At 72.5% G+C, this 56,510-nt stretch carries 54 protein-coding genes (2 of these 54 running past the window's edge); 33 read left to right on the top strand and 21 right to left on the bottom strand.

Translation table 11 applies throughout. The features are described 5' to 3' along the window. The 4 genes from ACZ434_RS18255 to ACZ434_RS18240 form a co-directional block, all read left to right on the top strand. A protein-coding gene (locus tag ACZ434_RS18255; RefSeq protein ID WP_468456902.1) for an RluA family pseudouridine synthase crosses the window boundary here: on the top strand, positions 1–296 show its final stretch. The gene continues 649 nt to the left of window position 1, outside the view; 296 of the gene's 945 nt are visible here — the last part of the coding sequence; its start codon lies beyond the left edge, outside the window; the stop codon is at positions 294–296. Then, positions 293–760, top strand: coding sequence for a GNAT family N-acetyltransferase (locus ACZ434_RS18250; RefSeq protein ID WP_468456900.1), 468 nt, complete (start codon positions 293–295; stop codon positions 758–760). The genes ACZ434_RS18255 and ACZ434_RS18250 overlap by 4 nt, the downstream gene beginning before the upstream one ends. A gap of 82 nt (positions 761–842) precedes the next feature. Beyond that, complete coding sequence (locus ACZ434_RS18245; RefSeq protein WP_468456929.1) at positions 843–2,435, top strand: Na+/H+ antiporter; 1,593 nt, start codon at positions 843–845, stop codon at positions 2,433–2,435. Between the two features lie 50 nt (positions 2,436–2,485). After that, positions 2,486–3,226 (top strand): SDR family NAD(P)-dependent oxidoreductase, encoded by a 741-nt coding sequence (locus ACZ434_RS18240; RefSeq protein WP_468456898.1) that lies wholly within the window; start codon positions 2,486–2,488, stop codon positions 3,224–3,226. A gap of 7 nt (positions 3,227–3,233) precedes the next feature. Here ACZ434_RS18240 and ACZ434_RS18235 read toward each other — a convergent pair whose 3' ends face one another. Further along, entirely contained in the window at positions 3,234–4,349 is a 1,116-nt protein-coding gene (locus ACZ434_RS18235; RefSeq protein ID WP_468456896.1) for a mechanosensitive ion channel family protein, read from the bottom strand. Positions 4,350–4,457: 108 nt separating this feature from the next. On the opposite strand from ACZ434_RS18235, the gene ACZ434_RS18230 reads away from it, so the two are divergent. Next, positions 4,458–5,033 carry a dienelactone hydrolase family protein gene (locus ACZ434_RS18230; protein ID WP_468456894.1) on the top strand — a complete coding sequence of 192 codons (576 nt, stop codon included), beginning with the start codon at positions 4,458–4,460 and terminating at the stop codon, positions 5,031–5,033. Between the two features lie 10 nt (positions 5,034–5,043). Here ACZ434_RS18230 and ACZ434_RS18225 read toward each other — a convergent pair whose 3' ends face one another. The 4 genes from ACZ434_RS18225 to ACZ434_RS18210 all read right to left on the bottom strand — a co-directional run bounded on the left by ACZ434_RS18225 (position 5,044) and on the right by ACZ434_RS18210 (position 9,860). After that, a complete protein-coding gene (locus tag ACZ434_RS18225) occupies positions 5,044–6,729 on the bottom strand; it encodes an alkaline phosphatase D family protein (protein WP_468456892.1) in 1,686 nt (561 codons plus the stop codon). 99 nt (positions 6,730–6,828) lie between these two features. Beyond that, positions 6,829–7,644, bottom strand: coding sequence for a DsbA family protein (locus ACZ434_RS18220; protein WP_468456890.1), 816 nt, complete (start codon positions 7,642–7,644; stop codon positions 6,829–6,831). Positions 7,645–7,728: 84 nt separating this feature from the next. Next, positions 7,729–8,442, bottom strand: a complete 714-nt coding sequence (locus tag ACZ434_RS18215) for a hypothetical protein (protein WP_468456888.1) — start codon at positions 8,440–8,442, stop codon at positions 7,729–7,731. Between the two features lie 68 nt (positions 8,443–8,510). Beyond that, the gene (locus ACZ434_RS18210) at positions 8,511–9,860 is read right to left on the bottom strand and encodes a DUF2252 domain-containing protein (protein WP_468456886.1); all 1,350 of its coding nucleotides are present in this window, start codon (positions 9,858–9,860) and stop codon (positions 8,511–8,513) included. 205 nt (positions 9,861–10,065) lie between these two features. Here ACZ434_RS18210 and dnaE point away from each other — a divergent pair, with 205 nt between their 5' ends. Then, entirely contained in the window at positions 10,066–13,605 is a 3,540-nt protein-coding gene (gene dnaE, locus ACZ434_RS18205; RefSeq protein ID WP_468456885.1) for a DNA polymerase III subunit alpha, read from the top strand. A gap of 95 nt (positions 13,606–13,700) precedes the next feature. Here dnaE and ACZ434_RS18200 read toward each other — a convergent pair whose 3' ends face one another. Beyond that, on the bottom strand, positions 13,701–13,868 hold the full coding sequence (locus ACZ434_RS18200) for a hypothetical protein (protein ID WP_468456884.1): 168 nt from the start codon (positions 13,866–13,868) through the stop codon (positions 13,701–13,703). Between the two features lie 220 nt (positions 13,869–14,088). On the opposite strand from ACZ434_RS18200, the gene ACZ434_RS18195 reads away from it, so the two are divergent. The 4 genes from ACZ434_RS18195 (at position 14,089) to ACZ434_RS18180 (ending at position 18,248) form a co-directional block, all read left to right on the top strand. Beyond that, positions 14,089–15,297 carry an NYN domain-containing protein gene (locus ACZ434_RS18195; protein WP_468456882.1) on the top strand — a complete coding sequence of 403 codons (1,209 nt, stop codon included), beginning with the start codon at positions 14,089–14,091 and terminating at the stop codon, positions 15,295–15,297. Positions 15,298–15,650: 353 nt separating this feature from the next. Continuing rightward, positions 15,651–16,625 (top strand): ABC transporter ATP-binding protein, encoded by a 975-nt coding sequence (locus ACZ434_RS18190; protein WP_468456927.1) that lies wholly within the window; start codon positions 15,651–15,653, stop codon positions 16,623–16,625. Positions 16,626–16,711: 86 nt separating this feature from the next. Next, positions 16,712–17,533 carry an ABC transporter permease gene (locus ACZ434_RS18185; RefSeq protein ID WP_468456880.1) on the top strand — a complete coding sequence of 274 codons (822 nt, stop codon included), beginning with the start codon at positions 16,712–16,714 and terminating at the stop codon, positions 17,531–17,533. Between the two features lie 34 nt (positions 17,534–17,567). Then, complete coding sequence (locus ACZ434_RS18180; protein ID WP_468456878.1) at positions 17,568–18,248, top strand: AAA family ATPase; 681 nt, start codon at positions 17,568–17,570, stop codon at positions 18,246–18,248. A gap of 292 nt (positions 18,249–18,540) precedes the next feature. Here the strand turns inward: ACZ434_RS18180 and ybaK are convergent, their stop codons facing one another. The 4 genes from ybaK to ACZ434_RS18160 form a co-directional block, all read right to left on the bottom strand. Next, complete coding sequence (gene ybaK, locus ACZ434_RS18175; protein ID WP_468456876.1) at positions 18,541–19,041, bottom strand: Cys-tRNA(Pro) deacylase; 501 nt, start codon at positions 19,039–19,041, stop codon at positions 18,541–18,543. A 28-nt stretch (positions 19,042–19,069) separates the two neighbouring features. Then, positions 19,070–19,810, bottom strand: coding sequence for an LON peptidase substrate-binding domain-containing protein (locus ACZ434_RS18170; RefSeq protein WP_468456874.1), 741 nt, complete (start codon positions 19,808–19,810; stop codon positions 19,070–19,072). An 11-nt stretch (positions 19,811–19,821) separates the two neighbouring features. Beyond that, on the bottom strand, positions 19,822–20,898 hold the full coding sequence (locus tag ACZ434_RS18165; protein WP_468456871.1) for a hypothetical protein: 1,077 nt from the start codon (positions 20,896–20,898) through the stop codon (positions 19,822–19,824). A gap of 89 nt (positions 20,899–20,987) precedes the next feature. Then, positions 20,988–22,565, bottom strand: coding sequence for an oxidoreductase (locus ACZ434_RS18160; RefSeq protein ID WP_468456869.1), 1,578 nt, complete (start codon positions 22,563–22,565; stop codon positions 20,988–20,990). 194 nt (positions 22,566–22,759) lie between these two features. Here ACZ434_RS18160 and hisD point away from each other — a divergent pair, with 194 nt between their 5' ends. Genes hisD through hisF form a run of 8 tightly spaced genes read left to right on the top strand, consistent with a single transcriptional unit; the run spans position 22,760 to position 28,516 of the window. Continuing rightward, complete coding sequence (gene hisD, locus ACZ434_RS18155; RefSeq protein WP_468456867.1) at positions 22,760–24,085, top strand: histidinol dehydrogenase; 1,326 nt, start codon at positions 22,760–22,762, stop codon at positions 24,083–24,085. Further along, a complete protein-coding gene (locus tag ACZ434_RS18150; RefSeq protein WP_468456865.1) occupies positions 24,082–25,218 on the top strand; it encodes a histidinol-phosphate transaminase in 1,137 nt (378 codons plus the stop codon). The genes hisD and ACZ434_RS18150 overlap by 4 nt, the downstream gene beginning before the upstream one ends. Next, on the top strand, positions 25,215–25,808 hold the full coding sequence (gene hisB, locus ACZ434_RS18145; RefSeq protein WP_468456863.1) for an imidazoleglycerol-phosphate dehydratase HisB: 594 nt from the start codon (positions 25,215–25,217) through the stop codon (positions 25,806–25,808). The genes ACZ434_RS18150 and hisB overlap by 4 nt, the downstream gene beginning before the upstream one ends. Before the next feature lie 3 nt (positions 25,809–25,811). Beyond that, positions 25,812–25,970: a hypothetical protein gene (locus ACZ434_RS18140; protein WP_468456861.1), complete on the top strand. Its 159-nt coding sequence runs from the start codon at positions 25,812–25,814 to the stop codon at positions 25,968–25,970. Between the two features lie 4 nt (positions 25,971–25,974). Continuing rightward, the gene (gene hisH, locus ACZ434_RS18135) at positions 25,975–26,616 is read left to right on the top strand and encodes an imidazole glycerol phosphate synthase subunit HisH (protein ID WP_468456859.1); all 642 of its coding nucleotides are present in this window, start codon (positions 25,975–25,977) and stop codon (positions 26,614–26,616) included. 4 nt (positions 26,617–26,620) lie between these two features. Continuing rightward, positions 26,621–27,343: a bifunctional 1-(5-phosphoribosyl)-5-((5-phosphoribosylamino)methylideneamino)imidazole-4-carboxamide isomerase/phosphoribosylanthranilate isomerase PriA gene (gene priA, locus ACZ434_RS18130; protein WP_468456857.1), complete on the top strand. Its 723-nt coding sequence runs from the start codon at positions 26,621–26,623 to the stop codon at positions 27,341–27,343. A 16-nt stretch (positions 27,344–27,359) separates the two neighbouring features. Next, positions 27,360–27,764 carry a Rid family hydrolase gene (locus ACZ434_RS18125; protein WP_468456855.1) on the top strand — a complete coding sequence of 135 codons (405 nt, stop codon included), beginning with the start codon at positions 27,360–27,362 and terminating at the stop codon, positions 27,762–27,764. After that, on the top strand, positions 27,761–28,516 hold the full coding sequence (gene hisF / locus ACZ434_RS18120; protein ID WP_468456852.1) for an imidazole glycerol phosphate synthase subunit HisF: 756 nt from the start codon (positions 27,761–27,763) through the stop codon (positions 28,514–28,516). The genes ACZ434_RS18125 and hisF overlap by 4 nt, the downstream gene beginning before the upstream one ends. Positions 28,517–28,518: 2 nt before the next feature. Here the strand turns inward: hisF and ACZ434_RS18115 are convergent, their stop codons facing one another. Then, the gene (locus ACZ434_RS18115; protein WP_468456850.1) at positions 28,519–28,917 is read right to left on the bottom strand and encodes a VOC family protein; all 399 of its coding nucleotides are present in this window, start codon (positions 28,915–28,917) and stop codon (positions 28,519–28,521) included. A 23-nt stretch (positions 28,918–28,940) separates the two neighbouring features. Continuing rightward, on the bottom strand, positions 28,941–29,576 hold the full coding sequence (locus ACZ434_RS18110; protein ID WP_468456848.1) for a TIGR03085 family metal-binding protein: 636 nt from the start codon (positions 29,574–29,576) through the stop codon (positions 28,941–28,943). Positions 29,577–29,650: 74 nt separating this feature from the next. Here ACZ434_RS18110 and hisI point away from each other — a divergent pair, with 74 nt between their 5' ends. The 11 genes from hisI (at position 29,651) to lgt (ending at position 38,466) form a co-directional block, all read left to right on the top strand. Continuing rightward, positions 29,651–30,040 (top strand): phosphoribosyl-AMP cyclohydrolase, encoded by a 390-nt coding sequence (hisI, locus tag ACZ434_RS18105; protein ID WP_468456925.1) that lies wholly within the window; start codon positions 29,651–29,653, stop codon positions 30,038–30,040. An 11-nt stretch (positions 30,041–30,051) separates the two neighbouring features. Next, a complete protein-coding gene (locus ACZ434_RS18100; protein WP_468456846.1) occupies positions 30,052–31,545 on the top strand; it encodes an anthranilate synthase component I in 1,494 nt (497 codons plus the stop codon). Between the two features lie 51 nt (positions 31,546–31,596). Continuing rightward, positions 31,597–32,244 (top strand): TIGR02234 family membrane protein, encoded by a 648-nt coding sequence (locus ACZ434_RS18095; protein ID WP_468456844.1) that lies wholly within the window; start codon positions 31,597–31,599, stop codon positions 32,242–32,244. A gap of 126 nt (positions 32,245–32,370) precedes the next feature. Then, positions 32,371–32,622 carry an HGxxPAAW family protein gene (locus ACZ434_RS18090; protein ID WP_468456842.1) on the top strand — a complete coding sequence of 84 codons (252 nt, stop codon included), beginning with the start codon at positions 32,371–32,373 and terminating at the stop codon, positions 32,620–32,622. A gap of 79 nt (positions 32,623–32,701) precedes the next feature. Then, on the top strand, positions 32,702–33,142 hold the full coding sequence (locus tag ACZ434_RS18085; protein WP_468456840.1) for a DUF2752 domain-containing protein: 441 nt from the start codon (positions 32,702–32,704) through the stop codon (positions 33,140–33,142). Positions 33,143–33,307: 165 nt separating this feature from the next. Continuing rightward, on the top strand, positions 33,308–34,117 hold the full coding sequence (gene trpC / locus ACZ434_RS18080; protein ID WP_468456838.1) for an indole-3-glycerol phosphate synthase TrpC: 810 nt from the start codon (positions 33,308–33,310) through the stop codon (positions 34,115–34,117). A 24-nt stretch (positions 34,118–34,141) separates the two neighbouring features. Beyond that, positions 34,142–34,354: a tryptophan biosynthesis modulator TrpM gene (gene trpM / locus ACZ434_RS18075; protein ID WP_468456836.1), complete on the top strand. Its 213-nt coding sequence runs from the start codon at positions 34,142–34,144 to the stop codon at positions 34,352–34,354. A gap of 64 nt (positions 34,355–34,418) precedes the next feature. Next, entirely contained in the window at positions 34,419–35,702 is a 1,284-nt protein-coding gene (trpB, locus tag ACZ434_RS18070; protein WP_468456834.1) for a tryptophan synthase subunit beta, read from the top strand. After that, positions 35,699–36,514 carry a tryptophan synthase subunit alpha gene (gene trpA, locus ACZ434_RS18065; RefSeq protein WP_468456832.1) on the top strand — a complete coding sequence of 272 codons (816 nt, stop codon included), beginning with the start codon at positions 35,699–35,701 and terminating at the stop codon, positions 36,512–36,514. The genes trpB and trpA overlap by 4 nt, the downstream gene beginning before the upstream one ends. Positions 36,515–36,612: 98 nt before the next feature. Continuing rightward, the gene (locus ACZ434_RS18060; protein ID WP_468456830.1) at positions 36,613–37,392 is read left to right on the top strand and encodes a thioredoxin domain-containing protein; all 780 of its coding nucleotides are present in this window, start codon (positions 36,613–36,615) and stop codon (positions 37,390–37,392) included. Between the two features lie 96 nt (positions 37,393–37,488). Next, entirely contained in the window at positions 37,489–38,466 is a 978-nt protein-coding gene (lgt, locus tag ACZ434_RS18055) for a prolipoprotein diacylglyceryl transferase (protein WP_468456828.1), read from the top strand. Positions 38,467–38,576: 110 nt separating this feature from the next. On the opposite strand, the gene ACZ434_RS18050 is transcribed toward lgt, so the two are convergent. From ACZ434_RS18050 to ACZ434_RS18025, 6 genes are read right to left on the bottom strand one after another with little or no spacing between them, the layout of a single operon-like run. After that, positions 38,577–39,407: an HpcH/HpaI aldolase/citrate lyase family protein gene (locus tag ACZ434_RS18050; protein WP_468456826.1), complete on the bottom strand. Its 831-nt coding sequence runs from the start codon at positions 39,405–39,407 to the stop codon at positions 38,577–38,579. After that, complete coding sequence (locus ACZ434_RS18045; RefSeq protein WP_468456824.1) at positions 39,404–40,600, bottom strand: CaiB/BaiF CoA transferase family protein; 1,197 nt, start codon at positions 40,598–40,600, stop codon at positions 39,404–39,406. Before ACZ434_RS18045 ends, ACZ434_RS18050 begins: the two co-directional genes overlap by 4 nt. Continuing rightward, positions 40,597–41,964, bottom strand: coding sequence for an ADP-ribosylglycohydrolase family protein (locus tag ACZ434_RS18040; protein WP_468456822.1), 1,368 nt, complete (start codon positions 41,962–41,964; stop codon positions 40,597–40,599). The genes ACZ434_RS18045 and ACZ434_RS18040 overlap by 4 nt, the downstream gene beginning before the upstream one ends. Then, positions 41,952–43,136, bottom strand: coding sequence for an ADP-ribosylglycohydrolase family protein (locus ACZ434_RS18035; protein ID WP_468456820.1), 1,185 nt, complete (start codon positions 43,134–43,136; stop codon positions 41,952–41,954). The genes ACZ434_RS18040 and ACZ434_RS18035 overlap by 13 nt, the downstream gene beginning before the upstream one ends. 7 nt (positions 43,137–43,143) lie before the next feature. Then, a complete protein-coding gene (locus ACZ434_RS18030; RefSeq protein WP_468456818.1) occupies positions 43,144–44,424 on the bottom strand; it encodes an ADP-ribosylglycohydrolase family protein in 1,281 nt (426 codons plus the stop codon). Next, the gene (locus tag ACZ434_RS18025; RefSeq protein ID WP_468456816.1) at positions 44,421–45,425 is read right to left on the bottom strand and encodes an ADP-ribosylglycohydrolase family protein; all 1,005 of its coding nucleotides are present in this window, start codon (positions 45,423–45,425) and stop codon (positions 44,421–44,423) included. The genes ACZ434_RS18030 and ACZ434_RS18025 overlap by 4 nt, the downstream gene beginning before the upstream one ends. Positions 45,426–45,688: 263 nt before the next feature. Here ACZ434_RS18025 and ACZ434_RS18020 point away from each other — a divergent pair, with 263 nt between their 5' ends. From ACZ434_RS18020 to ACZ434_RS18010, 3 genes are all read left to right on the top strand, one after another. Continuing rightward, positions 45,689–46,420, top strand: a complete 732-nt coding sequence (locus ACZ434_RS18020; protein ID WP_468456814.1) for a VIT1/CCC1 transporter family protein — start codon at positions 45,689–45,691, stop codon at positions 46,418–46,420. 428 nt (positions 46,421–46,848) lie between these two features. Continuing rightward, positions 46,849–51,387 carry a glutamate synthase large subunit gene (gene gltB, locus ACZ434_RS18015; protein WP_468456921.1) on the top strand — a complete coding sequence of 1,513 codons (4,539 nt, stop codon included), beginning with the start codon at positions 46,849–46,851 and terminating at the stop codon, positions 51,385–51,387. After that, entirely contained in the window at positions 51,380–52,843 is a 1,464-nt protein-coding gene (locus ACZ434_RS18010) for a glutamate synthase subunit beta (protein WP_468456812.1), read from the top strand. The genes gltB and ACZ434_RS18010 overlap by 8 nt, the downstream gene beginning before the upstream one ends. A gap of 127 nt (positions 52,844–52,970) precedes the next feature. Here the strand turns inward: ACZ434_RS18010 and ACZ434_RS18005 are convergent, their stop codons facing one another. Then, a complete protein-coding gene (locus ACZ434_RS18005; protein ID WP_468456810.1) occupies positions 52,971–53,771 on the bottom strand; it encodes a chitosanase in 801 nt (266 codons plus the stop codon). A gap of 25 nt (positions 53,772–53,796) precedes the next feature. Beyond that, positions 53,797–54,717 (bottom strand): rhomboid family intramembrane serine protease, encoded by a 921-nt coding sequence (locus tag ACZ434_RS18000; RefSeq protein WP_468456808.1) that lies wholly within the window; start codon positions 54,715–54,717, stop codon positions 53,797–53,799. A 145-nt stretch (positions 54,718–54,862) separates the two neighbouring features. Here ACZ434_RS18000 and ACZ434_RS17995 point away from each other — a divergent pair, with 145 nt between their 5' ends. After that, positions 54,863–55,582: a vWA domain-containing protein gene (locus tag ACZ434_RS17995; RefSeq protein ID WP_468456806.1), complete on the top strand. Its 720-nt coding sequence runs from the start codon at positions 54,863–54,865 to the stop codon at positions 55,580–55,582. 105 nt (positions 55,583–55,687) lie between these two features. Here ACZ434_RS17995 and ACZ434_RS17990 read toward each other — a convergent pair whose 3' ends face one another. Then, on the bottom strand, positions 55,688–56,510 hold the 3' portion of the coding sequence (locus ACZ434_RS17990) for a hypothetical protein (protein ID WP_468456804.1). Its footprint extends 68 nt past the window's final position; the window shows 823 of its 891 coding nt (coding positions 69–891); its start codon lies off the right edge, out of view — the gene reads right to left on this strand; its stop codon occupies positions 55,688–55,690.

Here is a 56,510-nt window from a genome sequence, read left to right as displayed (position 1 = left end):
ACGACCTCATCGAGGCCTTCCGCGCCGCCTCCCTCCTCGACGTGAAGCTGGAGACCGGCCGCACCCACCAGATCCGCGTCCACATGGCCGCCCACCGCCACCCCTGCGTCGGCGACCTGACCTACGGTGCCGACCCGACGCTCGCCAAGCGGCTCCGCCTGACCCGCCAGTGGCTGCACGCGGTGCGGCTCGGGTTCGAGCACCCCGGCGACGGACAGTGGGCGGAGTTCTCCTGCGACTACCCCGAGGACCTGCGCAAGGCCCTGGACCAGGTCCGCGAGGAGACCTACGCGTGAGCGCCCCGTACGCCGTCCGTGTCGCGGGGGATCCCGCCGACCGTGAGGCGTGCTTCGCGGTCCGCAAGGACGTCTTCGTCACCGAGCAGGGCGTCCCCGAGGACATCGAGTACGACGCCCACGACGCCGGCGCGGTGCACGTGCTGGCGGTCGCGGAGGACGGCACACCGCTCGGCACCGCACGGCTGCTGCACGGCGCGGCCGCCGCGGCGAGGAACGGCGGGGACCCGGCCATCGGATCGCTCGGCCGGCTCGCGGTGACCCGCCGGGCGCGGGGCCTCGGCGTCGGCGCGGCGCTGGTGCGGGCCGTCGAGGAGGCGGCCCGAGAACGGGGGCTCACCGCCGTCGACCTGCACGCGCAGACCCACGCCCTGGGTTTCTACGAGCGGCTGGGGTACGAGGCCTACGGGCCCCGCTTCCCGGACGCGGGTATTCCGCACCGGGCGATGCGGCGCGCGCTGTAGCGCCGGGCGGCGAACGCGCTGGTGGGGGCCGGCGGCGTGGCAGGCTGGAGCCCGCCGGACGATCGTCGACCCCCTGGGAGCGCTGACCGTGGATCAGTTGGCCCTGCTGTTCGTCCTGCTGCTCGGGGCGGTGGTGAGCGTCCCCGTCGGTGAGCGGCTGAGACTGCCGGCACCGGTGCTGATGACGGTCCTCGGCATCGTCCTGGCGCTGCTGGAGTTCGTCCCGAACGTCGACGTCCCGCCGGAACTGATCCTTCCGCTGCTGCTGCCGCCCCTGCTCTACGCCGCCGTGCGCCGTACCTCCTGGCGCCAGTTCGCGGCGAACGTCCGGCCGATCCTGCTGCTGGCCGTGGCGCTGGTCTTCGTCACCACCCTGTGCGTGGCCGTCGTCGCCCACGCGATCGTGCCCGGGCTGCCGCTGGCCGCCGCCGTCGCCCTCGGCGCCCTCGTCGCGCCGCCCGACCCGGTCGCGGCGACCGCCGTCGCGGGGAAGCTGGGGCTGCCCCGCCGGCTGGTGTCGATCCTGGAGGGCGAGGGGCTGTTCAACGACGTGACGGCCATCGTCCTGTACCACGTGGCGATCGCCGCCGCCGTGAGCGGCACCTTCTCGCCCTGGCGGGCCGGTCTCGACCTGGTGCTGTCGGCCGTGGTGGCCGTCGCGGTCGGGCTCGCCCTCGGCTGGGGCACCAACAAGGCGATGAGTCTGCTCGGCGACCCGACCCTCCAGGTCGCCCTGACCCTGCTGGTGCCGTTCGCCTCCTACGTCCTGGCCGAGGAGCTGCACGGCTCGGGTGTCCTCGGGGTGCTCGTCACCGCGCTGTTCCTCGTGGAGTACGCCACCGACGCCGACGACGTCATGGCCCGGCTCGCCGGGCACACCTTCTGGGACATCGTCGACACCCTCGTCACCGGCGTCGCCTTCGGCCTCGTCGGTCTCGAACTGCACAACGCCGTCCACACCGCGGCCGGCCACTGGGGCGAGCTGCTCACCTGGTCGGCGGCGGTCGTCGGCGTGGTCGTCCTCGTCCGGCTGGCGTGGCTGCTGCCGGCGACCTGGCTGACCAAGCGGCTGCACACCGCGCGGGACGTCGGCGAGGAGATCCCGGTGACCTGGCGCGAGACCGTGGTGATGTGGTGGTCGGGGATGCGCGGGGTGGCGTCCGTGGCGCTGGCCCTCGCCATTCCGCTGGAGACCGACGGCGGGGGCGACTTCCCCGCGCGGGGCGAGATCGTCTTCATCGCGTTCGGTGTCGTGCTGACGACGCTGCTGGTGCAGGGGCTGAGCCTGACCTGGCTGGTGAACCGGCTGGGGGTGCGGGGCGACACCGAGCGCGAGAAGGAGTTCGAGCGGCGGCTCGCGCTGCGGGCCGCCAAGGCGGCGAAGCGCAGGCTGCGGGAGATCGAGGAGGTCGAGGAGCTGCCGGAGGAGCTGTCCGAGCAGATGCTGCGCAGGTCCTTCGAGATCGGGGTGCGGATCAGCCCGGACGTGGCGGAGGACGAGCGGCGGGAGGCGCACCGGCAGCGGGCGCTGCGGCTGAAGCGGATGCGGCGGATCGAGGGGGAACTGCTCAGCGCCGCCCGGCACGAGGTGCTGACGGCGCGCAGCGAACCGGGCGCCGACCCCGAGGTGGTGGACCGGGTGCTGCGCCACCTGGACGTGCGCAGTCTGCGCTGAACACCGCAGCGTTGCCGCCGCCGGCGGCCTTCTGTCCGTAGGGTCGGGGCATGACTCGGAACGTTGTGATCAGCGGGGGCGGTACCGGGATCGGGCTGGCCGCCGCGCGGGTGTTCGCCGCCGACGGGGACCAGGTGCTGCTGCTCGGCCGGCGCGGGGACGTGCTGGAGCGCGCGGGCGTACCGGGCGCCCTGACGTACGCCGCCGACCTGGCGGACCCGGAGGCCGTACGGGGCGTCGCCGGCTTCGTGGGCCGGGAGTTCGGCGCCGTGGACGTACTGATCCACTGTGCCGGAGGCAACGGGCTGCTCGAACCCCCGGTCGGCGGCGACGACCCGCTCGACGCCGTCGCCCGCACCTGGACCGTCAACTTCCGGCTCAACGTCCTGACCGCCGTACTCCTCACGGAGGCATTGAGGGACCGGCTCGCCGAGCCGGGCGGGCGGGTGCTGTTCCTCAGCTCCATCGCCGCCTACCGGGGTTCCGGACGGGTGCCGTACGCGGCGGCCAAGGCGTCGCTGCACCCCTACGCCCACGATCTGGCACGGGAGCTGGGCCCGCACGGCATCACCGTGAACGTGGTCGCGCCCGGCTATGTGGAGGACACCGCCTTCTTCGGCGACGGCATGGACGAGGAGCGGCGGGCCGTGCTGATCGCCGAGACGTCGAACAAGCGGGCGGGGACGCCCGGGGACGTCGCGGCGACCCTGCACTGGCTCGCCTCCCCGGGCGCCGGACACGTCACCTCGCAGATCATCCAGGTCAACGGCGGCGCCGAGCGCGGTCACTGAGGACCGCTCAGCGCTCCCTCGGATGCTGGTGCACCCTCCGGGCCGCCGGCACCCCGTCGGCGGGGCGGTGGCCGTTGAACCCGGGCGCCGGCACCGCGTCGGCCGTGTTGACCCGGGGCAGGGCGTAGGGGTGTTCGGCGGCCAGCCAGCGGATCATCTGCTCGCGGACCGTGACCCGTACCGTCCAGATGTCGTCCGCGTCCTTGGCCGTCGCCAGGGCCCGCACCTCCATGGTGGTGGGGGTGCTGTCCGTCACGGTGAGGTTGTAGGCGCGGCCGTCCCAGGCCGGGCACTCGCGCAGGATGTCGCGGAGCCTGTCGCGCATCGCGTCCAGCGGGGCCGAGTGGTCGAGGTGCCACAGGACGACGCCGGTCATCTGCGGTGTGCCGCGCGACCAGTTCTCGAACGGCTTGGACGTGAAGTACGACACCGGCATGGTGATCCGGCGCTCGTCCCAGGTGCGGACGGTCAGGAAGGTCAGCGTGATCTCCTCGACGTTGCCCCACTCGCCGTCCACGATCACCGTGTCGCCGATGCGGACCATGTCGCCGAAGGCGATCTGCAGCCCGGCGAACATGTTGCCCAGCGTGGACTGGGCGGCCACACCGGCGACGATGCCGAGGATCCCCGCCGAGGCCAGCAGCGAGGCCCCGGCCGCGCGCATCGCGGGGAAGGTCAGCAGCATCGCGGCCACCGCCACCACCCCGACGACCGCCGTCACCACCCGCTGGATCAGCGTCACCTGGGTGCGCACCCGGCGGACCCGGGCGGGGTCGCGTTCCCGGTGGGTGCTGGCGTAGCGCGAGTACGAGGTCTCCACGACCGCGAGCGCGATCCGGATCGCCAGCCAGGCGGCCGACCCGATCAGCACCAGCGACAGGACCCTGCCGATGGCGACCTCGTGGTCCGGCAGCAGCCGTGCCTCGTCGTAGGACCCTCTGAGCAGCGCCACACAGAGCACCAGCTGGTACGGGACCCGGGCACGGCGCAGCAGCCCCCACAGCGGGGTCTCGTGGTGGCGTTGGTCGGCCTTGCGCAGCAGCAGGTCGGTGGCCCAGCCGAGCAGCAGGGTGAGCACGACCGAGCCGCCGACCACGATCAATGGGCGGAGCACGTCATCCATGTCCCCGAACCTAACCGGCTCCGCCGGGGCATGAACATGTGACTTGTGCGCGAACACGGGTACTGCCGCGATCTCGGGTTGTCACACCCTGCTGGCACCATGGTCCGCATGAACATCATGCTCTTTCACTCGGCCTACGGACCGAGGCCCGCGGTGGCCGAGGCCGCCGACCGGCTGCGCGCGGCCGGACACGAGGTGTGGACGCCCGACCTGTTCGAGGGCCGTACGTTCGACTCGGTCGAGGAGGGCGTGGCGTACAAGGAGGAGACCGGCAAGGAGGAACTGCTGAAGCGGGCCGTGCTGGCGGCGGCGCCCTACTCGGAGCGCGGACTGGTGTACGCGGGCTTCTCGTTCGGCGCCTCCGTCGCCCAGACGCTGGCCCTCGGCGACGACAAGGCGCGCGGACTGCTGCTCCTGCACGGCACGTCGGACATCGCGGAGAACACCTCGGTGGACGAGCTGCCGGTGCAGCTGCACGTCGCCGAGCCGGACCCGTTCGAGACCGACGACTGGCTCACCGCCTGGTACCTGCGGATGGGCCGGGCCGGCGCCGACGTGGAGGTGTACCGGTACGCGGGCGCGGGACACGTCTACACCGACCCCGGCCTGCCGGACTACGACGAGGAGGCCGCCGAGGCCACCTGGCGGGTGGCGCTCGGCTTCCTCGGCTCGCTGGAGGGCTGAACCGGCCGGATCAGACCGGGTCGTAGGTGCGCTCGGCCTTCTGCGTGCCGCTGCGGGTGCGGTAGGAGCGGGCCCACTTCGACGTGGCGTCCGCCCCCGTGCGGCCGGAGAGCACGTAGTAGTCCATCTGCGCCCGCTCGGCGGTGACATCCAGGACGCCGTAGCCGTGCCGGTCGGTGTCCACCCAGTGGACATGCCGGTTGGCCGCCCGGATCAGCGGGGAGGCGAGCGCGGTGACGGTGCCCTCGGGGACCTTGACGATGTCGTCGAGGTTGTCGGAGGTGACCGAGGTCACGACGAACTCCGTGGCGGCCGAGGCCGACAGCGGATACGTACCGGCGTTCACGGGCACGTCGTTGGCCCAGGCCATGTGGATGTCGCCGGTGAGGAAGACCGTGTTGCGGACGGCGTTCGCCCGCAGATGGGCGAGGAGTTCACGGCGGTCGTCGGTGTAGCCGTCCCACTGGTCGGTGTTGAGGGCGAGCCCCTCCTGCGGCAGCCCCAGCAGTTCGGCGAGCGGCTTCAGCACGTGCGCGGGGAGGGAACCCACCGAGAACGGCGAGATCATCACCGAGGTGCCGACCAGCCGCCAGGTGGTGTCGGAGGCCGTCAGCCCCGCCTTCAGCCAGTCCAGCTGGGCGCGTCCGGTGAGCGTGCGGTCCGGGTCGTCGACGTCGCCGTCCCCGGTGGAGACCTGCTGGGAGCGGAAGGAGCGCAGATCCAGCAGGGACAGGTCGGCGAGCCGGCCGAAGCGCAGCCGGCGGTAGGTGGTGCCGGCCAGGGCGGGACGTACCGGCATCCACTCGAAGTAGGCCTGCTTGGCGGCGGCCTGGCGCGCGGCCCAGGCACCCTCCGCGCCCTCGGTGTGGTTCTCGGCGCCGCCCGACCAGGTGTCGTTGGCGATCTCGTGGTCGTCCCAGATGGCGACGACCGGCGCCGTGGCGTGCAGGGCCTGGAGGTCGGGGTCGGTCTTGTACTGCGCGTGCCGGACGCGGTAGTCGGCGAGGGTGACGATCTCGTGGGCCGGCGCGTGCGCCCGGACGGTCTCGCCGCGGGTGCCGTACTCACCGGTGGCGTACTCGTAGATGTAGTCGCCCAGGTGCAGCCAGGCGTCCAGGTCGCCGCGGGCCGCGAGGTGACGGTACGCCGCGAAGTGCCCGGCCTCCCAGTTGGAGCAGGACACCACACCGAAGCGCAGCCCGGTCACGGCGGCGTCGGCGGCCGGGGCGGTGCGGGTGCGGGCGGCGGGGGAGTCGGCGTTGCCCGCGGAGAAGCGGAACCAGTAGTCGGTGGCCGGCCGCAGGCCGCGGATGTCCGCCTTCACGGTGTGGTCGGAGGCGGCGGTGGCGAGGGTCGAACCCTTCGCGACGACGTCGGTGAACGCCCTGTCCCGGGCCACCGTCCAGCTCACCTCGGTGTCGGGCCCGAGCCCCGAACCGGGTATCGCCTCCGGCACGGGCGTCACCCGGGTCCACAGCAGGACGCCGTCCGGCAGCGGATCGCCGGAGGCGACACCGTGCAGGAAGGCCGGCGCCTGCTGGACCGCCCGGGCGGGCAGCGCCGCGGCCAGCGGTCCGGCCAGCGCCGCGGTGGCGGCGGCTGCCTTGACGACCGTACGGCGGCGGGGGGAAAGGGAGTCGGGGTCCGCGGTCGCGGAGAGGGTGCTCTCGGAAGAAGATCTGTGTCGACTGGTCACAGCCGAACAGGCTACTGACAGGTACACGCGAGAGCGGGCGAACTCACGGAAGTTCGCCCGCTCTTCAGCGTGCCGTCGGCGTTCCGGTGGCCGAGGGGGTCAGCCCTTGAGCGCCTTGTCGACCGCCGTGGTGAACTCGGCCGCCGTCATGGGCGTGTTCTGCCCGTCGGCGCCGGTGACCTTCTTGCCGTCCATCATCAGCGTCGGGGTGCCCTGGACGTCCTCGCTGCTGTCGAACACGTCGGACATCTCCAGCGCCCACTTGTCGTAGGTGCCGTCCTTCACGGCCGACTGGAACTCCTTGTTGCCCTTCAGGGCGTCCACCGAGTTCGCGATCTCGATCAGGTAGGCGTCGTCCTTGAACTTGTCCTCGGACTCCGAGGGGTGGAACTCGGCCGAGTAGAGCGCGCCCTTGTACGCGAGGAACGCCTCCGGGCTGACGTTCAGCGCGGCGCCCATCGCGCTCAGCGCGTTCTTGGAGCCCTCGCCGGTCAGGTTGCGGTCGAGGAACGAGGCACCGATGAAGCGGACCTTGTACTTGCCGGCCTCGATGTCCTTCTCGATGGTCCCGCCGACCGCCTGCTCGAAGGTGGCGCAGACCGGGCAGCGCGGGTCCTCGTACAGCTCCAGGGTCTTCTTCGCCTCGGGCTTGCCGATGACGACCGTCGTGCCGTTCTCGCCGCTGCTGTTGGCCGGCTTGACGAGCTTGTCGTCCTTCGCGGCCTCCCAGTAGTCGGGCTGGTTGGCCTGGACGACCGCGTAACCTATGCCGCCGGCCGCGGCCAGGACGCCCACGACCGACAGGGCGACCACGATCTGCCGCTTGGCCTTCGCCTTCTTCGCCTGGCGCTCGCGCTCCTGGCGCAGGCGCTCACGGGCCGCCGTCTTCGCCGCCTGGCTGTTCCGCTTGCTCATGGTGATGTCTCCACGGGGGACGCACACGGGGGTGTGCGGGATACGTATGGGGGGACTGCTGGTGCTCGGGTCGCGCCGCCGGCCTCAGGCGTGGGCGGCGACGGAGCACGGCGGTCCGCGGCGTCCCAGGGAGTGCGCGAGGAGCAGGGTGCGGGCGACGGTGGTGCGCGGGGCCGGGCGGGCCGGTCGCAGGACCTCCGGGGTCCGGCGCACGCTCACCGCCGCGACCGCCAGCAGCAGCGGGCGGACCGCCGTCGAAGCGGCCGCCGCGACCGCGTTCAGCAGCTGGGCCAGGGCCCGCTCACCGCGGCGCAGCCAGGCGGCGGCGAACAGACCGACGCCGATGTGCGCGCCGAGCAGCATCCAGGCGGTGGCCGGGTCGGCCTCGGCGAGCAGCGCCGCCAGCCGTTCGCGGCCCTCGGCGGCGGGCCCGGTGACCTGGGCGAGCGGTGCGCCCACGCTGGTGCCGTCGCCGCACAGCACGTCGAGGCCGAACGAGCGCAGTGGACCCGCCACGGGGCCGCCCATGCGGCCGTAGCAGACGTGCTGGCCGGTGGTGAAGACCGTGTCGGCGGCCAGTTCCAGCGGGATCAGCAGGGCGGCGATCCGCCCGAAGGAACGCTCCCGCCCCGCCAGGGCGTACGCCAGGAGGAAGACGGCGGCGGCGACCGCGGCCACCGTGTTCAACGGCAGCGGAGCCCCGGACAGCAGCACGTGCGACGCGGTGCTGAGCGTCACGACGACCGTCGTGAACAGCACCGCGCGCACGGCTCTGAGCTGGGTTCCGGATATGTCCATCGCGGGAACGAGTGTGTCACGTGCTCCGGTAAGGGATCCCTAAAGGGGCCCTGTGGATGTGCGGAAGGTTACAGCCCTGGAATCCTGCCGTTGCGGAACAGGTCCAGGAAGGTCTGGTGGTCGGCCCGCGCGCGGGCGCCGTAGGTGTGGGCGAAGTCGACCAGCAGCGGGGCCAGGGAGTCCTCGTCGGCGGCGATCGCGGCGTCGATGGCGCGCTCGGTGGAGAACGGCACCAGGGACTCGCCGGAGGTGTCGTCCGCCGCCGCGTGCATGGTCGCGGTGGCCCGGCCGAGGTCGGCGGCGACCAGGGCGATCTCCTCCGGGTCGTCGATGTCGCCCCAGTCCAGGTCCACGGCGTACGGCGACACCTCGGCGACCAGCTGTCCCGAGCCGTCCAGCTCGGTCCAGCCCAGCCACGGGTCGGCGTGCGCCTGGAGCGCGCGCTGGGAGATCACCGTGCGGTGCCCCTCGTGCCGGAAGTAGTCCCGGATGGCAGGGTCGGTGACGTGCCGGGAGACGGCCGGGGTCTGGGCCTGCTTGATGTAGATCACCACATCGTTCTCCAGGGCGTCGCTGTGGCCCTCCAGCAGGATGTTGTACGACGGCAGCCCGGCCGAGCCGATACCGATGCCGCGGCGGCCCACGACGTCCTTCACGCGGTAGGAGTCCGGGCGGGCCAGCGAGCTGTCCGGCAGCGTCTCCAGATAGCCGTCGAAGGCGGCGAGCACCTTGTAGCGGGTGGCGGCGTCCAGTTCGACCGCGCCGCCCCCGGGTGCGAAGCGGCGCTCGAAGTCGCGGATCTCGGTCATCGAGTCCAGCAGCCCGAAGCGGGTCAGCGAACGGGCGTCGCGCAGCGCGTCCAGCAGCGGGCCCTGGGCGGTGTCCAGGGTGAAGGGCGGTACCTCGTCGCTCTTGGCGCCGGTGGCCAGCGCGTGGATCCGCTCCCGGTAGGCGAGCGCGTAGATGGTGACCAGCTCGCCGATCTGCTCGTCGCTGAGCGCCTTCGCGTAGCCGATCAGCGCCATGGACGCGGCGAAGCGCTTGAGGTCCCAGGTGAAGGGGCCGACGTAGGCCTCGTCGAAGTCGTTGACGTTGAAGACCAGGCGGCCGTTGGAGTCCATGTACGTGCCGAAGTTCTCCGCGTGGAGATCGCCGTGGATCCACACGCGCGAGGTGCGGTCGTCCAGGTACGGCCCGCTGTATGTCCTCCCACCGCCCCGCCCGGCGTTCTCGGCGTCCAGGTCGTGGTAGAAGAGGCTCGCCGTCCCGCGGTAGAAGGCGAACGCCGAGGCGGCCATCTTCCGGAACTTCACCCGGAACGCGGCCGGGTCGGCGGCCAGGAGCTCGCCGAAGGCGGTGTCGAGGACGGCGAGGATCTCCTCACCGCGGTGCTCGTCGTTGAGCTGCGGGACCGACATCGCTGTGTGCCTCCAGGTGCGGGATGTCTCGGGACGGCTGGTCCGTCCCCTGCCTAACGTGTGACGCGTCACGGGAGTGCCCGCGCCACCGCCCGAAGGTACGTCGGGACGTGCTCCGGGTGTCAGTCCCGGGGCATAGACTTCGACGCTGACCCCCGGACCGTCCGCCCGCCCGTCACCGCCTGTTCTCCCAGGAGGCCGCACCGTGTCGAAGTCGCCGTTCACGCACCTGCACGTCCACACCCAGTACTCGCTGCTGGACGGTGCCGCGCGGCTGAAGGACATGTTCAACGCCTGCAACGAGATGGGCATGACCCACATCGCCATGTCCGACCACGGCAACCTGCACGGGGCGTACGACTTCTTCCACTCCGCGCAGAAGGCCGGGGTCACCCCGATCATCGGGATCGAGGCGTACGTCGCCCCCGAGTCCCGGCGCAACAAGCGGAAGATCCAGTGGGGCCAGCCGCACCAGAAGCGCGACGACGTCTCCGGTTCCGGTGGTTACACCCACAAGACGATGTGGGCGGTGAACAGCACCGGCCTGCACAACCTCTTCCGGCTCTCCTCCGACGCGTACGCCGAGGGCTGGCTGCAGAAGTGGCCCCGGATGGACAAGGAGACCATCGCCAAGTGGTCCGAGGGCATCGTCGCCTCCACCGGCTGCCCCTCCGGCGAGGTGCAGACCCGGCTGCGCCTCGGCCACTTCGACGAGGCCCTCAAGGCCGCCTCCGACTACCAGGACATCTTCGGCAAGGACCGATACTTCCTGGAGCTGATGGACCACGGCATCGACATCGAGCACCGGGTCCGCGACGGCCTGCTGGAGATCGGCAGGAAGCTCGGCATCCCCCCGCTGGTCACCAACGACTCGCACTACACGTACGCGCACGAGGCGGGCGCCCACGACGCGCTGCTGTGCATCCAGACCGGCAAGAACCTCTCCGACCCCGACCGCTTCAAGTTCGACGGCACCGGCTACTACCTCAAGTCCACCGACGAGATGTACGCCATCGACTCCTCGGACGCCTGGCAGCAGGGCTGTGCCAACACCCGGCTGATCGCCGAGATGGTCGACACCACGGGCATGTTCGAGAAGCGCGACCTGATGCCGAAGTTCGACATCCCGGAGGGGTACACGGAGGTCAGCTGGTTCCGCGAGGAGACCATGCGCGGCATGGACCGCCGCTTCCCGGGCGGCATCCCGGACGACCGCATGAAGCAGGTCGAGTACGAGATGGACACCATCATCTCGATGGGCTTCCCGGGTTACTTCCTCGTCGTCGCCGACTTCATCATGTGGGCGAAGAAGCAGGGCATCGCGGTCGGCCCCGGCCGCGGCTCGGCGGCCGGCTCGATCGTCGCCTACGCCCTCGGCATCACCGACCTCGACCCGATCCCGCACGGCCTGATCTTCGAGCGGTTCCTCAACCCCGAGCGCATCTCCATGCCCGACGTCGACATCGACTTCGACGAGCGCAGGCGCGTCGAGGTGATCCGGTACGTGACGGAGAAGTACGGCGCCGACAAGGTCGCCATGATCGGCACCTACGGCACCATCAAGGCCAAGAACGCCATCAAGGACTCCGCGCGGGTGCTGGGCTACCCGTACGCGATGGGCGACCGGCTCACCAAGGCCATGCCCGCCGACGTCCTCGGCAAGGGCATCCCGCTCTCCGGCATCACCGACCCCAGCCACCCCCGGTACTCGGAGGCCGGCGAGATCCGCGGGATGTACGAGAACGAGCCGGACGTGAAGAAGGTCATCGACACCGCGCGCGGTGTGGAGGGCCTGGTCCGGCAGATGGGTGTGCACGCGGCAGGCGTGATCATGTCCAGCGAGACCATCACCGACCACGTGCCCGTCTGGGTCCGGCACACCGACGGTGTGACCATCACACAGTGGGACTACCCGAGCTGTGAGTCGCTCGGCCTGCTGAAGATGGACTTCCTGGGCCTGCGCAACCTGACCATCATGGACGACGCCGTCAAGATGGTGAAGGCCAACAAGGGCATCGACATCGACCTGCTGTCGCTGCCGCTGGACGACCCCACGACCTTCGACCTGCTGCAGCGCGGCGACACCCTCGGTGTGTTCCAGTTCGACGGCGGCCCGATGCGCTCCCTGCTCCGGCTGATGAAGCCGGACAACTTCGAGGACATCTCCGCCGTGTCGGCCCTCTACCGGCCGGGCCCGATGGGCATGAACTCGCACACCAACTACGCCCTGCGCAAGAACGGCCAGCAGGAGATCACCCCGATCCACAAGGAGCTGGAGGAGCCCCTCAAGGAGGTCCTGGACGTCACCTACGGCCTGATCGTCTACCAGGAGCAGGTGCAGAAGGCCGCCCAGATCATCGCCGGCTACTCGCTCGGCGAGGCCGACATCCTCCGCCGCGTGATGGGCAAGAAGAAGCCCGAGGAACTGGCGAAGAACTTCACCATCTTCCAGGCCGGCGCCCGTAAGAACGGCTACAGCGACGAGGCCATCCAGGCGCTCTGGGACGTCCTGGTCCCCTTCGCCGGCTACGCCTTCAACAAGGCGCACTCCGCCGCGTACGGACTGGTGTCGTACTGGACCGCCTTCCTGAAGGCCAACCACCCCGCCGAGTACATGGCCGCGCTGCTCACCTCGGTGAAGGACGACAAGGACAAGTCGGCCGTCTACCTCAACGAGTGCCGCCGCATGGGCATCAAGGTGCTCCCGCCGAACGTGAACGAGTCGGAGTCCAACTTCGCCGCGCAGGGCGACGACGTGATCCTCTTCGGCCTGTCGGCGGTGCGCAACGTCGGCACCAACGTCGTGGAGTCGATCATCAAGTGCCGCAAGGCCAAGGGGAAGTACGCCTCCTTCCCGGACTACCTCGACAAGGTCGACGCGGTCGTCTGCAACAAGCGGACCACGGAGTCGCTGATCAAGGCCGGCGCCTTCGACTCCATGGGCCACACCCGCAAGGGCCTCACCGCCCAGTACGAGCCGATGATCGACAACGTGGTCGCGGTCAAGCGCAAGGAGGCCGAGGGACAGTTCGACCTCTTCGGCGGCATGGGCGAGGAGGAGCCCGGCGAGCCCGGCTTCGGCCTTGACGTCACCTTCACCGACGACGAGTGGGACAAGACGTATCTGCTCGCCCAGGAGCGGGAGATGCTCGGCCTGTACGTCTCCGACCACCCGCTGTTCGGCCTGGAGCACGTGCTGTCCGACAAGGCCGACGCGGGCATCTCCCAGCTCACCGGCGGTGACTTCGGCGACGGCGCGGTGGTCACCATCGGCGGCATCATCTCCGGCCTCCAGCGCAAGATGACCAAGCAGGGCAACGCCTGGGCGATCGCCACCGTGGAGGACCTCGCGGGCTCCATCGAGTGCATGTTCTTCCCCGCGACGTACCAGCTCGTCTCGACCCAGCTCGTCGAGGACGCCGTGGTGTTCGTCAAGGGGCGGCTCGACAAGCGCGAGGACGTGCCGCGGCTGGTCGCGATGGAGCTGATGATCCCCGACCTGTCCAACGCGGGCGCCAACGCGCCCGTGGTGCTCACCATCCCCGCCACGCGCGTGACCCCGCCGATGGTCAGCAGGCTCGGTGAGATCCTCACGCACCACAGGGGCGACAGCGAGGTCCGGATCAAGCTCCAGGGGCCGACGAAGACGACGGTGCTGCGCCTGGACCGGCACCGGGTCAAGCCCGACCCGGCCCTCTTCGGCGACCTCAAGGTCCTCCTCGGACCGTCCTGCCTCGCCGGCTGACGGACGTCCCCGGCCGGCACGCCCGAGGGGCGCACCCTGTGGTGGGTGCGCCCCTCGTTCATGTGCCCGGACCGCAACGGCCCGGTGCGCCGACGTCAGTTGTGGCCGAAACGCTTCTGCCGGCCCTTGCCGCGGCCGACCTCGCCGGGCATGACCTGCGTGGTGCGCTGCTCGTCCGGCGTCTCCATCGCGGACGGCTGCGTCGCCCGCTGGTCGTGCTCGGCACGGGGCTGCTTACGGTCACGGTTCTTGTTCTTGGCCATGGTGGTGCCTCCTGTGGGGGACTAGGGGCCAGGGCCGGAACCAGATTCACACAGTCCGATAACCCACGCATGTCGGACAATTACCGTGCGTGAGGGGGGTGTCGGGGGAGGAAGTGTGGAAACGCCACGCCGAAGATCGAGTTCGGGCCGTTAACCCCGGCGAGGTCGGGCAGACTCGAAGCAAGCCCGAAGCAAACCTCCCGGAAAGAGGGTGGATCGCGTGGACCGCTGCATCGTCCTGGTGGACGCCGGGTATCTGCTGGGGGCCGCCGCCAGTCTCCTCGCCGGGGAGCCCTCGCGGTCCCGCATCACCGTGGACCACGCGGCCCTCATCCAGGGGCTGCGCGACCGCGCCGAGAACGACACACGCCAGCCGCTGCTGCGCATCTACTGGTTCGACGGCGCCCCCGACCGCGTCCCGCAGCCCGAGCACCGCAGGCTGCGCGTGATGCCCCGGGTCACCGTCCGGCTCGGCGCGCTGACCCGCAGCGACGGACGCTGGGCACAGAAGGGCGTCGACGCGGCGATGCACGCCGAGCTGACCGAACTCGCCCGCAACCGCGCCTGTTCCGACATCGTCCTGGTCACCGGCGACGGCGATCTGCTGCCCGGCATGATGGCGGCGAAGGAGCACGGCGTCGCCGTCCACCTGTGGGCCGTACAGGCCGCCGACGGCGACTACAACCAGTCCGAGGACCTGGTCGCCGAGGCCGACGAACGGCGCGTGCTGGACCGGGCGTGGATCACCCAGGCCGTACGGGCCAAGGAACACACCGGGGTGTGCGCGCCGCCGCCCGTGCCGCGGCCCGAGATCGCCGCGATCCTCTCCGCGCCGCTGCCGGACTCCGCGCTCGCCGCGGCGGCCGAACGGACCGCGCAGGAGCCGCGGCATCCGGCCGGCGCCGGACACAACGGCACCGCCGAGCGTACGCCCGCGGCCAAGGGCGTACCCACCCCGAAGGACCTGGCCGCGCTGCGCAGCCCCGGCCCGCACCAGCCCCAGCAGCCCTCCTCCGCGACGCTGCGGTGGTCGTCCGACAAGGGCTGGGTCGACCGGCCGGCCGCCGAGCCGCCCGAGGCCGCCTCCATGCCGACGCTGGCCCAGCTGACCACGGCGGAGCAGCGGTGGGCCGACCGCGAGGAGGACATCACCACCGTCGGCGGTGACCCCTTCGAGGTGGGGCAGGTCTTCGCCCGGCGCTGGGTGGAGCGGCTCGGCGACCAGAGCCACATCCAGAAGCTGTCCGGGATGTACCCGCGGATCCCGCACCGGGTCGACGGGGAGCTGCTGCGGTACGCGGCGCGGTTCGGGCTGCTCGCCCACAAGGACGACCAGATCGACGAGCGGGACCGGTACGCCATTCGGGCGGGGTTCTGGCGCGAGCTGGACCTGCGTACGGGTACGGAGCGGGCTCCCGCCGGGGAGTGAAGCGGCCGGTGCGCGGGCGCCGGGTTCTTTCGGGGGCTCCGCCCCCGTGCCCCTGCCTGGGGCTCCCGCCCCCCGGACCCCCGGCCTGTGCGCACCCACCACCCGACTCGGTGGGCTGCAAGGCGGGCCGTGGCGCCGGCCCCGGGCGCGTGGTGTCCGGCTCGGTGGGCCCAGGGCGGGCGCGCGCCCCGGCCGTCGGGGGCGTGGTGCGGGCGTCGGGGGCGTGGTGCGGGCGAGGTGGTCGGAACGGGGGGTTCGGTGGCCCCCGGGGGCGGGGCGAGCGGCGGCACCCCGTAGGCTCGTCCCTTGTGAGTACGCGCGCGGCACAGGGATTCCGGCACGGCGGTGATGTCGTGTGTGTGGTGCGCGGGCTGACCAAGACCTACCCGGCCGTGCGCGGCCGGCGCGGGGTTCCCGCGACACCCGAGGTCCGGGCCACCGACGACGTGGCGCTCGACATCCGGCGCGGTGAGATCTTCGGCCTGCTCGGCCCGAACGGCGCCGGCAAGTCCACCCTCGTGCGCCAGCTGACCGGACTGATGCGGCCCGACCGCGGCAGCGTCGGCATCCTCGGCCACGACATCGTGCGCCACCCCGAGCGCGCCTCGCGCGTCCTGGCCTACCTGGGACAGGAGTCCACCGCCCTCGACGACCTCACCGTGTCCCTCGCCGCCGAGACCACCGGCCGGCTGCGCGGACTCGACGCCCGCCGGGCGCGGGCCGAGCGGGACGACGTCCTGGACGAACTGGGGCTCGCCCCGCTCGCCGGGCGCCCGCTGCGCAAGCTCTCCGGCGGCCAGCGCCGGCTCGCCTGCTTCGCCGCCGCGCTGGTGGGGGAGCGGCCCCTGCTGGTGCTCGACGAGCCCACCACCGGCATGGACCCGGTGGCCCGGCGCGCGGTGTGGTCCGCCGTCGACCGGCGCCGCGCCGAGCACGGCGCGACCGTCCTGCTGGTCACCCACAACGTCATCGAGGCCGAGACCGTCCTCGACCGGGTCGCGGTCCTCGACCGCGGCCGGGTCATCGCCTGCGACACGCCGTCCGGGCTCAAGGAACAGGTCGCCGGCGAGGTCCGGGTCGATCTGGTGTGGCGCGAGGCCGCACCCCTGCACGTGCCCGAGGTCGCCGCGCTGCGCGACCGCGTCGTCGAGTCCGGCCGCCGCTGGACCCTGCGGCTGGCGCCCGAGGAGGCCCGTACGGTCGTCGCCACCGTCACCGGCGGTGCCGCCTTCGCCGCCCTCGACGACTTCACACTGGCCACGCCCAGCCTGGAGGACGTGTACCTCGCGCTGGGCGGCGCGGTACGGCAGGGACTGGTGAAGGCGTGAGCCAACGGTCCGTGTCATCCGTACGGAACGGGGCGAGGGCCCACGCGCAGCCGGGCGAAGCTCCGAGCGAAGGAGAGCAGCACGACGTGAGTGTCGTACCCGCCGATGTCCTGCCGGGCGGTGCCCTGGCCGCCGAGGAGGCCGCGCCGGAAGCGGCCGAGCTCGGCCCCCGGGCGCGGCTGTGGCCGTCGCTGGCGGCCGTGTACCGGGCGCAGCTGTCCCGGGCCCGGGTCGCGCGGATCCCGCTGCTGTTCGTGGCGACCTTCCAGTCGGTCGGCATCATGATCCTGATGCGCGGCGTCGTGGACGGCGGCGGTGAGGCGCGGGCCGTGGTCGCCGGCTCGGCGGTGCTGGTCGTCGCCTTCGTCGCGCTGAACCTCCTCGCCCAGTACTTCGGCCAGCTCCGGGCCGGCGGGGGACTCGACCACTACGCGACCCTGCCCGTGCCGCCCGCGGCCGTGGTGCTGGGCGCGGCGGGCGCGTACGCCTCCTTCACCGTGCCGGGAACCGTCGTGACCGCCGTGTTCGGCTGCGCGCTGTTCGGGCTGCCGCTGGCCCATCTGTGGATCCTCATCGCGGTGATCCCCCTCGCGGGCGCCGCGCTCGCCGGGCTCGGGGCGGCCCTCGGCCTGCTCGCGCCCCGGCCGGAACTGGCCACACTCCTCGGCCAGCTCGGCATGTCCGCGGCGCTGCTGCTGGGCGTGCTGCCGCCGGAGCGGATGCCGGAGGCGGTGCGCCTCGCCCGGGACCTGCTGCCGTCGACGTACGGCGTCGAGGCGTTCGCGCGTACCTTCGCACCGCGTCCCGACTGGGCCCATGTGCTCGGTGACCTCGCCGTGTGCGGGGTCGTCGGGGTGATCTCGCTGGCCGTGGCGACCTGGGCGTACCGCAGGGCCGCCGTCCGGTGACGCGCCGCACGGCCGGGCCTGGCACGATGGCAGGGTGAGCGCTCCCCTGACACCACCACCGCCCCCGCACGAGCATTCGGCGCAGGACCCGTGGCAGCCGCCGTCCGACGCCTCGGCCCGGCACGCCGGGAAGTCCGGGCGCGGCTGGTGGGACGACCAGGACGGTCCCGGGAGGAAGCGGGAGCTGCGGGAGGCCGCGGTGACCGCGGTGGCGGTCGCGCTCGGCGGTGTGCTGCTCGGCGTGGTGTGGTGGTGGCTGGCCCCGCGGGTGCCGCTGGTGGGTGACGTGTCCGGCGACGAGTGGACCGTCTACCTCAAGGACTCCGAGGGCGAGCAGGGCATCGGGGTGGACGGGACGTTCACGCTGCTCGCGCTGGCGTTCGGTGCGGTGAGTGCGCTGGTCGTGTTCCTGGTCCGGCGGCGGGGCGGTGTTCCGCTGGTGGTGGCGCTGGCGGTGGGAGGGCTGCTGGGGTCGGTACTGGCGTGGCGGCTGGGGGTGTGGCTCGGGCCGTCGCAGGACGTGATCGCGCAGGCGCGGAGTGCGGGTGCGGGGGTGACCTTTGACGCGCCGTTGGAGCTGGGGGCGAAGGGGGCGCTGTTGGCGTGGCCGTTCGCGGGGCTGGTGCTGCACCTGGGGTTGACGGCGTTGTTCGGGCCGCGGGATCCGGAGGAGTTCCCGCCGGCGGATCCGTACGTTCCGCAGGCGGGGGCGTAGGTTCTCGGGGTGCCCGGGGTGCCCGGGGTGGTCGCCGGGCGGGGGATGGTGCGCAGCCCGGCGCTCGCGCGGTGCCTCCCGGGCCCTTGAGGCACCGGGGGAGGCACGACTGGCCGCGGAGAGCGCGGAGAGCGCGGAGAGCCGTGGAGGGCGCGGCACGGCCACTCGTGGTTGCGTCAGGCTGGGCGGTGGCCGTGGTTGGCTCGGCGCTTTTTGACGCGCCACCTGCGTTTGCGGGTTCGTTTCGACATGTCCCTTTTCATTAGCCGAGGAAGGGACCGGCGTCGAGGGGTCAAGCGCGTCCGATTCTGGCCAGGGTCGCCGAGGTCAGGTGGGTCAGGTCGGTCGGGGAGAGTTCGACCTCCAGGCCGCGGCGGCCGGCCGAGACGCAGATCGTGTCGTGCCGCGCGGCCGACTCGTCCAGCACCGTCGGCAGTTTCCTGCGCTGGCCGAGCGGCGAGATGCCGCCCCGTACGTACCCGGTGGTGCGTTCCGCCAGGGCCGGGTCGGCCATCGCCGCCCGCTTGCCGCCGGCCGCAGACGCCAGCGCCTTCAGGTCCAGTTGGCCCGCCACCGGGACCACCGCCACCGTCAGCGCCCCGTCGACGTCCGCCACCAGCGTCTTGAAGACCCGGTCCGGGGAGACGCCCATCGCCTCGGCCGCCTCCTCCCCGTACGAGGGATGGGACGGATCGTGGTCGTAGGCGTGCACGGTGAACGGCACCCCGGCCGCCGTGAGCGCCACCGTCGCCGGCGTTCCTCCCGGCTGCTGCTTCTTGGACTTCTTCGCCATTGCGGCCGTCACCCCGGACAGTCGTGCGTCAGTTGAGACTCATCGGGCCGCGCGTCAGCTCCGACGCGGGCAACGACGGCAGGTTACGGATGATCGCCGTCTCGGTGCGCAGGAGTTTCAGCTCGTCCCGCAGCCGCGACGCGGTGTCCGGCGCCTGGAGCAGACGCTGCCGCGTCGGCGTGTCCAGCATCATCGCGGCGGCGACCAGGTAGGAGACCACACCCGGCTCGTCCGGAAGCTCCGCGCCGGACGCCAGCGACCGCTCCCGCGCCCCCGCCAGCCGCTTCTGGTACTGGCGGAACGCCCGCAGCACCCCCTCCGCCAGCGCTCCCGGCTCCTCGCCGGGATCCTCCTCCACCGGCTCCAGTTCGGCCGTCAGGAACGGCCCCGAGGCATCCACCGACAGCAGCCGCACCCGGGTCGTCCCGGTCGCCAGCACCTCGAAGGTGCCGTCGGCCCGCTCCCGGATCGTCGCCGCGTCGGCCACACAGCCCACCTTGTGGAAGGCGCGCAGCGGCTCGCCGCCGAAGCCCGCCGCCGGGCCCCGGTCGGGCACGGCCGTCGGATCGGGCAGGCCGGGGGCGCTCGGCGCCACCTCGTGGCCGTCGCGGATCGCCACGACGGCGAACCGGCGCGGCTCGTCCTCCGGGGTCTTCAACAACTCCCGCATCATGGCGCGGTAGCGCTCCTCGAAGATGTTGAGCGGGAGTACGAGCCCCGGGAACAGCACCGTGTTCAGGGGGAAGAGCGGAAGCCGGACGGTCGTCACGACGCAAGAGCCTAATGGTCGCCGAAGCGGAGTCGTCCGCCCTGCCCGCTCCCCGGACGGCCGGGTGCCGGCCGGGGGCCGCCGGGCCCGGGCTCCGGGGAGCCGGACGCGACCGCGGCGACCACGCCCCGGCGCACCTCCAGGAACCGCCCGAGCGGGTCCTCGGCCTCCCGGTCCCAGGGGAACGACGTGGCGTACGGGCCGGTCAGCCGCAGCTGCTCCAGGGCGTCCCGCCGGCGTCCCAGCCGGACGAGCACGTACGTCAGCAGATTGCGCAGCTCGGCGGGCCAGGACTGGCCGGCGGGCAGCCGCGCGGACAGGGCGGCGGCGCGGTCGGCGGCCGCGTCGAGCCGTTCGCGCGGCACCTCGGGACCGCAGCCGTCGGTCAGGTAGCCGAACGCCGCCCGCAGCGGCAGCGCCTGCGTGAGCGAGCTCTCCGGCGCGTCCTGGGCGGCCCGGTCGGCGAAGTCGAAGCATTCCCGGTGCGAGCCGTGCCAGGAGGACGCCAGGTAGCGCAGGGCCGCCACATGGCAGCCGTGGTGGTGCGGGGCGCGCCGGACGGCCGCCTCCCACAGCTCCTCGACGTAGGTGTGGCCGGCCCGCGCGCCCCGGGCGTGGTCCAGGGCCAGCCGCCAGGGCACCGGGTCGCGTCCGTCCGCCCGGGCGGCGGCCGTGATCAGCGGGCTCACCTCGCGCAGCAGCTCGGCCCGCGCCGGTGAGTCCCAGGCGCGGTCCACGGCACGCTGGGCGTCCACGACCGTGGCGTCCGGATCGTGCGGGTCGAGGGCGCGCCAGGTGTCCAGCCATCCGGGACGCGCGCGGGCGAAGGCGGCCAGCCGCCGCACATAGCGGTCGCGGTGGTCCCAGGCCTCCGTGCGGCGGGTGGCGGCCAGCAGCGCGGCGGCGGGCGCGTGGTCGCCGTCCGCCGCGCCGACCAGCGCCGGGCCCAGGACGTCGTCGGGCGCGTCGAGCAGCACCTCGTCGTCGCCGGGCAGCACCACGGGGACGGGGGAGGCGGCGCCCGTCGACTTTCCTCGCACCCGGGACGTACGGGTGAACGCGTGCAGCAGAGCCATGGTGTCGACCATTGAAAGACCGCAGGTCACAGCGGCGCCAGAGCCCACACGGAAGTCATGGAAAGTTGTACGGGGATCGGTCAAGGACCGGTAAAAAGCGACTAGGTGCGCCGCAGGGTCCGGGTCGCGCCCGCGGCGACCGTCGTCGCCAGGATCCAGCCCAGCAGGACGAACGCCGCCGACAGCCACTGCCAGCCGCCGCGCAGCTGCCAGAACCCCACCTGCCCCAGGTCGATCACCGGCAGCAGCAGGTCCAGCGCGAACAGCGCCGGGTTCCACGCCGGATGCTCACCGCTCTTCAGCGGCGGGGGCTCGGAGCGCGCGAAGGCCAGCGAACCGGCCGCCCACAGCACCGCCATCCACACCGCCGCCCGGCCGGGGCGGTACCCGTAGGCGACCGTCCAGTCCTGCGCGTAGCCCCACAGCTTGGCCGCGAGCGGCAGGCTCTCCCGGCGGCGGCGCTGCTTGGCGAGCAGCACCTCCCGGGCATGCTCGTCCTCCCCGCCCTCCCGCAGCACGGCGGCCAGCCGCTCGTACGGCTCCGGGTTGTACTCGGCGCTCGCCACGTCCACCCAGCGCAGCCGCAGCGTCAGCGGGAACGGCCCGCGCGGCACCAGGTTCTCGTAGGTGAACCCGCCCATGTGCAGCCGGCCGGGGCCCGGCCAGCTGTCCGCGCGGTCCATCAGGTTCACCACCCGCGCCCCCGACAGCACCACCCTGCCGCGCGCCGGCCGCTCCCCGAGGAAGCGCAGCTCCGGCGTCTGCACCCGGCGCAGCGACAGCTCCTGCTCGTCGGTGAACGTGAACCGGGCCCCCTCGAAGTCGACCGCGTCACCGAACCGCCCGTCGTCCAGCCGCACCCCGCCCCGGCACTCGAACCGCTGGATCCGGGTCCCGCGCGCCGGCGTCATCCCGCTGCGCGCCTGGGAACCGAGGCCCGCCGGCGTCAGATACAGCGAGCGCTCCACCGTCAGCTGCGGCGCGTTCAGCGCGAGCCGGGCGTGCGGGTTGCCCAGCCGGGCGCCGCGCAGGCTCAGCGAGACACCGATCGTCGCGCTGCGCAGGCTCAGCTCGCCGTGCGACTCCAGCATCTCCGCCTGGAGGTCCTGCCCGACGGTCATGCCGTCCGCCGCTATCGAGCGGCCGCTGCGGTCGTGGTGCACGATCGCCTGGTTGAGCAGCAGGTCCGTGCCGATCCGGGCGTCGGTCAGCCGTATGCCGCCCAGGAAGCGGCAGCGCGGCAGATGCAGATCGCCCTCGGTGTGCAGCCGGGCCGCCTCCAGGCGCGGTACGGAGCAGTCGACCATCCGCACGGTCGTGAAGCGCGCCTCCGGCAGCAGCACGTCCCGCTCGAAGCGGCAGCCGCGCATCTCCCAGTACGGCACCACCGTGCCCCCGGCCAGATCGAGCACGCCGCTGATCCGCACCCCGACCAGCTTCAGCGACGACACCCGGCCGGCCAGCGCGGGCGGGCCGTCCAGCAGCAGCCAGCACACCACGCGCGCCCGGACCGTCCGCTCCGGTCCCCACGGATGCCCGCCGTGCGGATCGTCGACGACCGTGTCCCCGCTGCTCAGGTCGTACACGCTGCCGTTGCGGAAGGCCTGCCACATCCCGGCCTCCGTGGCGGTCAGGTCCTCCGGCGGCTCGTCGCCGCCCGGTCCCACCCCGTGGGTCACGGACCTCCCCTCCTCCTCACCTACTCGTCGGTTCGTCCCTTCGTACAACCGGTGATGCCCGGTGGAGTGACCCGTTGAACACGGAAAGTGAAGGGGATCTCCGGGAACGTGTGCGGACCGTCACCGCGGGCACCACGTATCAGCCCGTGGAACGGGCGAACGGCCCACTGGGCGGGTCTGAGACAATTGAGCACGTGATCTCGCGAATCGATCTGCGCGGCGACGCCCTCCCCGAGGGTTCCGCCCTGCGCGCCCTGCTGCCCCGAGCCGACTTCGACGTCGCGGCCGCCCTGGAGAAGGTGCGGCCCATCTGCGAGGACGTGCATCATCGGGGCGACGCGGCGCTGATCGACTTCGCCGAGCGGTTCGACGGCGTGAAGCTGGACCGGGTGAGGGTGCCGGCGGCGGCCCTCCGGCGTGCGCTGGAGGAGCTGGACCCGGCCGTGCGCGCGGCCCTGGAGGAGTCCATCCGCCGCGCCCGGCTCGTCCACCGCGCGCAGCGCCGCAGCACGCACACCACCCAGGTCGTGCCCGGCGGCACGGTCACCGAGAAGTGGGTGCCGGTCGACCGCGTGGGTCTCTACGCGCCGGGCGGCCGGGCCGTCTACCCGTCCTCCGTGATCATGAACGTGGTGCCCGCCCAGGAGGCCGGCGTCCCGTCCCTCGCGCTCGCCTCCCCGGCCCAGGCCGACTTCGGCGGGCTGCCGCACCCGACCATCCTCGCCGCCTGCGCCCTGCTCGGCGTGGACGAGGTCTACGCGGCCGGCGGCGCCACCGCCGTCGCGATGTTCGCGTACGGCACCGAGTCCTGCCCGCCCGCGAACATGGTCACCGGCCCCGGCAACATCTGGGTCGCCGCCGCCAAGCGCTACTTCACCGGGAGGATCGGCATCGACGCCGAGGCCGGCCCGACCGAGATCGCGATCCTCGCGGACTCCACCGCCGACCCGGTGCACGTCGCCTCCGACCTGATCAGCCAGGCCGAGCACGACCCGCTGGCCGCCGCCGTCCTGGTCACCGACTCCGCGGAACTCGCGGACGCCGTCGAGCAGGAGCTGAAGCCGCAGGTCGCGGCCAGCAAGCACAGCGACGAGCGGATCGTTCCGGCCCTCTCCGGCCGCCAGTCCGCCATCGTCCTGGTCGACGGCCTCGACGAGGGCCTGCGCGTCGTCGACGCCTACGGCGCCGAGCACCTGGAGATCCAGACCGCCGACGCCGCCGCGCTCGCCGACCGGGTGCGCAACGCGGGCGCGATCTTCATCGGCCCCTGGTCCCCGGTCTCCCTCGGCGACTACGCGGCCGGCTCCAACCACGTCCTGCCCACCGGCGGCTGCGCCTGCCACTCCTCGGGCCTGTCCGTCCAGTCCTTCCTGCGCGGCGTCCACATCGTCGACTACACGCGGGACGCACTGGCCGAGGTCGCGCACCACGTGGTCACGCTGGCGGAGGCGGAGGACCTGCCCGCGCACGGCGCGGCGATCAAGGCCCGGTTCGATGGGAAGGTTCCGGACGGCAAGTGACAGGCATCGACGATCTCCCCGTACGGGACGAGCTGCGCGGCAAGTCCCCCTACGGCGCGCCCCAGCTGGACGTCCCCGTACGGCTGAACACCAACGAGAACCCCTACCCGCTGCCCGGACCGCTGGTCGAGCGGATCACCGAACGGGTCCGCGAGGCCGCCCGGAACCTCAACCGCTACCCCGACCGGGACGCGGTCGAGCTGCGCACCGAGCTGGCCGCGTACCTGACGAAGACGGCCGGCCACCCGGTCGGCCCCGAGAACGTGTGGGCGGCCAACGGCTCCAACGAGGTCATCCAGCAGCTGCTGCAGACCTTCGGCGGACCGGGCCGCACCGCGATCGGGTTCGAGCCGTCGTACTCGATGCACGGCCTCATCGCACGCGGCACCGGCACCGGCTGGATCTCCGGTCCGCGCCATGAGGACTTCACCATCGACCTCGCCGCCGCCGAGAAGGCGATCGCCGAGCACCGGCCCGACGTCGTCTTCGTCACCACCCCCAACAACCCCACCGGCACCGCGGTCCCCGCGCGGACCGTCGTCGCGCTGTACGAGGCCGCCCAGGCGGCCGGGCCGTCGATGGTGGTCGTCGACGAGGCGTACATCGAGTTCAGCCACGGCGGCTCGCTGCTCCCGCTGCTCGACGGACGCCCGAACCTGGTGATCTCCCGCACCATGTCGAAGGCGTTCGGCGCGGCGGGCCTGCGCCTCGGCTACCTCGCCGCGCACCCGGCGGTCGTCGACGCCGTCCAGCTGGTGCGGCTGCCGTACCATCTGTCCGCCATCACCCAGGCGACCGCGCTGGCCGCCCTGGAACACACCGACACGCTGCTGAAGTACGTCGAGCAGCTCAAGGCCGAGCGCGACCGGCTGGTCGCCGGACTGCGCGCGCTCGGCTACGACGTCACCGAGTCCGACGCGAACTTCGTCCAGTTCGGACGGTTCGAGGACTCCCACGCCGCATGGCGCACGATCCTCGACCGGGGCGTCCTGGTCCGGGACAACGGTGTGCCGGGATGGCTGCGGGTCACCGCGGGCACCCCGGCCGAGAACGACGCGTTCCTCGACGCGGTCCGTGACATGCAGAGTTTCGCGGGGGAGAGCCCCGCACCCCCGAAGGAGCAGAGCGCATGACCCGCGTAGGACGCGTGGAACGCACCACCAAGGAAACGTCCGTCCTCGTCGAGATCGACCTCGACGGCACCGGAAGGACCGAGATCTCCACCGGGGTCGGCTTCTACGACCACATGCTCGACCAGATCGGCCGGCACGGTCTGTTCGACCTGACGGTGAAGACCGAGGGCGACCTGCACATCGACTCCCACCACACCATCGAGGACACCGCCCTCGCGCTCGGCGCCGCCTTCAAGCAGGCGCTCGGCGACAAGGTGGGCATCTACCGCTTCGGCAACTGCACGGTCCCCCTGGACGAGTCCCTCGCCCAGGTCACCGTCGACCTGTCCGGCCGCCCCTACCTCGTGCACACCGAGCCCGAGAAGATGGCGCCGATGATCGGCGAGTACGACACCACGATGACCCGGCACATCCTGGAGTCCTTCGTCGCCCAGGCCCAGATCGCCCTGCACGTGCACGTGCCCTACGGGCGCAACGCGCACCACATCGTGGAGTGCCAGTTCAAGGCCCTCGCCCGCGCCCTGCGGTACGCCTCCGAGCGCGACCCCCGCGCGGCCGGCATCCTGCCCTCCACGAAGGGCGCGCTGTAGACCATGAACGGTCTGTCCACCGTCCTGATCGTCCTCGGCCTGTTCTTCGTCGGCGGGATCATCTCCTTCGCCAAGCAGAAGATGCCCAGGGGCCTCATCGTGCTGCTCTCCGTCGGCGCCGCGATGTGCCTCGGCACGGGCCTGCTGTACCTGGAGGTGTGAGCCGTTGAGCACCACCAAGAAGGTCGTGGTCTTCGACTACGGCTTCGGCAACGTCCGCTCCGCCGAGCGTGCCCTCGCCCGCGCGGGCGCCGACGTCGAGATCTCCCGTGACTTCGACGCGGCCATGAACGCCGACGGGCTGCTGGTGCCCGGCGTCGGCGCCTTCGCCGCCTGCATGAAGGGCCTCAAGGAGGCGCGCGGCGACTGGATCGTCGACCGCCGGCTCTCCGGCGGCCGCCCGGTGATGGGCATCTGCGTCGGCATGCAGATCCTCTTCGCGCGGGGCATCGAGCACGGCGTGGAGAGCGAGGGCCTCGACGAGTGGCCCGGCTCCGTCGAACCGCTCCGTGCCGAGATCGTGCCCCACATGGGCTGGAACACCGTGGACGTCCCGGAGGGATCGGAGCTGTTCGCCGGCCTCGACGCGGACGCCCGCTTCTACTTCGTCCACTCCTACGCCGTCCACGACTGGGCCCTGGAGACGACGAACCCTGCGATGCGCGCCCCGCTGGTGACCTGGTCCACCCACGGCAAGCCCTTCGTGGCCGCGGTCGAGAACGGCGCCCTGTGGGCCACCCAGTTCCACCCCGAGAAGTCCGGCGACGCCGGTGCCCAGCTCCTCACCAACTGGATCGGAACCCTGTAGAGACATGGCCAAGCTCGAACTCCTCCCCGCCGTCGACGTCCGCGACGGCCAGGCCGTCCGCCTCGTGCACGGCGAGTCCGGGACGGAAACGTCGTACGGCTCCCCCCTGGAGGCCGCGCTCACCTGGCAGCGCTCCGGTGCCGAGTGGCTGCACCTGGTCGACCTCGACGCCGCGTTCGGCACCGGCGACAACCGCGCGCTGATCGCCGAGGTCACCGGGGCCATGGACATCAAGGTCGAGCTGTCCGGCGGCATCCGCGACGACGACACCCTCGCCGCCGCCCTCGCCACCGGCTGCACCCGCGTCAACCTCGGCACCGCCGCCCTGGAGACCCCCGAATGGGTCGCCAAGGTCATCGCCGAGCACGGCGACAGGATCGCCGTCGGCCTCGACGTACGCGGCACCACCCTGCGCGGACGCGGCTGGACCCGGGACGGCGGCGACCTCTACGAGACGCTGGACCGCCTCAACAAGGAGGGCTGCGCCCGCTACGTCGTCACCGACATCGCCAAGGACGGCACCCTCCAGGGCCCCAACCTGGACCTGCTGAAGAACGTCTGCGCCGCCACCGACCGCCCGGTCGTCGCCTCCGGCGGCGTCTCCTCGCTGGACGACCTGCGGGCCATCGCCGCGCTCGTCCCGCTGGGCGTCGAGGGCTCCATCGTCGGCAAGGCCCTCTACGCGAAGGCGTTCACCCTGGAAGAGGCCCTGGAGGCCACGTCGTGACGAAGGACACGGTGCGATGACGTCCGATGCCGTACGGCGCGTGCAGAGCGGAAGCCCCTGGGAGGAGTCCCTCGGCTTCGCACGCGCCGTGGCGGCGGGCGACCGCGTCCTGGTGGCGGGCACGACCGCCTTCCGGGGCGAGGTCCTGTACGGGGAGGGCGACCCGTACGAACAGGCCAAGGTGGCCTTCACCCTCGCGCTGGAGGCGATCGGCGAGTTCGGGCTCGGTATCGAGTCCGTGATCCGCACCCGCCTCCATCTCGCCCACGCGCGGGACGTCGACGCGGCCGGGCGCGCACACAAGGAACTGTTCGACGCGGTGCGCCCGGTCACCACCCTGCTGGTGGTCGAGGGCTTCGTCGACTCGCGCGTGCTGGTCTCAGTGGAACTCGAAGCATTCAGAGGAGCCGTGGAGTCATGACCCTGGCGGTCCGAGTCATCCCCTGCCTGGACGTGGACGGCGGCCGGGTCGTCAAGGGCGTCAACTTCCAGAACCTGCGCGACGCGGGCGACCCCGTCGAGATGGCCAAGGTGTACGACGCCGAGGGCGCCGACGAGCTGACGTTCCTCGACATCACCGCCTCGTCCGGCAACCGCGAGACGACCTACGACGTGGTGCGCCGCACCGCCGAACAGGTGTTCATTCCGCTGACGGTGGGCGGCGGCGTCCGCACCGCCGAGGACGTGGACAGGCTGCTGCGCGCGGGCGCCGACAAGGTGGGCGTCAACACCGCCGCCATCGCCCGCCCCGAGCTCATCCGCGAGATCGCCGAGCGCTTCGGCCGCCAGGTCCTGGTGCTGTCCGTGGACGCCCGCCGCACCGGCTCGGGGTCCTTCGAGGTCACCACGCACGGCGGCCGCAAGGGCACCGGCATCGACGCCGTGGAGTGGGCGCACCGGGCCGCCGAACTCGGCGCCGGCGAGATCCTGCTGAACTCCATGGACGCCGACGGCACCAAGGACGGCTACGACCTGGAGATGATCGCCGCCGTCCGCAAGCACGTCACCGTCCCGGTGATCGCCTCGGGCGGCGCCGGGCGGCTCGGCGACTTCCCGCCCGCCGTCGCGGCCGGCGCCGACGCCGTACTGGCCGCCTCCGTCTTCCACTTCGGCGATCTGCGCATCGGCGAGGTCAAGGAGACCCTGCGGGGAGCCGGCCACCCGGTGCGCTGAGGTCAGCCCGTCGGCTGCGCCAGCTGGATCAGGTTGCCCACCGTGTCGTCCAGGACCGCCGCGAGCACCGGGCCCTCCTCCCGCGGATCCTGGACGAAGTGGACACCCTCCCCGCGCAGCCGCTCGTACTCCGCGCGGAGGTCGTCCACGGAGAACACGATCGCGGGCAGCCCCGCCTCCCGCACCGCCCGCCGGTACGGCTCGGCGATGGGGCCCTGCCCGGGCTCCAGCAGGAGCTCCAGATCCCGCTGTGCGCCGTCGCGCGCCCCGACGGTCACGAACAGCACGCCGTCGCCCAGATCCATGTGGGTACGGGTCTCGAAGCCGAGGGTGCCGGTGTAGAAGGCATGCGCCTTCGCCACGTCGTCGACGTACACACTCGTCATGGCCACTTTGATCACGAGCTGCGCCTTTCGGGTGCGGATCAGATGCCGAGCTGCTTGGACTCGCGCAGCTTCGCGATCGCGTTCTCGTCGCCGTCCAGCTCGACCTCGGCCGCGCTCTGCCGCCCGTAGGCGAACAGCACCAGCTCGGACGGCTCCCCGGTCACCGTGACCACGGGCGCCCCGCGGTGCGCCACCGCCGTCCGGCCGTCCGGCCGGCGCAGCACCAGGCCCACCGGGGCCCCGCGGCCCATCAGCCGCGCGGACCGCTCCAGCCGCGACCACAGCGCGTCCTGGAACACCGGGTCCAGCTCGCGCGGCGTCCACTCGGGCTGGGCGCGGCGGACGTCCTCGGTGTGGACGTAGAACTCGACGATGTTCGACAGCTCGTCGACCTGCTTGAGCGAGAAGGGCGAGAACCGCGGGGGACCGGTGCGGATCAGCTGGATCAGCTCCTCGTACGGCTTGGCGGTGAACTCCGCCATCACCCGCTCCAGACGCGGCGCGAGCTGCTTGACCAGCATGCCGCCGGCCGCGTCGGGGCGGCGCTCGCGCACCACCACGTGGGCGGCGAGGTCCCGGGCCGTCCAGCCCTCGCACAGGGTGGGGGCCTCCGGGCCCGTGGTCTCCAGCAGATCGGCCAGGAGGAGTCGTTCACGCTTGGCATGGGTCGACATGCAGCCAGCCTACGGCCGGCCGCCGGGTCCGCCCAGTGGACAGGCCCCCGGCCCGCCCGCCCCCGCGCGGCACAATGGTCCGCATGACCAGTACGTCCCGGCCCGGCCCCCTCGACCCGCAGATCGCCGCGCGGCTCAAGCGCAGCCCCGACGGCCTCCTGCCCGCCATCGCCCAGCAGTACGACACCGGAGAGGTGCTCATGCTGGGCTGGATGGACGACGAGGCGCTGCACCGCACGCTGACCACCGGCCGCTGCACCTACTGGTCGCGCAGCCGCCGGGAGTACTGGGTCAAGGGCGACACCTCCGGCCACGTCCAGTGGGTCAAGTCGGTCGCCCTGGACTGCGACGCCGACACCGTGCTGGTCAAGGTCGACCAGGTCGGCGCCGCCTGCCACACGGGCGCGCGCACCTGCTTCGACGCCGACGTGCTGGTGGCGCACGCCCCCGCCGTGGATCAGTAAGGTCTGCCGCCATGGACCTCGAGACGTTCCGCAAGCTCGCCACCGACCGCCGGGTCATCCCGGTCAGCCGCAAGCTCCTCGCCGACGGCGACACCCCGGTCGCGCTCTACCGCAAACTCGCCGGAGAGCGCCCCGGCACCTTCCTGCTCGAGTCCGCGGAGAACGGGCGTTCCTGGTCCCGTTACTCCTTCGTCGGCGTCCGCAGCGCCGCGACCCTCACCGAGCGCGGGGGACGGGCGCACTGGGAGGGCACCCCGCCCGTCGGCGTCCCCACGGGCGGCGACCCGCTCACCGCCCTGCGCGCCACCCTCCAGGCCCTGCACACCCCGCGCGACCTCGCCCACGACCTGGGCCTGCCGCCCTTCACCGGCGGCATGGTCGGCTACCTCGGCTACGACATCGTGCGCCGCCTGGAGAAGATCGGCCCCGGCGAGCGGGACGACCTGAAGCTGCCCGAGCTGACCATGCTGCTCACCAGCGACCTCGCCGTCATGGACCACTGGGAGGGCTCCGTCCGGCTGATCGCCAACGCGATCAACCACAACGACCTGGAGACCGGCGTCGACGAGGCGTACGCCGACGCCGTGGCCCGCCTCGACGCCATGGAGGCCGACCTCACCCGCGCGGTGGCCCAGCCGCCCGCCGTGCTGCCGCCCTCCGAACTGCCCGAGTACACCGCGCGGTGGGGCGGCCCCGACTTCCGCGCGGCCGTCGAGGACGTCAAGGAACGCATCCGCGCGGGGGAGGCCTTCCAGGTCGTGCCCTCGCAGCGGTTCGAGACGCCGTGCACGGCGAGCGCCCTCGACGTCTACCGGGTACTGCGCGCCACCAACCCGTCCCCGTACATGTACCTGTTCCGCCTCGACGGCTTCGACGTCGTCGGTTCGTCCCCCGAGGCGCTGGTGAAGGTCGAGGACGGACAGGCGATGGTCCACCCCATCGCCGGCACCCGGCACCGCGGCGCCACCCCCCAGGAGGACCAGGCCCTCGCCGACGAACTCCTCGCCGACCCCAAGGAGCGCGCCGAGCACCTCATGCTCGTCGACCTGGGCCGCAACGACCTCGGACGCGTCTGCGAACCCGGCTCCGTCGAGGTCGTCGACTTCATGTCCATCGAGCGGTACTCGCACGTCATGCACATCGTGTCCACGGTCACCGGCCGTGTCACCGGCGACCGCACCGCCTTCGACGTGCTCACCGCCTGCTTCCCGGCCGGCACGCTCTCCGGCGCGCCCAAGCCCCGCGCGATGCGGATCATCGACGAACTCGAACCGTCCCGGCGCGGACTGTACGGCGGCTGCGTCGGCTACCTCGACTTCGCCGGCGACTCCGACACGGCCATCGCCATCCGCACCGCCCTGCTCCGGGACGGCACCGCGTACGTCCAGGCCGGCGCCGGGATCGTCGCCGACTCCGACCCGGCCGCCGAGGACACCGAGTGCCGCAACAAGGCGGCGGCGGTACTGCGGGCCGTCCACACGGCGAACCGGCTCGGAAAGGCCTGAGTCTCCCGGGACGAACCCCCGGGTGTCGGTTCGCCCGGGGTTCAGGCGATAGTGGATGTCGTGACTGCCGTACCCACCCCCCGTTCCCCGGCCGCCGGCTCCGCCCGGACCGGCCGCCTCAGCCTCGCCGTCGCCCTGCTGTCCGGCGCCCTCGGCGCGGCCGTGGCCCTGCTCGCCTCCCGGCAGCAGTGGTCGGAGGGCACCATCACCGTGGCCGGCGGCCCCTTCCCCCTGACGGCCAAGGGCAGCGACGTCACCGGCGTCCCGGCCGCCCTGGCCGTCGTGGGACTGGCCGCGCTCGTCGCCGTGTTCGCCGTCCGCCGGGCCGGCCGCCTGGCCGTCGCCACCCTTCTCGCCCTCTCCGGGGCGGGCACGATCGCGGCGGCGCTGCTCGGGGCGTCGGACCGTGCGGCCCTGGACGAACAGGCGGCGAAGGCGTCCGGCGACACCTCGGCGACGGTGGAGGCCCTCAGCCACACGGCGTGGCCGTACGTCGCCGTCGCGGGCGGTGTGCTGCTGCTGGTGGCGGGGCTGCTGGCGCTGCGGTACGGGAGGCTGTGGCCGGCGATGTCCGGCCGCTACGAGCGGGACGGGGCACAGGCGCGGCCGCGCCGGAAGCAGGCCGCGGCGGCCGACCCCGACCGGCCCGAGGATCTCTGGAAGGCGCTCGACCGGGGCGAGGACCCCACCGGCGCGTAGCGCCCCACGAGCGCCGGGCTGTGCGACCCCCTCCCGCGCCACCCCGACGTACGGCGGGTGGGCGCATGCGGGACAATGAGCGGGAGCGCCCTGCTCAGACACGTACACAGCAACGAGGAGCATGCAATGGCGGGCAGCAACCACGGTCACACCCCGGCCGCCTGGACCGGTGTCATCATCGCCTTCATCGGCTTCTGCGCCGCGGGCGCGTTCATGGTGATGGACCAGCCGGTGGGCTTCTGGGCGAGCATGGGCGTCGTACTCCTCGGTGGCCTCGTCGGCTTCATCATGCGCTCGATGGGCATGGGCCAGCCGAAGAGCAACCACCCCGTGCACCGGACCACCGGCGACCGCGCCCCGGCCGGCGCCCAGGGCTGAGCACCACCCGGCACTCCGGTCAGGGGCGGGGGCCCGCACGGCGGAGCCCGGACCGCCCCTGACCCGTTTCCGGGGCACAATGCACCACGTGAACGCCCCCAGCCCCAGCGTGCCCCGCGGCGGCAGGGCGGCCCGGCTGGCCGTCCCCGCCGGGATCCTCGCCGTCGTCGCCGGAGCCTTCGTCTACGTCGGTGCCGTGGACCCCAACGAGCCCGGCCACTACCCCGTCTGCCCGCTGCTGCACCTCACCGGCCTGTACTGCCCCGGCTGCGGCGGACTGCGCAGCGCGCACGCCGTCGCCCACGGCGACCTGACGGCCGCCCTCCAGGCCAACGCCCCCGCCGTCCTCGGCTACGCGGCCTTCGCCGTGCTGTGGACCGTCTGGGTGGCCCGCGCGGTGCGTGGCGGACCGCCCCCGCGGATCGACCCGCCCCCGGTGCTCCTGTGGTCCCTGGGAGCGCTGCTGCTGGTCTTCACCGTTGTCCGGAACCTGCCGTTCGGCGGCTGGTTGCATCCTTGATCATCCAGGAATGTCCAGCGTGGGGGCACCTCCCGCCCGAGCCGTGCGAAGCTGGTTCGAGGGTGGGGGAGGGACCGGTGTCAACCGGATGTGAGGCGTACGCCCTGCTCCGGCTACCATCGCAGTGACCATCCAAGACCGACCGTCAGGAAGGGGGCCGCTCGCGTGAGTGTGCTCGACGAGATCATCGACGGAGTCCGTGCCGACCTCGCGGAGCGGCAGGCGCGTGTGAGCCTCGACGAGCTCAAGGAGCGCGTGGCGAAGGCCCCCGCGGCCAAGGACGGCGTGGCCGCCCTGCGCGGCGACGGCGTCAAGGTGATCTGCGAGGTCAAGCGCTCCAGCCCGTCCAAGGGCGCGCTGGCCGCGATCGCCGACCCGGCCGGACTGGCCGCCGACTACGAGGCGGGCGGCGCGTCCGTCATCTCCGTGCTCACCGAGGAGCGCCGCTTCGGCGGCTCGCTGGCCGACCTGGAGGCCGTCCGCGCGCGCGTGGACATCCCGGTGCTGCGCAAGGACTTCATCGTCACCTCGTACCAGCTCTGGGAGGCCCGCGCGTACGGCGCCGACCTGGCGCTGCTGATCGTGGCGGCCCTCGACCAGGCGGCCCTGGAGTCGCTGATCGAGCGCGCCGAGTCCATCGGGCTCACCCCGCTCGTCGAGGTCCACGACGAGGACGAGGTCGAGCGCGCGGTCGACGCGGGCGCCAAGGTCATCGGCGTCAACGCGCGCAACCTCAAGACCCTCGAGGTCGACCGCGGCACCTTCGAGCGGGTCGCCCCGGAGATCCCCGCCCACCTGGTCCGGGTCGCCGAGTCCGGTGTGCGCGGCCCGCACGACCTCATCGCCTACGCCAACGCGGGCGCCGACGCCGTCCTGGTCGGCGAGTCCCTGGTCACCGGCAAGGACCCGAAGACGGCCGTCTCCGACCTGGTGGCAGCGGGCGAACACCCGGCCCTCCGCCACGGCCGCGGCTGACCGGTCCCCGATAGGCTGACACCGATGACCCTCTCCCGCCTCGCACCCGGCTGCCGCCCCCGAGGCTGCCGCGCACCCGCCCGCAGGGTGCACGGCCGCCGGGTCCGGTACGTGATCGGGGACGAACCCGGGCAGGTCAACGGCATGCGATGGCAGCGCCCCGCCTTTCGGGGGCGCGGGGCTCTACCGATGTGCGGCTCCGCCGCGCGGGCGCGACCGGCCACGACGGGCCGGTAGCCGACCGACCACCCCGCCCCCACGGCGACACGTGCCCGACACACACTCACCGTGAGGTACACGCATGCCCAGCACCTTTTTCCTCCCCGACCCGGAGGGCCGGACCCCCAGCCCCGAAGGCTACTTCGGGGCGTACGGCGGCAAGTTCATCCCCGAGGCCCTCGTCGCCGCGGTCGACCAGGTCGCCGTCGAGTACGACAAGGCCAAGTCCGACCCCGAGTTCGCCCGGGAACTCGACGACCTCCTGGCCCACTACACCGGCCGCCCGAGCGCGCTCACCGAGGTCCCCCGTTTCGCCGAGCACGCCGGCGGAGCCCGCGTCTTCCTCAAGCGCGAGGACCTGAACCACACCGGCTCGCACAAGATCAACAACGTGCTCGGCCAGGCCCTGCTCACCAAGCGCATGGGCAAGACCCGCGTCATCGCCGAGACCGGCGCCGGACAGCACGGCGTGGCCACCGCCACCGCCTGCGCCCTGTTCGGTCTCGACTGCACGATCTACATGGGCGAGATCGACACGCAGCGCCAGGCCCTGAACGTGGCCCGGATGCGCATGCTCGGCGCCGAGGTCATCGCCGTGAAGTCGGGCAGCCGCACCCTCAAGGACGCGATCAACGAGGCGTTCCGCGACTGGGTCGCCAACGTCGACCGCACCCACTACCTCTTCGGCACGGTCGCGGGACCGCACCCCTTCCCGGCGATGGTCCGCGACTTCCACCGCGTCATCGGCGTGGAGGCCCGCCGCCAGCTCCTGGAGCGGGCCGGACGGCTGCCCGACGCCGCGATCGCCTGCGTCGGCGGCGGCTCCAACGCCATCGGCCTGTTCCACGCCTTCATCCCCGACGCGGACGTCCGCCTCATCGGCTGCGAGCCCGCCGGGCACGGGGTCGAGACCGGCGAGCACGCGGCCACCCTCACCGCCGGTGAGCCCGGCATCCTGCACGGCTCCCGGTCCTACGTCCTCCAGGACGACGAGGGCCAGATCACCGAGCCGTACTCCATCTCGGCCGGACTGGACTACCCGGGCATCGGACCCGAGCACTCCTTCCTCAAGGACAGCGGCCGCGGCGAGTACCGCGCGGTGACCGACGACGCCGCCATGCAGGCCCTGCGCCTGCTGTCGCGCACCGAGGGCATCATCCCGGCCATCGAGAGCGCGCACGCCCTCGCCGGCGCCCTGGAGGTCGGCAAGGAGCTGGGCGGGGACGGGCTGATCGTGGTCAACCTGTCCGGCCGCGGCGACAAGGACATGGACACCGCCGCCCGCTACTTCGGGCTGTACGACACCGACGCCGAGGTCGCCGCCGACGAGGCCGGTACCGCCGAGATCGAGGGGGACGCCAAGTGAGCGGGAACGTGCGGCTGCTGGACGAGACCCTCGCCGCGGCCAGGTCCGAGGGCCGCTCCGCCCTCATCGCCTACCTCCCGGCCGGGTTCCCGACCGTGGACGGCGGCATCGAGGCGGTCAAGGCCGCCCTGGAGGGCGGCGCCGACGTCGTCGAGGTGGGTCTGCCGCACAGCGACCCCGTCCTGGACGGCCCGGTCATCCAGACCGCCGACGACATCGCGCTGCGCGGCGGCGTGAGGATCGCCGACGTGATGCGCACGGTCCGCGAGGCGCACGCGGCCACCGGCAAGCCGATCCTCGTCATGACCTACTGGAACCCCATCGACCGCTACGGCGTCGAGCGGTTCACCGCCGAGCTCGCCGAGGCGGGCGGCGCCGGCTGCATCCTGCCCGACCTGCCCGTGCAGGAGTCGGCGCTGTGGCGGGAGCACGCGGAGAAGCACGGGCTCGCCACGGTCTTCGTGGTCGCCCCCAGCAGCAAGGACGGGCGGCTCGCCGAGATCACCGCGGCCGGCAGCGGCTTCGTCTACGCCGCTTCCCTGATGGGCGTCACCGGCACCCGCGAGTCGGTCGGCGCGCAGGCCGAGGACCTGGTACGGCGCACCCGCGCCACCACCGACCTCCCGGTCTGCGTCGGTCTGGGCGTCTCCAACCCCGCCCAGGCCGCCGAGGTCGCCCGCTTCGCCGACGGTGTGATCGTCGGCTCGGCCTTCGTCAAGCGGATGCTGGACGCCCCCGACGACGCGGCCGGTGTCGAGGCCGTCCGCGCGCTCGCCGGGGACCTCGCCAAGGGCGTACGCGGCCAGGTGTGACCCGGCGGGCATCAGGCAGGTAGTCATACAGGTCCCTCGTACGGGTGGACCTGGGGCCGGGGAGGCGCTGAGCGCCTCCCCGGTTCGTTCTGCGGGGTGTGAGCGAGAAGAACCGTGAGGGAAAGCGCACCGCCCGGGAGCGGCTGGCGGTCGAGCGCGAGAAGCAGAAGTCGGCGGAGAAGCGACGCCGCGCCCTGATCGTGGGCGCGAGCGTGGTCTGTGTCCTGGGGCTCGCGGCGGTGATCGGCGTCGTCGCGGCCAACTCCGGGGGCGACGACAGCGAGAGCGAGGCGGCGGGCCCGGTCGTGGCGCCCTCGGGCGCCCTCGGCAAGGACGGCACCGTCATCCCGGTCGGCAAGCCGAGCGCCAAGGCGACGCTCACGGTGTGGGAGGACTTCCGCTGCCCGGCCTGCAAGTCCTTCGAGCAGGTCTACAGCCCCACCATCCACGAGCTGACCGACGCCGGCCAGCTGAAGGTGGAGTACCACCTGGTCACACTGATCGACGGCGCCATGGGCGGCACCGGCTCCCGCGACTCGGCCAACGCCGCCGCCTGCGCCCAGGACGCCGGGAAGTTCACCGAGTACCACGACGTGCTGTTCGCGAACCAGCCGATGGAGAGCGACGACGCCTTCGCCGACAAGGACAAGCTGATCGAGCTGGCCGAGAAGGTGGAGGGCCTCGACACCCCCGCCTTCCGCGCCTGCGTCGAGGAGGGCACGCACAACAGCTGGGTCGCCAAGTCCAACGAGGCGTTCCAGAAGGGCAACTTCAGCGGCACACCGACCGTGCTGCTCGACGGCAGGAACATCTACCAGGACAGCTCGCTGACCCCCGAGAAGCTGAAGCAGATGGTGCAGGAGACCAACAAGGAGTAGCGCGGGTTTCCCGGGGAACTCCGGAGTTCCCGTTATGGAGCCGTTGCCGGGCCGCCCGCCGCGTGGCCGGTCCGGCACGGTAGCGTCGACCCTGCCATGGAACTTGCCTACATTCCCAGCCCGTCGAGCGGGGTGCTGTACCTCGGCCCCGTTCCGCTGCGCGGCTATGCGTTCTGCATCATCATCGGTGTCTTCGTCGCCGTCTGGCTCGGCAACAAGCGCTGGGTCGCCCGGGGCGGGCGGGCCGGCACGGTGGCCGACATCGCTGTCTGGGCGGTGCCCTTCGGCCTGATCGGCGGCCGGCTCTACCACGTGATCACGGACTACCAGCTGTACTTCAGCGAGGGCCGTGACTGGGTGGACGCCTTCAAGATCTGGGAGGGCGGCCTCGGCATCTGGGGCGCGATCGCCTTCGGTGCGCTGGGCGCGTGGATCGGCTGCCGCCGGCGGGGCATCGCGCTGCCCGCCTACGCCGACGCCGTCGCGCCGGGCATCGCCCTCGCGCAGGCGATCGGGCGCTGGGGCAACTGGTTCAACCAGGAGCTGTACGGGCGGGCGACCGACCTGCCGTGGGCGGTGGAGATCACCTCCTCCTCCGACGGGCGGGTCCCGGGCACGTACCACCCGACGTTCCTGTACGAGTCGCTGTGGTGCGTCGGTGTCGCGGTGCTCGTGATCTGGGCCGACCGTCGCTTCAAGCTCGGGCACGGGCGGGCGTTCGCGCTGTATGTCGCCGCGTACTGCGCGGGGCGGTTCTGGATCGAGTACATGCGGGTCGACGAGGCGCACGAGATTCTGGGGCTGCGGCTGAACAACTGGACCGCGATTCTGGTGTTCCTGCTGGCGGTGGTGTACATCGTGCTGTCCGCGCGGGCGCGGCCTGGGCGGGAGGACGTTGTGGAGCCGGGTGCTTCTGCCTCCGGCGGTGGGGCTGATGGTGAGGAGAAGGGGGAGGACGCTTCTTCTCCTGCGGAGGGCGGTTCGGCTGATTCCCTTGATTCCGCCGGCGCGGACGAGGGGGCTGGTGAGTCCGAGGACTCCAAGGATGGGGCCGGGTCGGCGAAGAAGAGCTGACCGGTTGGTGTACTGCGCCGAGGGCGTCCGGGGTTTCCCTGGGCGCCCTCGGTGTGTCTGGGCCGGGGGATGTTCGCGCAGCCCGGCGCCCGCGGGGTGTGGAGGTGGGGTCAGGGTTTGTGGGGGAGGGTTAGGGTGCGGTGGGCTGTGGTGATGATGGCCGGGTCGATGAAGGTGCCGTCGGGGAGGGCCTGGGCGCCCTGGGTGGTGGCCGCGGCCTTGATGATCCTTTCCGCTTGCTCGATCTCCTCCTCCGTCGGGAGGTAGGCCCGTTCGATGACCGGGAGCTGGCGGGGGTGGATGGCGGCCCGGCCCAGGAAACCCAGGGCGCGGCCCCGGAGGCACGAGGCCAGCAGGCCGTCCAGGTCGCGGGTGTCCGGGTGGACGGACTGGGCGGGCGGTGCCAGGCCCGCCGCCCGTGCGGCGACGACCACCCGGGAACGGGACCAGTCGAGGCCCGCGTCGTCCCGTACGCCCAGGTCGGCCCGTAGATCCGCCTCCCCGAGGGCGATACCGCGCAGGGACGGGTGGGCGGTGGCCACCGCGTGGGCCCGTTCGATGCCGAGGGCCGTCTCCAGGAGGGCGTACAGGGGCGGTGCGCCGCCGTGGGCCGACACGGTACGCCGGGCGACGCGTACGACGTCGGACGGGGACGACACCTTGGGGAGGCGCAGGCCGGACAGGCCGGGGGCGTGCGCGATCGCCGCGAGGTCGGCGCGGGCCCAGGGGCCGGACAGGGCGTTGACGCGGACGTGGACCGGGACCGGCTGGCGCTCGCACAGCAGCTCGGCGGTGGCGGAGCGGGCGTAGGCCTTGCGGTCGGGGGCGACCGCGTCCTCCAGGTCGATCACCACCACGTCGGCCCCCGAGGTGAGCGCCTTCGCCACCACGGCGGGACGGTCGCCGGGCGCGTACAGCCAGGTCAGCGGGGTGCCCGTCACAGGGCGCCCTCCGCGCGGAGCTCGGCGACGTCGGCCGGGGTGAGGCCCAGCTCGGCGAGGACCTCCTCGGTGTCCGCGCCGTGCGGCCGGCCCGCCCAGCGGATCGCGCCCGGGGTGGCGGAGAGCCGGAAGAGGACGTTCTGCATGCGCAGCGGGCCCAGCTCGGGGTCGTCGACCGTGGTGATGGTGTCCAGGGCCTGGTACTGCGGGTCCGTCATGACGTCCCGTACGTCCTGGACGGGGGCGACGGCCGCCTCCGCCTTCTCGAAGGCCGCCAGGACGTCGGTGCGGGTGTGCCGGGCGATCCAGCCGCCGACCGCCTCGTCGAGGACGTCCGCGTGCCGGGCCCGCTCCTCGCCGGTGGCGAACCACGGCTCGTCGATCAGATCGGGCCGGCCCACCAGCACCATCACCCGCTCGGCGATCGACTGGGCCGAGGTGGAGACGGCGACCCAGGTGCCGTCGGCGGTGCGGTAGGTGCCGCGCGGGGCGTTGTTCTGGGAGCGGTTGCCGGTGCGCGGCTGCACGTGGCCGAGCTGGTCGTACCAGGTGGGCTGCGGGCCGAGCGCGGTCAGGATCGGCTCGATCAGCGCCATGTCGACGACCTGCCCCTCTCCCGTGCGGTCGCGGGCGGCGAGCGCGGTCATCACCGCGTACGCCGTGGTCAGGCCCGCGATGGAGTCCGCCAGACCGAACGGGGGCAGGGTCGGCGGCGCGTCCGGTTCGCCGGTGATCGCGGCGAAGCCGCTCATCGCCTCGGCGAGGGTGCCGAAGCCCGGGCGGTGCGCGTACGGGCCGAACTGGCCGAAGCCGGTGACCCGGGCCAGGACCAGCCGGGGATTGACGGCGGACAGCTCGGGCCAGCCCAGCTCCCACTTCTCCAGGGTGCCGGGGCGGAAGTTCTCGATGACGACGTCGGCGGTGCCGGCCAGCCGCAGCAGGGTGGCCCGGCCGCCGGGGGTGGACAGGTCGAGGGTGAGGGTGCGCTTGTTGCGGCCGAGCATCTTCCACCACAGGCCGATGCCGTCCTTCGACGGGCCGTGGCCGCGGCAGGGGTCCGGTTTCCTCGGGTGCTCGACCTTGACGACGTCCGCGCCGAAGTCGCCGAGCAGGGTCGCGGCGAGCGGTCCGGCGAAGAGGGTGGCGACGTCCAGGACGCGCAGGCCGGTCAGTGGGGGGTCGGTGGGCGTCATGGGCGGGAGGCCTCCAGATGGGTCAGCCGGGCCAGGGTGTCGAAGCCGGAGCCGTTGAAGTCGCCGACGGAGGTGGCCAGGCGGTTCTTCAGCGGGGCCGTCCAGCGCTCGGGAAGGGCGCCGGGTGCGCCGGCGAGCAGGCCGGCGATGCTGCCGGCGGTCGCGCCGCACGAGTCGGTGTCCCAGCCGCCGGACACCACACGGCAGACGGAGCCGCTGAAGTCACCGTCGGCGTGGGTGAGGGCGGCGGCGATCAGGGCGGTGTTGGGGACGGCGTGCACCCAGTGGTAGGTGGCGGCGTGGGTGGCGTGCAGCGCGTCGACGACCGTGTCGAAGTCGGTGTGCTCACGGGCGAGTCCGATGGCGTGCCGGACGGCTCGGGCGAGGCGGGAGCGGGGCGGGACGACGGTGAGGCCGGTGCGCAGGCAGGTGTGGACGTCGTCGGTGCCGGTGGCGGCGGTGGCGATGGCGGCCGCCGTGAACATCGCGGCGTAGACGCCGTTGGCGGTGTGGGTGAGCGTCGCGTCCCGGTGCGCCTGTCCGGCGGCGCCGGCCGGGTCGCCGGGGTTGGTCCAGCCGTGCACGTCCGCGCGGATCAGGGCGCCGATCCACTCACGGAAGGGATTGTGGTGGCGGGCGGTCAGCGGCGGCTCCAGACCGCTGAGGAGGTTGCGGTAGGCGACGCGTTCGGCGGTGAAGGTGCGGCCGGCGGGGAGTTCGTCCAGCCAGACGCGGGCCACGTCGGTGGTGGTGAAGGCGCGGCCGTGACGCTGGAGGAGGAGCAGGGCGAGGAGGGGGTGGTCGAGGTCGTCGTCCTCGGGCATGCCGTCGATGTTCTCGGCGAGGGAGGTGGCCGCGGAGCGGCGGTTCCAGGGGTGGCGGGCGAGGAGGTCCTCGGGGACGCCGCGGGCGGTGAAGTACGTGGTCAGGGGCCAGTTGCCGGTTGCCTGGGCGAGTTGGCGGATGGCGGTGAGGGGGAGTTTCTCCACCGGTTTGCCGAGGAGGCAGCCGACCGCCCGGCCGAGCCAGGCGGCTTCCAGGCGGGCGGGTGTGGGGAGCGGCGCGTGGCCGGCCGGGGCGGGCGGCCAGTCGGGGCACAGGGCTCTGATCCTGGTCAGGTCCGTCGGCTCGTCGTCGGCCGAGGTGCTCGGAAGGTCGGCGAGTTCGTCGAGGAGGTCGGTGGCCAGGAGGCGGAGGTAGGGGGAGGCGGGGGTGGGGGAGGCGCCTGCGGCGAGGGGGGCCTCCGGGCCGCCCGCAGCTCGCCAGCGGGCGGCGACGGCCGAGGCTTCGCGGCCGTCCTGGGCGGCCTGCCGCAGTTCGTGGCCGATGAGGTCCTCCGGCTGGACCCAGGTCAGTCGGAGCAACCCGGGCCTCCCAGCTGCGCGAACGCCTGCTCGTGGGCGCGGCGGCGGTCCACGTCGCGCGCGAAGATCTCACGGGTCACCCCGGTCAGGGTGACCGCCGGTTCCCACAGGTCGAGGCGGCTGGCCTCCCCCACCGTCTTGGCCCAGTCGTCGGGGACGGGCGAGCCGAGGGCGCCGGTCACGGCGCCGGCCATCGTGGCGATGGAGTCGCAGTCGCGGCCGTAGTTCACCGCCCCCAGCACCGCGTGCCGGAAGTCGCCTCCCGCCACCACCACCATGCCCAGCGCGACCGGGAGTTCCTCGACGGCGTGCAGCCGGGACGGGCGGCGGGCGGCCAGGGAGGGGGAGCGGTAGTCGGGGCCCACGGTGTCGTACGGGGCCACCGCCTCCCGCAGCGGACGCAGCGCCGACTCGAAGTCCGTGTGCCGTGCGGCCACTTCGCAGACCTTCTCGATCGCCTCCCGTGTGCCGTCCTTGGCCAGCGCCAGGCACGCGGCGACCACCGAGTCCGCCGTCGCCCCCGGCGCGCACGCCGCCGCCACGGCCGCCGCGAGGACACCGGCCGCCTCCCTGCCGTACGACGACTGATGGGCGCCCGCCACATCCAGCGCCTCGGCGTAGGCGCCCGCCGGGTGGGCCGCGTTGACCAGTCCCACCGGCGCCATGTACATCGCGGCCCCGCAGTTGACGATGTTGCCGGCACCCGCCTCGCGCGGGTCGACGTGGCCGTAGTGCAGCCGGGCCACGAGCCACTTCTCGGCGAGGAAGATCCGGTGCAGCGGGATCGTCTCCGCCTCCAGCTCCGGGATCCAGCGCGGGTTGGTCATCAGGTCCGGGACCAGGTGGCCGGCGACGGCGTAGGCGTCCAGGTGGTCGCGGACCGCCGCGTACACCCGTACCAGTGCGTGGGTCATCAGGGTGTCGTCGGTGACGTGCCCGTCGCCCTTGTGGTACGGCGCGACGGGTCGGGCGGTGCGCCACGCGTCGCCGTTCCAGGGGCCGACCACGCCGTGGACGCGGCCGCCGTGGCGCTCGGCGATCTGCTCGGGGGAGTAGCCCTCGACCGGCCCGCCGAGGGCGTCGCCGACGGCCGCTCCGACGAGGGCACCGGTGATCCGCTCGTCCAGGGGCGGCCCACCGGGTTGGGTGATATGCGCTGCTTCGCTCGTCATGCCGGAATCATGCCCCCGGTGGGGTGGGATGCGCGGCTTCCAGGAGCCCGGCGAGTTCCACCAGGTCCGTTCCGGTGAGCCGGGGGAGGACGCAGCCGGAGAGGGTGCGGCAGCTGTCCCGCCACGACGCCGGGATCGCCGCGCCGCCGCCCAGCGCGCCGGTGAGGGCGCCGACGAGGGCCGGGGCGGAGTCCGCGACCCGGGACAGACAGGCCGCCGCGGGGACCGCCTCCGCGATCCTGCCGCGGGCGGCGGTGGTCAGGGCCAGGGCGACGGGGACGGTCTCGGCGGCGGCGATGCCGTAGCTGTAGACGTGGTCGACGATCTGGTGCTCCAGCGGCGGTACGAGGGCGAAGGCGCTGTCGGCGTCCGCCGCGAGCTTCAGGGCGTACCGGGCGTTGCGGCCGATCTCCGTGTCTTCGGGCAGCTCGGCGCAGGCCGCGGCCACGCACGTGTGCGGGTCCGCGCCGGTCAGCGCGAGTGCGACGGCGGCGGCCATGGCGCGTGCGCCGTGCACGCCGTCGCCGTCCTGGGTGTAGCGGGCGTCGAACTCGGCGAGGTCGGCGGCGGCGCGCGGGTCGCCCGGGTGGGCGACGGCCAGGACACAGGCGCGTACGCAGGCCGCGTCGTCGAAGTAGTGGGGGTTGTCGTGGCCGGTGGCGGGCGGGCGCAGTCCGGTGGCGAGGTTGCCGAGGCCGGCCCGGACGGAGATGCGGGCGCGCAGGGGGAGTACGGCGGATTCCGTCTCGGGCGCGCGGTTCGCCGCGGCGGCGATCTCGGCGGCGACGGTGTTCCAGGTGAGGTCGATGGCCGCGCGGGTGCGGCGTGCGCGGCTGAGGTCGCCGAAGGCGGTGTCGTCTCCGGCGCGGAGCAGGGCCTCGGCGGCGAAGGCCGCCCACTCGGCGTCGTCGGAGGGGCCGAGGCGGAGGGGTTCGGAGGGCTGGTTGAGGGCGATGGGGACGGGGAGGGTGGTGGTGGCGTTCTGTTCGGCGAAGGTGTCGAGCTCGCGCGTGAGGCGGCGGGTCCACTCCGGCATGCGCGCTGCGCGGTGGCGGGCGGCGGGCCAGCCGGCGGCGTCGCCCGCGGCCAGGCCGAGCAGGAGGGCTTGTACCCGGGCCGCCCGCGGCGGGTGGGTGGGCGATTCGGCCTCGGCTTCGCCTTCGGCCCGGGTGTTCCCACCCGCACCATCCGTGCGGGTTTCGTCGTCGGGTGCGGGTGGCCCCTGGGGGGTGTCCTCGCCGTCTGCGGGTGCGGGTGGGGCTTGGGGGAGGGTGGTTTCCGTGGTCATGAGGGGGTCTCCGAGGTCAGGAGGTCCGCGATGTGGAGGACGTGGTGGCCCGCCATGGCCGGCAGGCAGGTGCCCCGGGCCGGGGTGATGGCCGCCGCCCAGGCGGCGGGAACGGCGTCGACGCCCCGTGTCGCGCCGGCCAGCGCCCCCGCCACCGCCGCCGTCGTGTCGGCGTCGCGGCCCATGTTGACGGCCGTCAGCACCGCCTGCTCGAAGTCCCCGTCGGCCGCCGCGTACGCGCCGAAGGCCAGGGCGACCGCCTCGGGGGCCAGGTCGGTCCACGGGTAGCCGCCGATCACCACGGCCGCGCGGACCGCGCGTTCGCCGAGGTGGGCCGCGGTCACGGCGCGGCGCAGTGAGCGGGCGGTCCAGGAGTCCTCCGGTACGACAGCCAGCGCCGAGGCCACCACCGCGACCACCGGCGCCCCGGCCATCGCCGCCGCGACACCCGCCGCGACCGCCTGGCCGCCGTAGATGCCCTCGCCGTCGTGGCTGACCGAGCCGTCGACGGCCGCCAGCCGGGCCGCCTCGTCGGGACGGCCCGCCGCGAACACCCCGTGCGGCGCCGCCCGCATCGCCAGCCCGTCGCTCCAGGCGTGCCGGTGCTGGGCGGAGATGGGTGCCGCCAGCCCCCGGCGCAGGTTCTCCAGCGTGCCGCGCTCGCTGAAGCCGGCCCCGCGGAAGGGGCCCTCCGCGCGGTCCGCGATCCACTCGTGCCAGGCCGCCTCGACATGCGCCGGGGTGAGGCCGGAGCCGTGGCGGGCCAGCAGCAGACCGGAGAAGATCGCGTACTCGGTGTCGTCCGTGCCCGCCGGGCGGTCGGTCACGTAGCCCGTGATGCGGCCCCACTTCGCGCGGATCTCGGAGGGCTTCATGTTCTCGGCCGGCGCGCCCAGCGCGTCGCCGACGGCCAGGCCGAGCAGCGCGCCGCGCGCCCGTTCGCGGCGGCCGAGGGCGCCCGCGGGCGCCGGGGCCGAGGGGATGCGGGCGGTCGATGCCATACGCGGCTCTCCTCTCAGGCGGCGCCCCGAGAGGAGGCGCGGAGCCCTTTGCGGAACTGTCCCCGGTGTGGTGTCCCGCGCAGCCTCACACGCCTCAGCGTCACCCGGTCGACGTTTGTGCGTCGATCCACACAAACGAGCAGCAGGCGCAAAACCGCAGGTTAGCCCAGCCTTTCCTTGCTGGCGGGTGGGAAGAAGGGGGCGTAGATTGGGTGTTGTCGAAGAATAGAACTTGTCCAAGTGAAACTCTGGGGGACACAGACATGGCCATCATCGAGACCGAGGCGACGCTGCACGTGGCACACCGCGACAACCACACCCACCGGGATGTGAACGGCGGCTGGCTGCGCCCCGCGGTGTTCGGCGCGATGGACGGACTGGTCTCCAACCTCGCCCTGATGACCGGTGTCGCCGGCGGCGCCGTCAGCCAGCAGACCGTCGTCCTCACCGGCCTCGCCGGACTGGCCGCCGGCGCCTTCTCCATGGCGGCCGGCGAGTACACCTCCGTCGCCTCCCAGCGCGAGCTGGTCGAGGCCGAGCTGGACGTCGAGCGCCGTGAACTGCGCAAGCACCCGCAGGACGAGGAGGCCGAACTCGCCGCCCTCTACCAGGCCCGCGGTGTCGAGCCCCGGCTGGCCCGCGAGGTCGCCCGGCAGCTGTCCCGGGACCCCGAGCAGGCCCTGGAGATCCACGCCCGCGAGGAACTCGGCATCGACCCCGGCGACCTGCCCTCGCCCACCGTGGCCGCCGTGTCCAGCTTCGGCTCCTTCGCGCTGGGCGCCCTGCTGCCCGTACTGCCGTATCTGCTCGGTGCGAGCAGCCTGTGGCCGGCCGTGCTGCTGGCGCTGCTCGGCCTCTTCCTGTGCGGCGCGGTGGTGGCCAAGGTGACGGCGCGCAGCTGGTGGTACAGCGGTCTGCGGCAGCTCGCGCTCGGCGGCGCGGCGGCCGGTGTGACGTACGCCCTGGGCGCGCTGTTCGGAACGGCCCTAGGATGATGCCCCTCGCTTATGCGGGAGGCCGCATAAGTAGTTGTTACTTGCTGGTTTCGGCGGCATGACCGCTGGGCATGAGCCGTAAGCGCTGTGGGCAAAGAGGCCGGCGGCGTCCTCGCGGGACCGGGCGAAGGCGCCCTTTCCCGCCATCGGCCGACGGACATCGATCTGTCCCCACCGGCCTCCATGGCTTCCACCGCCAGGCGCGGAACCCCGCCGCGACTCGTCTGGTGTCCGCATGCTGGAACGGAAAATCCCGGTTCCCGAGAACCGCTCCATCATGTAACCTGCACCAAATTTTGCATCCCACGCAGAGGGCCAACGTCGTCCCTCGGCACTGCACATGCCACATGACGACGACGGGAGAGCCGATGCGTACGCCGCGCCAGCCGTCCCAGCATTCCGAGAACGACCGCCCGACCTGGTCGTTCATGGATGCTCGCCCTGCCGCGCAGGGTATGTACGACCCCCGCGACGAGCACGACGCCTGCGGCGTCGGTTTCGTCGCCACCCTCACCGGCGAGGCGTCCCACACCCTGGTCGAGCAGGCGCTCACCGTTCTGCGCAACCTCGAGCACCGTGGCGCCACCGGCTCCGAGCCGGACTCCGGCGACGGGGCGGGGATCCTCTCCCAGGTGCCGGACGCCTTCTTCCGCGAGGTGGCCGGATTCGCACTGCCCGAGGCCGGTGGCTACGCCGTCGGTATCGCCTTCCTGCCGGAGGACGCCACCGGCGCCGCCGTCGCCCGGATCGAGGAGATCGCGGCCGCCGAGGGCCTCACCGTCCTCGGCTGGCGCGAGGTGCCGGTCGCGCCCGAACTGCTCGGCGCCACCGCCCGCGCCACGATGCCGGTGTTCCGGCAGATCTTCGTCACCGCCGGCGAGAGCCGCGGCATCGAGCTGGACCGCAAGGCGTTCGTGCTGCGCAAGCGCGCCGAACGCGAGGCGGGCGTCTACTTCCCGTCCCTGTCGGCCCGCACCATCGTCTACAAGGGCATGCTGACCACCGGTCAGCTCGAGCCCTTCTTCCCGGACCTGTCCGACCGCCGCTTCGGCTCCGCGATCGCGCTGGTGCACTCCCGGTTCTCCACGAACACCTTCCCCTCCTGGCCGCTCGCGCACCCGTACCGCTTCGTCGCGCACAACGGTGAGATCAACACCGTCAAGGGCAACCGCAACTGGATGCGCGCCCGCGAGTCCCAGCTGGCCACCGAGCTGTTCGGAACCGGCACGGACCTCGAGCGGATCTACCCGATCTGCACCCCCGACGCCTCCGACTCGGCGTCCTTCGACGAGGTCCTCGAACTCCTGCACCTGGGCGGCCGCTCCCTGCCGCACTCCGTGCTGATGATGATCCCGGAGGCGTGGGAGAACCACGACTCCATGGACCCCGCGCGGCGCGCCTTCTACCAGTACCACTCCACGATGATGGAGCCCTGGGACGGCCCCGCCTGCGTCACCTTCACCGACGGCACCCAGGTCGGCGCCGTGCTCGACCGCAACGGCCTGCGCCCCGGCCGCTACTGGGTCACCGACGACGGCCTGGTCGTCCTCGGCTCCGAGGTCGGCGTGCTCGACATCGACCCGGCGAAGGTCGTCCGCAAGGGACGCCTCCAGCCCGGCCGCATGTTCCTCGTCGACACCGCCGAGCACCGCATCATCGAGGACGACGAGATCAAGGCCGCCCTCGCCGCCGAGCACCCCTACGCGGAGTGGCTGGAGGCCGGCGAGATCGAGCTGTCCGACCTGCCCGAGCGCGAGCACATCGTGCACACCCACGCCTCGGTCACCCGCCGCCAGCAGACCTTCGGCTACACCGAGGAGGAGCTGCGCGTCCTGATCGCGCCGATGGCCAAGGCCGGCGCCGAGCCGATCGGCTCGATGGGCACCGACTCGCCGATCGCCGCGCTGAGCGAGCGCCCGCGGCTGCTCTTCGACTACTTCACCCAGCTCTTCGCCCAGGTCACCAACCCGCCGCTGGACGCGATCCGCGAGGAACTGGTCACCTCCCTGCACTCCTCGCTGGGCCCGCAGGGCAACCTGCTGGAGCCGACCGCCGCCGCCTGCCGCAGCGTCACCCTGCCGTTCCCGGTGATCGACAACGACGAGCTGGCCAAGCTCATCCACATCAACGCCGACGGCGACATGCCCGGCTTCAAGGCCGCGACCCTCTCCGGCCTCTACCGGGTCTCCGGCGGCGGCGACGCCCTCGCCGACCGCATCGAGGCGATCTGCGCCGAGGCCGACGCCGCCATCGACAACGGCGCCCGCCTGATCGTCCTGTCCGACCGGCACTCCGACGCCGAGCACGCGCCGATCCCGTCGCTGCTGCTCACCGCGGCCGTCCACCACCACCTCATCCGCACCAAGCAGCGCACCCACGTGGGCCTGCTGGTCGAGGCCGGTGACGTCCGCGAGGTCCACCACGTCGCCCTGCTCATCGGCTACGGCGCCGCCGCCGTCAACCCCTACCTGGCGATGGAGTCCGTCGAGGACCTGGTCCGCGCGGGCACCTTCCTGCCCGGCATCGAACCCGAGCAGGCCATCCGCAACCTGATCCGCGCTCTCGGCAAGGGCGTCCTGAAGGTCATGTCCAAGATGGGCATCTCCACGGTCGCCTCCTACCGCGGCGCCCAGGTCTTCGAGGCCGTCGGCCTCGCGGAGGGCTTCGTCGAGAAGTACTTCAACGGCACCGCCACCAAGATCGGCGGCGTCGGCATCGACGTCGTCGCCCAGGAGGTCGCCGCCCGCCACGCCAAGGCCTACCCCGCCTCCGGCATCGCTCCCGCGCACCGCGCGCTGGACATCGGCGGCGAGTACCAGTGGCGCCGCGAGGGCGAGCCGCACCTGTTCGACCCGGAGACCGTCTTCCGCCTCCAGCACTCCACGCGTTCCGGCCGCTACGAGATCTTCAAGAAGTACACCGAGCGGGTGAACGAGCAGTCCGAGCGGCTGATGACGCTCCGCGGACTCTTCGGCTTCGCCTCCGGCCGGGCACCGGTCCCGATCGACGAGGTCGAGCCGGTCGGCGAGATCGTCAAGCGGTTCTCCACCGGCGCCATGTCGTACGGCTCCATCTCCCAGGAGGCGCACGAGACCCTCGCCATCGCCATGAACCAGCTGGGCGGCAAGTCCAACACCGGAGAGGGCGGCGAGGACCCCGAGCGGCTGTACGACCCGGCCCGCCGCTCCGCCATCAAGCAGGTCGCCTCCGGCCGCTTCGGCGTGACCTCCGAGTACCTGGTCAACGCCGACGACATCCAGATCAAGATGGCCCAGGGCGCCAAGCCCGGCGAGGGCGGCCAGCTCCCCGGTCACAAGGTCTACCCGTGGGTGGCGAAGACCCGGCACTCGACGCCGGGCGTCGGCCTGATCTCCCCGCCGCCGCACCACGACATCTACTCCATCGAGGACCTCGCCCAGCTCATCCACGACCTGAAGAACGCCAACCCGACGGCGCGCATTCACGTCAAGCTGGTCTCCGAGGTCGGCGTCGGCACCGTCGCCGCGGGTGTCTCCAAGGCCCACGCGGACGTCGTCCTGATCTCCGGTCACGACGGCGGCACGGGCGCCTCCCCGCTGACGTCGCTGAAGCACGCGGGCGGCCCCTGGGAGCTCGGGCTCGCCGAGACCCAGCAGACCCTGCTGCTCAACGGCCTGCGCGACCGGATCGTCGTGCAGACCGACGGCCAGCTCAAGACCGGCCGTGACGTCGTGATCGCCGCGCTGCTCGGCGCCGAGGAGTTCGGCTTCGCCACCGCCCCGCTGGTCGTCTCCGGCTGCGTCATGATGCGCGTCTGCCACCTGGACACCTGCCCGGTCGGCATCGCCACCCAGAACCCGGTGCTGCGCGACCGCTACTCCGGCAAGGCCGAGTACGTCGTGAACTTCTTCCGGTTCATCGCCGAAGAGGTCCGCGAGCTCCTCGCCGAGCTGGGCTTCCGCTCCATCGAGGAGGCCGTCGGCCACGCCGAGGTCCTCGACGTGACCCGCGCGGTGAACCACTGGAAGGCGCAGGGCCTGGAACTGGAGCCGCTGTTCCACGTCCCCGACCTGCCCGAGGGCGCCGTCCGCCACCAGGCCGTCACCCAGGACCACGGCCTGGAGAAGGCCCTCGACAACCAGCTGATCAAGCTCGCCGCCGACGCGCTGTCCGCGGCCGGCGCCGAGGACGCCCAGCCGGTGCGCGCCCGGATCGCCATCCGCAACATCAACCGCACGGTCGGCACCATGCTCGGCCACGAGGTGACGAAGAAGTTCGGCGGCGCGGGCCTGCCCGACGACACCATCGACATCACCTTCACCGGCTCCGCGGGCCAGTCCTTCGGCGCCTTCGTCCCGCGCGGCGTCACGCTGCGCCTGGAGGGCGACGCCAACGACTACGTCGGCAAGGGCCTGTCCGGCGGCCGCATCGTGGTCCGCCCGGACCGCGCGGCCGACCACCTCGCCGAGTACTCCACCATCGCGGGCAACACGATCGCGTACGGCGCGACCGGCGGCGAGCTGTTCCTGCGCGGCCGGACCGGCGAGCGGTTCTGCGTCCGCAACTCCGGCGCACTGGTCGTCTCCGAGGGCGTGGGCGACCACGGCTGCGAGTACATGACCGGCGGTCACGCCGTCGTCCTCGGCGAGACGGGGCGCAACTTCGCGGCCGGCATGTCCGGCGGCGTCGCCTACGTCGTCGACCTGGACCGGGACAACGTCAACGCCGGCAACCTGGACGCCGTGGAGACGCTGGACGAGGCCGACGAGCGGTGGCTGCACGAGGTCGTCCGCCGCCACCGGGAGGAGACGGGCTCCACCGTCGCCGAGAAGCTGCTCGCCGAGTGGGAGACCGCCGTGCGCCGCTTCAGCAAGATCATCCCCAGTACGTACAAGGCAGTGCTCGCCGCCAAGGACGCCGCCGAGCGAGCCGGTCTGTCCCAGACCGAGATCACCGAGAAGATGATGGAGGCGGCGGTCAATGGCTGATCCGAAGGGCTTTCTGAACCACGGCCGCGAGGTCGCCACGTCCCGTCCGGTCGGGGAACGCACCAAGGACTGGAACGAGGTCTACGTCCCCGGCTCCCTGCTGCCGATCATCAGCAAGCAGGCGAGCCGCTGCATGGACTGCGGCATCCCGTTCTGCCACAACGGCTGCCCGCTCGGGAACCTCATCCCCGAGTGGAACGACTACGCCTACCGCGAGGACTGGGGCGCCGCCTCCGAGCGGCTGCACGCCACCAACAACTTCCCGGAGTTCACCGGGCGTCTGTGCCCCGCTCCGTGCGAGTCGGCGTGTGTGCTGGGCATCAACCAGCCGCCGGTCACCATCAAGAACGTCGAGGTCTCGATCATCGACAAGGCGTGGGAGACCGGGGACGTTGCCCCGCAGGTCCCCGAGCGCCTCTCCGGCAAGACCGTCGCGGTCGTCGGCTCCGGACCCGCGGGCCTGGCCGCCGCCCAGCAGCTGACCCGGGCCGGCCACACGGTCGCCGTCTACGAGCGCGCCGACCGCATCGGCGGCCTGCTCCGCTACGGCATCCCCGAGTTCAAGATGGAGAAGCGGCACATCAACCGCCGTATCGAGCAGATGCGCGCGGAGGGCACCAAGTTCCGCACCGGCATCGAGATCGGCCGCGACATGCCGGCCACCGCGCTGCGCAAGCGGTACGACGCCGTGGTCCTCGCCGTCGGCGCCACGACCGCGCGCGACCTGCCCGTGCCGGGGCGCGAGCTCAAGGGCATCCACCAGGCCATGGAGTACCTGCCGCTGGCCAACAAGGTGCAGGAGGGCGACTACGTCACCCCGCCGATCTCCGCCGAGGGCAAGCACGTCGTCGTCATCGGCGGCGGCGACACCGGCGCCGACTGCGTGGGCACCGCCCACCGCCAGGGCGCCGCGTCCGTCACCCAGCTGGAGATCATGCCCCGCCCGGACGACGAGCGGAACCCGGTCTCCCAGCCCTGGCCGACCTTCCCCATGCTCTACAAGGTCACCAGCGCCCACGAGGAGGGCGGTGAGCGGGTCTACTCCGTCTCCACCACCCACTTCGAGGGCGACGAGGACGGCAACGTCCAGTGGCTGCACCTGAGCGAGGTCGAGTTCGTCGACGGCAGGCTCACCCCCAAGCCGGGCACCGAGCGGAGGATCCCCGCCCAGCTGGTCACCCTCGCCATGGGCTTCACCGGCACCGACCGGGACAACGGTCTGGTCGACCAGTTCGGCCTGGAGCTCGACGAGCGGGGTAACATCGCCCGCGACGCCGATTTCCAGACCAATGTGCCCGGGGTGTTCGTCGCCGGTGACGCCGGCCGCGGCCAGTCGCTCATCGTGTGGGCGATCGCCGAGGGCCGCTCCGCCGCCCGCGGCTGCGACCGCTTCCTCACGGGGGCGAGCGAACTGCCGGCCCCGATCCGCCCGACGGACCGCGCGCTGATGGTCTGACGGCCCGCGAAAGACGTTACGTACAACGGCGTACGGAACACCGACGGCGCCTGCCCGCCCGTCCCCGACCGGACAACTGGGCAGGCGCCGCCACATGTCCTGGGGGGTGCTTCAGTGCCCTCCTGGCTCACCCCACCTTGTAGGCCGTCCCGTACATCTCCCACTCCAGCGGGGTGTCGAGGTCCAGGTTGCCCTCGTCGAGGAAGTGCCGCTGGGCGGTGACACGGCTGGTGTCGTGCGCGGGGTGCAGCGCGTTCATCGCCTTGCGGCGGACGTCCAGGAACGCGGACAGGTACGTCTCCTCGTCGCCGCCCCCGGCCGGGGTGTCCGCCCGCTCCATCGCCGCCGCGCGGATGCCGCCGAAGCTCGTGGCGCCGTCACCGGGGCCGTGGTAGACCATCGCGTCGTAGTAGATGAACTGGCCCAGCGCCGACAGCCCGTCGCGCTCGGCCCGCCGTACCGCCGGACCGAAGTACTCCTCGTCCCGCCCGGCGTCCTGCGCGGCACGGAACTCCGGACGCTCCGACTCCGCCTTCCACGCCGCCGGGAACCCGGGGTCGAGTCCCTCGTGCGAGTCCGTGCCGTCCACCGCGCGCAGCGCGGGCAGATAGCGGGCCAGGCCGTTGCCCGGGTGGTCCCGGGTGTACTCCTCGACCAGGGCCAGCAGGTCGTGCGTACCGGTGCAGAAGCCGATGATGCCGGCGGTGTAGCCCTGGCCGTCGCCTATGTCCTCGATGTAGCCGTAGGCGCTGCGCCAGTCGAGCGTGCCGTTCTCGGCGGTGGCGACGATCTGCTGCGCCAGCTCCTTCTTGGCGGGACTGGTCAGACCCGCCGGATCCTTGCCGCCGGCCGTGGCGGAGCCGGCGGACGAGCAGCCCGTCGCCAGGAGCGCGACGACGGACAGGGCCGTGAGAAGGGCACGTTTCATGGCCCAAGGGTACGAAGGAGACGGTTCACACCGTGCCGCCTCCGAGCGACGCCGCCTTCCCCAGGGCCAGTACGACCAGCAGCGCCAGCAGGGCGGCGCAGGCCGCCGCCTGGATCAGCGGCCTGTGCCTGCCCCGGGGCACGTGGGCGAAGACCAGCGCCACCGCACCGCCCGTCAGCAGCCCGCCCAGGTGCCCCTCCCAGGAGGTGAACACCGCGGAGACCACCAGCCACAGCAGCAGCCCGGCCATGAACCGGTTGACCTGGCCCATGTCGGCCCCCACGCGCCGCGCCATCACGTAGTACGCGGCCCCCACACCGAAGACGGCGCCGGACGCGCCGACCACGGCGTCCTCGGGGGCGATCAGCAGCACCAGCACCGAACCGCCCAGCGCGGACAGCAGATACAGGGCGAGGTGGTGGACGCGGCCCAGCATCGGCTCGACGAGCCGGCCCAGGTTCCACAGCGCCACCATGTTCATCACGATGTGGAGGACGCCGAACGTGCCCTCGGTGGGCGGCAGATGCAGGAACGCGCCGGTCAGCAGCCGGTACCACTCGCCGCCCGCCACCCCCTCCGGGGTGAAGCCCACGGGATGGGGGTCGAGCCACAGATAGTGCTCGCCGTCCGGCCCGAGCAGCCCCGCGCCGACCATCGCGAACCGGTCCACGATCTCCGGCCGCAGCACCTCCGCCAGGTACACCAGGAGGTTGACGGCGATCAGCGCGTACGTCACCACGGGCACCGCGGACACCCGGCCGCCGACCAGGGTGCGGGCCTGCCGCATCGACCGGACGCCCTCCTTCACGCACTCGGGGCACTGGTGGCCCACGGCCGCCTCCCGCATGCAGTCCGGGCAGATGTACCGCTCGCAGCGCGTGCAGCGGACGTGGCACTCGACCTTCGGATGGCGGTAGCAGGTCGTGACGGCGGACTCGGAATCCACGGGCCGGCTCCTCGGGAGGGACGGGGACGGAAAAGAGCCGGTGGTGACGGCGGCGAACAAAATAGCGAACGCCTGTGGACGGAGTGAGCGGCGGGGTGGGAGTGCCGTAGTCTCGGGGCCAGTTCCATGACCGAGGGGGAGCCGGATGGCCGCGATCAGTCTGCGCAAGATGGAGGAGACCGCGCCCGCGCTGGTCAGCCTCTACAAGACCGCCGGGGTGTCCCTGACCAAGCACGGCCTGGACGGTCTGCGTGCCGCCGTCTACCTGGTGGTCGACTACTCGGGCTCGATGAAGCCGTACTACAAGGACGGCAGCGTGCAGGCGCTGGCCGACCGGGTGCTCGGCCTGTCGGCCCACCTCGACGACGACGGCACGGTCCCGGTCGTCTTCTTCTCCACCGACGTCGACGCCGTCACCGACATCGCCCTCGCCGACCACGAGGGCCGTGTCGAGCGGATCGTGGACGGCCTCGGCCACATGGGCAGGACCAGCTACCACTTGGCGATGGACGCGGTCATCGACCACTACCTGGACAGCGGCTCCACCGCCCCCGCCCTCGTCGTCTTCCAGACCGACGGCGGCCCCGTCAACAAGCTCGCCGCGGAGAAGTACCTCTGCAAGGCCGCCCGTCTCCCCTTGTTCTGGCAGTTCATCGGCTTCGGCGACCCGCACAGCAAGCAGTTCGACTACCTGCGCAAACTCGACGACCTGGCCGTCCCCGCGAAGCGCCCGGTGGACAACGCGGGCTTCTTCCACGCGGGCGAGGACCCCGGCAAGGTCCCGGACGCGGACCTGTACGACCAACTGGTGGCCGAATTCCCCAAGTGGCTCGCAGCAGCCCGCTCCCAGGGAATAGCGCGGTAGAGCAACCCCCTCCAGGGGCCGCGGGGCTGTATCGATGTGCGGCTCCGCCGCGTGGGCGCGATCAACCCCCACGCACCCGCAGCCGAACCATCCACGACGACACCGCTAGGTGTCACACTCCAGCACCGTGCGACACAACCCGCACCGCGCCCGAACACGCCCCTTCACCGGAACCCGAATCCGCTGATGACAGGTAGGACACGGGAACGACACCCGCAACTGGCCGTCCCCCGTGAAGCGATACGGCACGTCATGCCGCCCCTCGCCCGGGACGGACTCCAACGCGTGCCTGCGGTCCCGCGCATACCGCCGCCGCCCCGCCCACCCCGCGGAGCGCAACGGCGGCTGCCGCTCGTCCCGCCGCGCCAGCTCCACCCCCTTCGTGTACGCCGTGTACGCCTGCGCGCTGGTGAACCACACCGACGGGTCCTCCCCGAACAGCAGCGACCGCTTCGCCAGCACGTACCCGAACTCCTCCGGCGTGAGATACCCCAGCTTCTGCGACGACGCCCCGTCCTCCCGGAACGCGTCCAGCAGCAGCCACCCCGCCCCCAGGTACGTCGCCGTCGTGTCCGTCAGGATCTCGTTGTCCCGCGTCCCCGGGAACGACAGCCCCAGCCGGTGCAGATACACATGCGCCACCTCGTGCGCCAGCGCCGCCCCGATGTCCCGCCGATGCGTGCGGAACCGGTCGTTCAGCTCGACGAAGTACTCCGGCCCCGCCGTGAGCTCCACGTTCGCCGCGTGCGTCATCTCGCGGAAGCCGACGATCAGCCGCGCGTCCGGCAGCCGGTAGTGCCTCACCATCTCGCGGGCCACCCGCTGCGCCCCCAGGTGCAGGTCGTCCGTGTCGCAGAACGCCACGTCGACGGGCGCCACACTCACCGAGAACGTCCGGACCGTGTCGTACGTCAGCCGCCTGTACAGG

It is taken from the genome of Streptomyces sp. NPDC030893, from assembly GCF_055571535.1.
Note: the sequence above shows the minus strand (reverse complement) of the source record. Positions and strands in the feature narration are given on the sequence as shown.

Bases quoted from the DNA above. Each gene is read 5' to 3' on its own strand.
- trpB (WP_468456834.1), top strand. From the start codon at position 34,419: ATGCCCAGCACCTTTTTCCTCCCCGACCCGGAGGGCCGGACCCCCAGC.
- hisF (WP_468456852.1), top strand. From the start codon at position 27,761: ATGACCCTGGCGGTCCGAGTCATCCCCTGCCTGGACGTGGACGGCGGC.
- trpM (WP_468456836.1), top strand. From the start codon at position 34,142: ATGACCCTCTCCCGCCTCGCACCCGGCTGCCGCCCCCGAGGCTGCCGC.
- priA (WP_468456857.1), top strand. From the start codon at position 26,621: ATGGCCAAGCTCGAACTCCTCCCCGCCGTCGACGTCCGCGACGGCCAG.
- gltB (WP_468456921.1), top strand. From the start codon at position 46,849: ATGGATGCTCGCCCTGCCGCGCAGGGTATGTACGACCCCCGCGACGAG.
- ACZ434_RS18215 (WP_468456888.1), bottom strand. From the start codon at position 8,442: ATGGACATATCCGGAACCCAGCTCAGAGCCGTGCGCGCGGTGCTGTTC.
- lgt (WP_468456828.1), top strand. From the start codon at position 37,489: ATGGAACTTGCCTACATTCCCAGCCCGTCGAGCGGGGTGCTGTACCTC.
- ybaK (WP_468456876.1), bottom strand. From the start codon at position 19,041: ATGGCGAAGAAGTCCAAGAAGCAGCAGCCGGGAGGAACGCCGGCGACG.
- ACZ434_RS18235 (WP_468456896.1), bottom strand. From the start codon at position 4,349: ATGGATGACGTGCTCCGCCCATTGATCGTGGTCGGCGGCTCGGTCGTG.
- ACZ434_RS17995 (WP_468456806.1), top strand. From the start codon at position 54,863: ATGGCCGCGATCAGTCTGCGCAAGATGGAGGAGACCGCGCCCGCGCTG.
- ACZ434_RS18025 (WP_468456816.1), bottom strand. From the start codon at position 45,425: ATGGCATCGACCGCCCGCATCCCCTCGGCCCCGGCGCCCGCGGGCGCC.
- ACZ434_RS18230 (WP_468456894.1), top strand. From the start codon at position 4,458: ATGAACATCATGCTCTTTCACTCGGCCTACGGACCGAGGCCCGCGGTG.
- ACZ434_RS18030 (WP_468456818.1), bottom strand. From the start codon at position 44,424: ATGACCACGGAAACCACCCTCCCCCAAGCCCCACCCGCACCCGCAGAC.
- ACZ434_RS18110 (WP_468456848.1), bottom strand. From the start codon at position 29,576: ATGTCGACCCATGCCAAGCGTGAACGACTCCTCCTGGCCGATCTGCTG.
- ACZ434_RS18010 (WP_468456812.1), top strand. From the start codon at position 51,380: ATGGCTGATCCGAAGGGCTTTCTGAACCACGGCCGCGAGGTCGCCACG.
- ACZ434_RS18210 (WP_468456886.1), bottom strand. From the start codon at position 9,860: ATGTCGGTCCCGCAGCTCAACGACGAGCACCGCGGTGAGGAGATCCTC.
- ACZ434_RS18090 (WP_468456842.1), top strand. From the start codon at position 32,371: ATGGCGGGCAGCAACCACGGTCACACCCCGGCCGCCTGGACCGGTGTC.
- ACZ434_RS18085 (WP_468456840.1), top strand. From the start codon at position 32,702: ATGCACCACGTGAACGCCCCCAGCCCCAGCGTGCCCCGCGGCGGCAGG.
- ACZ434_RS18200 (WP_468456884.1), bottom strand. From the start codon at position 13,868: ATGGCCAAGAACAAGAACCGTGACCGTAAGCAGCCCCGTGCCGAGCAC.
- ACZ434_RS18035 (WP_468456820.1), bottom strand. From the start codon at position 43,136: ATGACGAGCGAAGCAGCGCATATCACCCAACCCGGTGGGCCGCCCCTG.
- hisB (WP_468456863.1), top strand. From the start codon at position 25,215: ATGACCCGCGTAGGACGCGTGGAACGCACCACCAAGGAAACGTCCGTC.
- ACZ434_RS18240 (WP_468456898.1), top strand. From the start codon at position 2,486: ATGACTCGGAACGTTGTGATCAGCGGGGGCGGTACCGGGATCGGGCTG.
- ACZ434_RS18220 (WP_468456890.1), bottom strand. From the start codon at position 7,644: ATGAGCAAGCGGAACAGCCAGGCGGCGAAGACGGCGGCCCGTGAGCGC.
- ACZ434_RS18020 (WP_468456814.1), top strand. From the start codon at position 45,689: ATGGCCATCATCGAGACCGAGGCGACGCTGCACGTGGCACACCGCGAC.
- ACZ434_RS18140 (WP_468456861.1), top strand. From the start codon at position 25,812: ATGAACGGTCTGTCCACCGTCCTGATCGTCCTCGGCCTGTTCTTCGTC.
- ACZ434_RS18045 (WP_468456824.1), bottom strand. From the start codon at position 40,600: ATGACGCCCACCGACCCCCCACTGACCGGCCTGCGCGTCCTGGACGTC.
- ACZ434_RS18165 (WP_468456871.1), bottom strand. From the start codon at position 20,898: ATGGTCGACACCATGGCTCTGCTGCACGCGTTCACCCGTACGTCCCGG.
- hisI (WP_468456925.1), top strand. From the start codon at position 29,651: ATGGTCCGCATGACCAGTACGTCCCGGCCCGGCCCCCTCGACCCGCAG.
- ACZ434_RS18125 (WP_468456855.1), top strand. From the start codon at position 27,360: ATGACGTCCGATGCCGTACGGCGCGTGCAGAGCGGAAGCCCCTGGGAG.
- ACZ434_RS18005 (WP_468456810.1), bottom strand. From the start codon at position 53,771: ATGAAACGTGCCCTTCTCACGGCCCTGTCCGTCGTCGCGCTCCTGGCG.
- ACZ434_RS18100 (WP_468456846.1), top strand. From the start codon at position 30,052: ATGGACCTCGAGACGTTCCGCAAGCTCGCCACCGACCGCCGGGTCATC.